A 48,680-nucleotide genomic window follows, 5' to 3' on the forward strand; every position below is an offset into this window, starting at 1 on the left:
GGTTAGTGTGAAACTCACAGACTTGCGCCGTACCTGTGGGAGCCGGCTTGCCGGCGATAGGGCCCGAATAAACAATACATAAACAACAGCTAAACATAGATAGCCGTATCACTGCTCTTGCTCTTGCTCTTGCTCTTGCTCTTGCTCTTGCTCTTGCTCTTGCTCTTGCTCTTGCTCTTGTTCTTGCTTCTAAGCGCGCAATAGTCCATGCAACACAAATTGCGACTTCAGGAGGCCGAGTGGAGGTGACTGGAGGGCCCAGGTGCGCAGCACCCTTCGGCGTAGCCGAAGGCGCGAGATGTAGACTTGCGTAGCAAGTCGGAGGCCGCGCGGGCCCGGAAGGCACCGGAGCGAGGGGACCCCGGAGCGCAGCGTAGGGGCCGTATGATGGGAGCGGGCGGCTTTGGTTACTTTGGCCAAGACCAAAGTAACCCGCCGTAAGGGCGGAAAGGTGACTAAAAGTCGCCATCGCCGCTGAATGCGCATACATCTATCAAAACAATCACACTGGGCCCGACCGCCGACCGCAATCTAGCTCCGATAAGCCCGAACAAACACCTCAACCGCCTCCCGCACATGCCCCTCCGCCTCATCCCCCGTAAGCGCCGGCGCACACCCAATCAGCAACCGATAATCCGGCGCCCCCTTCACCAGGCAGAAGAACTGCTCCGCCGCCTTCAACGGATTCTCGATCCGCAGCAACCCCCGCTGGTCGATCCCGCGCAGCAGCGCCTCCATTCCCGCGACCACCCGCTTGGGCCCGGCTTCATAGAAGTAATGCCCGAACCCCGGATCCTGGCTGCTCAGGGCAATGATCAGGCGGCTGAGCTGGACCGACTCGTCCGCGCTGATCAGCGCCTGGAACCCACGGGCGATGTTCAGCAGCACATCCATCAGCGCCGCCCCTTCGGGGTACTCGAAGATCAAATCGGGCAATTGCGCCTGGCACGTCGCCATGACCGCCGCACCGAACAGCGTCTGCTTGTCGGTGAAGTGGCTGTAGACCGTGAGTTTCGAAACACCTGCCGCCGCAGCGACCGCATCCATGCTGGTGTTGGCATAGCCAAGGCTGAGGAACAGCGACTTGGCGGCTTGGAGGATGGCCTCGCGCTTGGCCAGATCCTTGGGCCGGCCGGGGCCGATGGGTGCGTCAGTGGGCATGTGCAATCGTTACCTGCTGGGAAAGGTGAGCATCTTACCGGGTCGTGGACGATCCGGCTGTAGCGTGCGTCGCACAGCTATTATGGTTTTTCTCTCGGTAGACCGCTTCCCGGAGCTGATGCGCTGACTTAATATACTCGCCAGTATAAATATTCGTTGCGCCCCTCTGCCAAAGGTCCTTCATCATGTTGCGTCGCACGTTGTCCCTCGCCTTGCCCGCTGCCTTCGTGCTGCTGGCCGCTTGCGGCCAGGAGGCCGCGCCACCTGCTGCGCCGCGCCCGGCCCTGGTGGTCCAGCCCCAGCCTGCGGGCGCGTCGGCAGACAGCTACCCCGGTGAGGTGCGCGCGCGCTTCGAGCCTGAGCTGGCGTTTCGCATCGGCGGCAAGGTGAGCAAGCGCCTGGTGGAGGAGGGCCAGCGGGTCAAGGCCGAACAGGCCCTGGCCGAGCTCGATCCGCAGGACGTGCGCCTGCAACTGGAGGCCAACCGTGCCCAGGTGGCCGCCGCTGAAGCCAACCTGGCGTTGGTGCGCACCGAACGTGAACGCTACCAGAAGCTGCTTGACCGCCAGATGGTCAGCCACTCCCAATTCGATAACGCCGAAAACCTCTACCGTGCCGGCCTCGCTCGCCTGAAACAGGCCAAGGCCGAATTCGAGGTGGCCGGCAACCAGGCCGAGTACGCCGTGCTGCGTGCGCCCCAGGCCGGGGTGATCGCCAAGCGCCAGGTCGAAGTCGGCCAGGTGGTGGGCGCCGGGCAAACCGTGTTCACCCTGGCAGCCGACGGTGAGCGTGAGGTGGTGATCGGCCTACCCGAGCAACAATTCGCCCGCTTCAGCGTCGGCCAGGCCGTCAGCGTGGAACTGTGGTCGCACCCCAACGCCCGCTTCGACGGGCGTATCCGTGAGCTTTCGCCGGCCGCCGACCCGCGTTCGCGTACCTTTGCCGCTCGCATCGCCTTCACCTCCAACAACGCCCCGGCCGAACTCGGCCAGAGCGCGCGGGTGTTCATCGCCCACGCCGAACACGCGCCGCTGGCGGTGCCGCTCTCGGCGGTCAGCGCCGAAGCCGGGCAGGCCTATGTGTGGCGGGTCGGCAAGGACAACCGGCTGGAGCGCGCGGCGGTGCGCCTGGGGCCCTATGGCGCCGACAGCGTGCCAGTGCTCGAGGGCCTGCAGGCCAGCGACTGGGTGGTCGCCGCTGGCGGCCATGTGCTGCGCGAAGGGCAACAGGTGCGGCCTGTGGACCGCAGCAATCGAGATGTGAACCTGACGGCCAAGGAGTAAGTCCCGATGGGTTTCAACCTTTCCGCCTGGGCGCTGCGCAATCGCCAGATCGTATTGTTCCTGATGATCCTGCTGGCGGCTATTGGCGCCATGTCCTACACCAAGCTGGGGCAGAGCGAGGATCCGCCCTTCACCTTCAAGGCCATGGTCATCCGCACTTTGTGGCCGGGGGCGACGGCCGAAGAAGTGTCGCGCCAGGTCACCGAGCGCATCGAGAAGAAGCTGATGGAGACCGGCGAGTACGAGAAGATTGTCTCGTTCTCCCGACCTGGCGAGTCCCAGGTCACCTTCATGGCCCGCGATTCACTGCATTCCAAGGACATCCCCGAGCTGTGGTACCAGATCCGCAAGAAGGTCGCGGACATCAAGCACACCCTGCCGCCCGAGGCCCAGGGGCCGTTCTTCAACGATGAGTTCGGCACCACCTTCGGCAACATCTACGCGCTGACCGGCGAGGGCTTCGACTACGCGGTGCTCAAGGACTACGCCGACCGTATCCAGATCCAGCTGCAGCGGGTGAAGGATGTCGGCAAGGTCGAGCTGATCGGCCTGCAGGACGAGAAAATCTGGATCGAGCTGTCCAATGTCAAGCTGGCCACCCTGGGTGTGCCGCTGGCCGCGGTGCAGCAGGCACTGCGTGAGCAGAACGCGGTGAGTACCGCCGGCTTCTTCGAGACTCCCAGCGAGCGCCTGCAACTGCGGGTCAGCGGGCGTTTCGACAGTGTCGAGCAGATCCGCCAGTTCCCCATCCGCGTGGGCGACCGCACCTTCCGCATCGGCGACGTCGCCGAGGTGCAGCGTGGCTTCAACGACCCGCCCGCGCCGCGCATGCGCTTCATGGGCGAAGACGCCATCGGCCTTGCCGTGTCGATGAAGGACGGCGGTGACATCCTGGTACTGGGCAAGGCCCTGGAGGGCGAGTTCGCCCGCCTGGCCGAAGGGTTGCCGGCGGGCATGCAGTTGCGCAAGGTGTCCGACCAGCCGGCGGCGGTGAAAGCCGGCGTTGGCGAGTTCGTCCAGGTGCTGGTCGAGGCGCTGGCCATCGTACTGCTGGTCAGCTTCTTCTCCCTCGGCCTGCGCACCGGGCTGGTGGTGGCCCTGGCGATCCCGCTGGTGCTGGCCATGACCTTCGCCCTGATGCACTACTTCGGCATCGGCCTGCACAAGATCTCGCTGGGCGCGCTGGTGCTGGCGCTGGGCCTGCTGGTGGACGACGCGATCATTGCCGTGGAAATGATGGCGATCAAGATGGAGCAGGGCTACGACCGGCTCAAGGCGGCCAGTTACGCCTGGACCAGCACGGCCTTCCCGATGCTCACCGGCACCCTGATCACGGCGGCGGGCTTCCTGCCGATCGCCACGGCGGCGTCGAGCACCGGCGAGTACACACGCTCGATCTTCCAGGTGGTGACTATCGCCCTGCTGACCTCGTGGGTGGCGGCGGTGGTGTTCGTGCCGTACCTGGGCGAACGCCTGCTGCCGGACCTGGCCAAGCTGCATGCGGCGCGTCATGGCAGCGACGGGCATGCGCCCGACCCCTACGCCACGCCGTTCTACCAGCGCGTGCGGCGGGTGGTGGAGTGGTGCGTGCGGCGGCGCAAGACGGTCATCTTGCTGACCATCGCGGCGTTCGTCGGCAGTATCCTGCTGTTCCGCTTCGTGCCCCAGCAGTTCTTCCCGGCTTCTGGGCGGCCGGAGCTGATGGTCGACCTGAAGCTGGCTGAAGGCGCTTCGCTGAACAACACCGCCGAGCGGGTCAAACAGCTGGAAGCGCTGCTCAAGCAGCAGGACGGCATCGACAACTACGTGGCCTATGTCGGCACCGGCTCGCCACGCTTCTACCTGCCCCTGGACCAGCAACTGCCGGCGGCGAGCTTCGCCCAGTTCGTGGTGCTGGCCAAATCGCTGGAAGACCGTGAGCGCCTGCGCAGCTGGCTGATCGCAACCCTCGATGAGCAATTCCCCGACCTGCGCTCGCGGGTCACTCGCCTGGAGAACGGCCCACCCGTGGGCTACCCGGTGCAGTTCCGCATCACCGGCGAGCACATCGAGAAGGTCCGTGCACTGGCCCGCGAGGTGGCGGCCAAGGTGCGCGAGAACCCCCATGTGGTCAACGTCCACCTGGACTGGGAGGAGCCGAGCAAGGCGGTGTACCTGGACATCGACCAGGACCGCGCCCGCGCCCTGGGGGTGAGCACCGCGCACTTGTCGAGCTTCCTGCAGAGCTCGCTGACCGGCAGTACCGTCAGCCAGTACCGCGAAGACAACGAACTGATCGAGATCCTGTTGCGCGGCACCCCTGAAGAACGCCGTGAGCTGGGCAACCTGGGCAGCCTGGCGCTGCCCACCGACAACGGCCCGAGCGTGGCGCTGTCGCAGGTGGCCACGCTGGAGTATGGCTTCGAGGAAGGCATCATCTGGCACCGCAACCGCCTGCCGACGGTGACCGTGCGCGCCGACATCTACGACAAGGAACAGCCGGCCACGCTGGTGAAACAGATCCAGCCGACCCTGCAGCAGATCAAGGCCGGACTGCCGGACGGCTATCTACTGGAAGTCGGCGGCACGGTGGAGGACTCCGAGCGCGGCCAGCGATCGGTGAATGCCGGCATGCCGCTGTTCATCGTGGTGGTGTTGAGCCTGTTGATGATCCAGTTGCGCAGCTTCTCACGGATGTTCATGGTATTCCTCACCGCGCCTTTGGGGCTGATCGGCGTGACCTTGTTCCTGCTGGTGTTCCGCCAGCCGTTCGGTTTCGTCGCGATGCTCGGCACCATTGCCCTGGCGGGCATGATCATGCGCAACTCGGTGATCCTGGTGGACCAGATCGAGCAGGACATTGCCGCCGGGATGGAGCGCTGGCAGGCGATCATCGAGGCCACGGTGCGGCGCTTCCGGCCGATTGTGCTGACCGCGCTGGCAGCGGTGCTGGCGATGATTCCGTTGTCGCGCAGCGTGTTCTACGGGCCGATGGCGGTGGCGATCATGGGTGGTTTGATCGTGGCCACGGTGCTGACGCTACTGTTCCTGCCAGCGTTGTATGCGGCGTGGTTCAGGGTGAAGAAGGACTGAGTCTGGCAGGGAACTGTGATTGCGCGGCCCTGTGGGAGCGGCTTTAGCCGCGAAGCAGACGACGCGGTGGATGGCACCGGCTTTGCCGGTGTTCGCGGCTAAAGCCGCTCCCACAGGTAAGTGAGAACCCCTGTAGTAGCGGCCTTGTGCCGCGAATGGGCTGCGCAGCAGCCCTGTGGATCTCAGCTCAGAATCACAGTGCCCCGAACACCTTCTTGGCCAGGCTGGTAGCAGCCCCGGCCGGGTTCTGGCGAATGCTTTCTTCCTGTTTGCCGATCATTTCGAACAGACCGTCCAGCGCCTTCTCGGTCACGTAGTTCTCGATGTTGGCGTCATCCTTGATCAGCCCCAGGCCCTTGGCCTGCCCGGCAAAGCTGTTGTACTGCTGGGCCAGGCCAACCTTGTCGGTGGCCTGCTTGACGATCGGCAGGAACTTGGCGCGGATCTGCTCGCGGCTGCTCTTGTTCAGGTACTGCGTGGCCGAATCCTGACCACCGCTGAGGATGCCCTTGGCATCGGTCACGGTCATCTTCTTCACCGCATCCACCAGGATCGCCTGGGCCTGTGGCACGGCCGCTTCGGCAGCCTTGTTCATGCTGGCCTCCAGGGCGTCCACCTGATCACCCTTGCCGAACATCTTCATGGCCTTGGCGGCCTTGCCGAGGTTGCCTGGCAGCTCGATGCGCACATCGGGGTTGTTGCTGAAGCCGCCCGGGGTGCTCAGTTGCTTGACAGCGATCTGCGTGCCTTGGGTGAGGGCGTCCTTCAGGCCGCCGCTGGCGTCACTTTGCGACAGGTCGCCCAGCGACAGGGCCATGGCACTGGCCGACAGCAGTACGCCGGCACACAGGGTAGTGAAGCGCAGGGAGGTGCGAATCATGGATATTTCCTTATGGGCAATGAGGAGCGGGGGCTCAGCGGACCTGGTCGACCTTGATCCGTACCGGCTGCGCATCGCTGCCGTCGAGCTTCACGCCGTGGTGTTCGGTGTTGATGAACAGCAGCTTGCCGTCCAGTTCGATGCGCGCGCTCACCGCGTAGCGGTGGCCGGGCTTGATCTGGGCCGGGTCGTAGGTCAGGTGGAAGGGCAGTGGCACGTTGCCTTTCACCGGGCCATTCTGGCTGGCCAGGGTGACCGCCGGGGCGTCCATCAGCGACACGTCCTGCAGGGCCACGTTCAGGGTGGCGGCTGGCGGCAGGGCGATGCGCTGCAGGTAGAAAACTTCGCCATCGAGGCTGGCGTGGTTCGACGGGGTGTTGCTGGAGCACGCTGCAAGCAGGGTGGCGCAGCACAGGGTGAAAAGCTTTTTCATGGAATCTCCGGTGTACATGGCGCTGGCTTGTGGCCAACACCGGGGACTTTAGCGGATTTTCTTGCGGTGTGCGGCCTTCAATCCTGAGGCTGCTTTGCGGCCGTTCGCGGCGCAAGGGCCCGCAAAGCGGGCCCCGAGGCCATCACTCAGCCAATGCAGCCTCATCGCGGTGCAGCGCCACCTGGCGAATCGACAGACGCAACTCCGCCGACAGCACACGCTTGGCCACGCCTTCGGCCAGCTCGGCCAGTTTGTCGTGGTAACCCAGCTTGCCGTTGCCGTCGGGGCGCAGCACCCCTTCGCGCACCAAGGTCTGGATGAAGTGGCGGAACAGGGTCTTGTCGAAGAACTCCGGAGCGTTGAGCCCATGCAGGATCGACAGGCGCTGGGCCATCATCACGCAAAGCTCTTCCAGCTCTTCGGCAGTCAGCGTGTGCTGCCCGCTGTTGAGCAGCAACGAGGTGGCCATGTAGAAGCGCTGCAGGGTCTGGGTGATGGTGCGCGCCAGCAGCGTCAGCAGCACGAACTGCCGCGAGCTGGGTGCCGGGCGCAGGTACACGCCGTTCTCGAAACGCAGCAGGCCTTGCTCGACCAGCGCCGCCAGCCACTGATCGATGACCTCGTCCAGTTGCTCGGGCGCCCAACGCAGGAACAGCTCGGCCTGCAGATACGGGTACAGCGCCTTGACGTACTGGCCGACCAGGTCGCGGCTCATGCGCGAGCTGCTGAGGAAGAAGCTCGCCAGCAGCGCCGGCAGGGCGAAAATGTGCAGGACGTTGTTGCGGTAGTAGGTCATCAGCACCGCGTTGGCTTCGTCCAGATACAGGATGCGGCCCAGCGCGTCCTTCTGCTCGGCCAGCAGGTCCATGCCCAGCACATGCTTGATCAGCGCACTGCCGTCGCCCTCCGGCAAGGTGGTGTGGGGCGAGTAGGGCACCTGGCGCAGCAGGGCCAGGTACAGGTCGAGCACACGGGTCAGGGCGCGCTCATCGAGGGCCATGCGGCTGGTCGACAGCAGCGCCAGGGCCACCAGGTTGACCGGGTTGACCGCCGCCGCCTCGTTGAGGTGGCGGGCCACGGTTTCGCCCAGGCGCGTGGTGGTGTCGTTGAGCCAGTCCGGGCGGAACTGCGGGGCCAGTGGCTGCTCGCGCCAGCCGGGCTGCTGCTCGTCGAGGAAGCCGGCCAGGCGGATCGGTTCGCCGAAGTTGACATACACCTGGCCAAAGCGCTGCCTGAGGGCACCGAAGACCTTGAAGATGTCGAAGATCGACTCTTTCTTCTTGCTCGCGCCACGCAGCTCACCCAGGTAGGTGCGGCCTTCCAGCACCCGCTCATAGCCGATGTACACCGGCACGAACACGATCGGCGTACGCGACGAGCGCAGGAAGCTGCGCAGGGTGATCGCCAGCATGCCGGTGCGCGGCTGCAGCATGCGCCCGGTGCGCGAACGCCCGCCCTCGACGAAGTACTCCACCGGGAAGCCCTTGGTGAACAAGGTGTGCAGGTATTCGTTGAACACCGCGGTGTACAGCGGGTTGCCCTTGAAGGTGCGGCGCATGAAGAAGGCACCGCCACGGCGCAGCAGGCCGCCGATCACCGGCATGTTTAGGTTGATGCCGGCAGCGATGTGCGGCGGTGTCAGGCCATTGCGGAACAGCAGGTAGGACAGCAGCAGGTAGTCGATGTGGCTGCGGTGGCAGGGCACGTAGATCACTTCATGGCCGGGGGCGATGCCCTGCACCTGCTCGATGTGGTTGACCTTGATGCCGTCGTAGATCTTGTTCCAGAACCAGCTGAGCACCACTTCGAGGAAGCGGATCGCGGTGTAGGTGTAGTCCGAGGCGATCTCGTTGCCGTAGTGCAGTGCCTTGGCCTCTGCCTTGGCGTAGGGGATCTTCTCGCGCTCGGCCTCGTCGCTGATGGCCTGGCGCACCAGTGGGTCGTGCACCAGGCCCTTGACCAGGTTGCGACGGTGCGAGATGTCCGGGCCGATCACCGCGGTCTTGAGGTTGCGAAAATGCACGCGCATCAGGCGCTGGGCCATGCGTACGGTGCGCTCATGGCCTTTGTTGTGGCCCACCAGCTCGCGCAGGTGGATAGGCGCGGAGAACTGCACCCGGGTCTTGCGCCCCAGGATCAGGATGCTCAGCAGCCGACGCAGGCGCCCGGTGACCGCCCAGCTGTCGGCGAACAGCAGTTTCCAGGGGCTCGACTCGCTGGCCGGTGTCTGGCCCCAGAACACACTGACCGGGATGATCTGCGCGTCTTCCTCGGCATGCTGGCTGATCGCCGCGACCAGCCGCTCCAGGGTCGGTGGCGCGCCACGTTTGTCGTGGCGGCCGAGCCAGTCCGGGTCGGGGGTCAGGTAGAAGAACCCGGCAGGCTCCTGCAGCGGGCCGACCGCCACCGGCAATACCGGGCGTGGCAGCCCCGCTTTGGTGCATTCGTGGTCGATCACGGCCAGGTCGGTCAAAGATGGCGAGGGCAGGGCGTAGAACACCGGGCGGCTGCGGTCGAGCTTGAGGGTCAGCGAGGACTGGTTGATGGTCTCGGAGCGCACCCATAGGTACAGCACGCGGCGCAGGGCGCCGAAGATCAGGCGGCGCAGGGGGGAACGGGTCATGGGGTAGGTGCCCTGGGTGAAAAGTTTCGGTGTTTTTCTGGACGTTAGTCTGCCGTATCTGCGTAAGTTCAGCAAAAATCGGCAAAAATCAGGGCTGTAATGAATTTTTTTTGTTCCCTGTCATATACTCGGCCTGCCGCTTGCTTACTATTTGAGCAAGCTGCGACGGCAGGGGCGGTGAGCCCATGCCAGCAAGGCGATCTTCAAAATAAAAATCCGGAGTAGTGCAGATGTCGTCTCGTGAGACTGGGAATGTGAAGTGGTTCAACGATGCCAAAGGTTATGGCTTCATTCAGCGCGACGGTGGTGCGGATGTATTCGTCCACTATCGGGCTATCCGCGGTGAGGGGCATCGCACCCTGGTCGAAGGGCAGCAGGTGGAGTACGCACTCGTGCAGGGCCAGAAAGGCCTGCAGGCGGAGGATGTAGTCGGGCTCTAAGCCGCTGACTGCACGCTCAAGCTGCAAGTTGTCCGTGGAACTTGCAGCCTGATGCGATCATTTTTCAGTGTGTGCGCCAGGTGATTTCCTCTTCACCGTCGGCGCTGATGCGGATCCAGCGATCGGCATCTTCTTCCCCTTGTTCCTCTGTCCAGCTACCCGGTGCACAACGTACTTCGACGTTGAGTGCGGCGAATGCCGCGTGGGCGCAGGCGATGTCATCGGCCCATGGGGTCTGGTCGCTTTCCAGCAGCAGGCTGTTCCATTTCCCCACAGCCTTCGGTAACCAGGTGACCGGAATGTTACCGGCCGTGCACTTGAAGGTCTGGCCTTTCTGCTTCCATTCGCTGCACGGGCCCAGGGCCTCGGCCAGCCAGGCGGCGATCTGCTTGTGATCGACGTCGGCGTCCTTCAGGTAAATCTCGATATCGGGTTGGCGCATAAGGGGCTCCGGGGTGTGCTCAGGCTTGGCGCACAAAATAGTCATAACGCATGGAAACCGTGACTTCGAACGGCTCGGGCTGGTCGATCACCCGGGCGCGTTTCTCGGCGCTGGCGCGCCAGCCATGCGGGGTCATGGCCAGCAGGTCGGCGCGGGCCTGGGGCTCGGCCAGGCTCAGGCGGAACTCGAGCACTTCACCATGGGCGTGGGCCATGCCCTCGGGGACCAATGCCAGGTGCTTGTCATCGGCGTAGGGGCGTACTTCATCGTAGAGCACCTCGCGCAGTTCCATCAGGTGGCCGCTGGTCGGGCCGACCCGCATCAGGCCGCCGCCGGGGGCCAGCAGGCGCCGGGCCTCGTCCCAGTCGAGCGGGCTGAACACGCTGGCGATGAAGCCGCAGCTGGCGTCCTGCAGGGGCACGCGGGCCATGCTGGCGACCATCCAGGTGACCTGCGGGGCACGGCGGCAGGCACGCTTGACCGCCTCGCGGGAGATGTCCAGGGCGTAACCCTCGGCCTGTGGCAGCGCCTCGGCCAGCTGGGCGGTGTAGTAACCCTCGCCGCAGCCGATGTCCAGCCAGGCGCCTGGCTGGCGCTCGGCGGCCAGTTGCGCCAGGCGGCGGGCCACCGGCGCATAGTGGCCGGCGTTGAGGAAGCCGCGGCGGGCTTCGACCATGGCCTGGTTGTCGCCGGGGTCACGGCTGTTCTTATGCTGCACCGGCAGCAGGTTCAGGTAGCCCTGGCGGGCACGGTCGAAGCGGTGGCCGGCAGGGCAGGCCACGCCGTTGTCGAGCCGCGCCAGGGGCGCCTGGCAGAGTGGGCAGGCGAGCATCAGGCGAGCAACCGCACCAGGGTCTGGTAGTAGATCTCGGTCAGCAGGTCCAGGTCGCTGGCCAGGATGCGCTCGTCCACCTGGTGGATGGTGGCGTTGACCGGGCCGAGTTCGACCACTTGGGTGCCCATGGTGGCGATGAAGCGGCCATCGGAGGTGCCGCCGCTTGTCGAGGGCTGGGTGTCGCGACCGGTGGTCGCCTTGATGCTCGAGGCGACCGCGTCGAGCAGCTCGCCCGGCTCGGTAAGGAATGGCAGGCCCGACAGCGCCCAGTCGATCGACCACTCCAGCTGATGCTTGTCGAGGATCGCCGCAACGCGCTGTTGCAGGCCTTCGACGGTCGACTCGGTGGAGAAGCGGAAGTTGAACAGCGCGGTCAGTTCGCCCGGCACGACGTTGGTGGCACCGGTGCCCGAGTTGAGGTTGGAGATCTGGAAGCTGGTCGGCGGGAAGAATGCGTTGCCCTCGTCCCAGTGCTCGGCCGCCAGTTCCGCCAGGGCCGGCGCGGCCAGGTGGATTGGGTTGCGCGCCAGGTGCGGGTAGGCCACGTGGCCCTGTTTGCCGCGGATGGTCAGCTTGGCGCCGAGGGAGCCACGGCGGCCGTTCTTGACCACATCGCCGAGCAGGGTGGTGCTCGACGGTTCGCCGACGATGCACCAGTCCAGGCGCTCGTTGCGTGCCTTGAGGCGCTCGACCACGGCCTTGGTGCCGTGGTGGGCCGGGCCTTCTTCGTCGCTGGTGATGAGGAAGGCGACCTTGCCGCGGTGGTTCGGGTAGTCCTGCACGAAGCGTTCGCTGGCCACCACCATGGACGCCAGGCTGCCTTTCATGTCGGCGGCGCCACGCCCGCACAGCATGCCATCGGCGTCGATCAGCGCCTCGAACGGCTCATGCTGCCACTGCTGCACCGGGCCGGTAGGCACTACGTCGGTGTGGCCGGCGAAGCACAGCACCGGGCCGTCCTGGGTGCCGTGGGTGGCCCAGAAATTGTCGACGTCTTCGAAACGCATCGGCTCGAGCTGGAAGCCGACGGCGCCCAGGCGGTTCATCATTTGCGCCTGGCAGTCGGCGTCGACCGGGGTGACCGACGGGCGGCGGATCAGGTCGCAGGCCAGTTGAAGGGTAGGCGAGAGGTCGGCTGGGGCCGTCATGTGGACTCCGAAGGGCAAGGCAAGGCGGGCATTGTAGGGGCGACAGTCTAATGCAAAAAGCGTCAGGGCTGTGGGACAGGGGCGGGGTATGGCTTGGGAAAAGTTCAAGTTTCAGTAGGAAGTTTCCGTGCCTCCCTAGGAAATAGCCAGTGATGTGGCCCAAGGCCGGCTCCCTAACATGGCCCCTGCGTTTCACTCCACCACATTACTGGCTCGATTGGGTTACAAAATGAAAAATCTCGTCCCCCTGCTTACCTTGTGCGCGAGCTTGGTTGCCAGCGCCCCTGCTCTGGCGGCTTCGTCCACCGATGTATCTGTCACCGGCATGATCACCCCCGCCGCCTGTACCCCCTCCCTGAGCGGGGCGGGCAGCTTCGATTTCGGCAAGATCTCGGCGCAGGATCTGAACCAGGACAGAAACACCTCGTTCGAATCCCCCATGCAGCGCCTTACCGTTGCGTGCAGTTCCCCCACGCGCTTCGCCGTCGATGCCATCGACAACCGGGCGGGAACCGCGCACTCGGTCAGCGCATCGATGTTCGGCCTCGGTTTGAACGGGACTGAAAAGATCGGTGGCTACTGGATGGGGGTGCAAGGTGATGGCATCAACGCTGACGGCAACACCAACGTGACTCGCCTGAGCTCCAGCAATGGCGGTGCCTGGGCGCCGGTGGCCGGCGCCATCAGCTACCTGACCCATCGAAACGCCGCCGCCTCCCTGCTGGGCTTCGCGACGCAAGGTGACAGCGAGCCTAGCGCGATCAGCACGCTCTCGGCTGATCTGCAGGTCTTCATGGAAATCACCAAGGCCCGCGACCTGACCTTGACCAATGACATCGCCATCGATGGTTCGTCCAGCATCGAGGTGACCTACCTGTGATCGGGCGCGGGCGCGAGTGATGGCTATACGTCGTTCAGCACGCCCGTTTGTGCCCATGGGATACCTCAACCGAGGCTTTGTACCGCTGCATTTCTGTTACCACTTCAACAGTTGGATGAGTTCGATGATGAAAACCTATATCCCGTTCCTTGCCCTGTGCGCGACCCTGGCCGGCAGTGCCTCTGCCGTAGCAGCTTCCTCCACCGATGTCAGCGTGACTGGCATGATCACCCCCGCCGCCTGTACGCCGTCGCTTAGCGGCGCAGGTGATTTCGACTTCGGCAAGATCTCGGCGCAGGATCTGAACCAGGATGCGATCACCAAGTTCGAGTCTGGCATGCAGCGCTTGACCATCGCTTGCAGCGCACCCACGCGATTCGCCCTCGACGGTATCGACAACCGGGCAGGAACCGCCCACCTGGCGAACTCCATGTACTTTGGCCTGGGGCTCAACGGCACCGAGAAGATCGGCGGTTTCAGCATGGGCATCCAGCCGACCGGCCTCAATGCCGACGGCGATACTGACGTCACACGCATGCGTTCGGTAAATGGTGGTGCCTGGATGCCGGTGGCCAATGGTGTCGTCAACCTGGCCAGTCGAGGTGTAGGCGCGCCAGTGCTCCACGGTTTCGCCCTGCAAGGCGCAAGCGAGCCAAGCGCGATCAGCACCCTCTCGGCGGATCTGCAGGTGACGATGAACATCGTCAAGGCCACCGATCTCACCTTGACCAATGACATCAGCATCGACGGTGCCGCCAGCATCGAGGTGACCTACCTGTAATCAGCGGGGGGCGGGACGTGGTTCCCGTCCCCTCGTTGCAACACCTGGTACCGCTCAGGGAGAGCGCCCCAATGAAACCGTCACGCCTGTTACTGCTGGTGATGTGCACTGCCTCGGCGTCGCTGTCGTCGGCACGATCGACGACCGAAGTCAGTGTCACCGGCTCGATCACCCCGGCCGCCTGCGTACCCACGCTCAGCGGCGATGGCAGTTTCGAATACGGCAAGATCGGCTCGATCGAGCTGCATCCGGTGCACCGCACGCAGTTCGTGTCCACCCGGCAACGGCTGTCGATCACCTGCTCGGCACCCACCCGCTTCGCCTTGCGTGGTGTCGACGGGCGTGCGGGCTCGGCTGAATGGCCCGTGCATGACCGGCACTTCGGCCTGGGGCTGCACGGTGTGCAGAAAGTGGGCACCTACTTCGTGCTGTTCAAGGCTGAAGGGCTGACTCTTGACGGCAACACCCAGGTCGCCCGCCTGCGCAGCACTGACAACGGCGTCAGCTGGCAATTGGTGTCCACCGCCGACAGTCCATTGCCCAACGAGGGTGGCGCGGGGCTGATCGGCTTCGCCCCGGCGGGAGGTGTGCAGCCGTCGGCGATTCGTACCCTCGAGGCTTTGATCGAGGTGGACATGCACCTGGCGCCCGGCCAGTCGTTGACCTTGACCGACGAGGTGCCCATCGATGGCGCCTCGACACTGGAAGTGTCGTACCTCTGAGGCCCGCTTCGGCCTGACGGCCCTCGCATTCCCCGAGCCGCGCAAGACGGAGGGAGAGAGCCCTTTTTCCCCAACTGAACTTTCACCCGGTTGCCGCGGGCGGCCGGGTCATGCCTGGAGTTTGCCATGCCCTACATCCCACGTTGCCTGTCTCGCCCCTTGCTGGCCAGCCTGCTGGCCCTGGCCTTGCCGCTGCCCTCCTGGGCCGACGGCATGATCCCGGAAACCTCCGTGGTCATCGTCAAGGAAGAAGACGGCGAAGCCTCGATCAAGGTACGCAACAGCGACGGCGCCGCCGCCTTGCTGCATGTCACCCTGCAGGACTTGCCCGAGGACACCGAGCCGCTGTTGTTCCTGTCGCAGCCGGTATGGCGGGTGGAGGCTGGCAAGGAGCAACTGGTGCGCTTCATCCTGCGCGGCGACAAGCCACTGACCACCCAACGGCTCAAGCGGGTGATCTTCGAAGGCATCCCGCACTCCGCCGATACCAAGGCGCAAGGCTTGGCGAAGGTCGGCGTGAGCCTGCGCCAGAACCTGCCGGTGATCATCCACCCCAAGGGCCTGGCACCCAACCGCACGCCCTGGACCGCACTGCGCTGGCAGATGGCAGAAGGCAAGCTGAGCGTGCGCAACGACTCGCCCTACGTGGTGCGCCTGGCCCAGGAGCTGAAGCTGCTGCCCAGTGGCCAGGCCGCGCGGTTGGCACGCAGTTATGTGTTGCCCGGCGATACCTTGGAGATCGCCGTCGATGGTGGCCTGCAAGGCACGCCGGAAAAGGTCAGGCTGTTCCCGGCGACGGTCTACGGCTTTGCCGTGGATGCCCATGAGGCCGCGGTAGTGGCGGGTGGTGCCTGAGATGCGTTGGCGATCTGCTGGCCGCTGTGTCGGCCTGCTGGCGCTCGGCGCCGCCGAAGCGATGGCCGAGGCACCGATGAGCTTCGATGCCGAGCTGTTGCGCCTGCGTGGCATCGACCCGGGCCTGGTCGACTACCTGAGCCAATCGGCGCGCTTCACGCCAGGTACGCATCGGGTGAGCCTGAGTGTCAACGACCAGTCCCGTGGGCGGGTCGAGGTACGTTTCGATGCCGCTGGGCAACTGTGTTTCGACCGGCACCTACTCGACGCCGCCCGCTTGTTGGCGCCTGAGGAGGCAGGCACGGATGACGGCCATTGCCAGGATTTCCTTGGCCGCTACGGTCAGACTCAGATCATTCTGGAGCCCGAGTCGGCACGTGTCGGTCTGGTGGTGCCGACCCAGGCGCTGCGCCCGGTCGAGACCACTCAGGACCTGTCCGCCTACCACACCGGCGGGCTCGCGGGGGTGCTCAATTACGAACTCTCGGGCCTGCGCAACCGGTTCGAGGGCAGCAACAGCGACTACTGGTCGGCCAGCACCGAGCTGGGCTTCAACGCCGGCGACTGGATCGTGCGCAGCCACCAGATCCATACCGCGATGGACGGCGTGCGCCGCAGTGAATTCCTCGATGCCTATGCCCAGCGCACCTTTGCCGAATTGGGCACGGTGTTCCAGGCCGGGCAAATCAACCTGGTCAACCCGGTGCTGGCCGGCGCGCGGGTCGATGGCATGCAGTTGAGCACCGAACAGGCACTCGACGGCCCCGTGAGCCGCAGCGCCATCGAAGGGATCGCGCAAACCCAGGCACGGGTAGAGGTACGCCAGGCCGGCGCGCTGATCTATTCCACCGTGGTGCCGGCCGGGCCGTTCGCATTGGCCGACCTGCCGCACCTGGATCGCCTGACCGACCTGGAGGTCACGGTGATCGAGGCCGATGGCGCACAGCGTAGTTTCACCGTGCCGGCAGCCTTGGTGGCCCTGGACATCCCCGCGCCGGGATTCACCCTGGGTGCGGGCCGCGTGCGCGAGAATGCCGACGTGGCCGCCGACCCTTGGGTACTCAGCGCGGGCTGGACCCAGGCCCTGGACCGCTCGACCACTTTGAGCAGCGGCGCGCTGATGGCCAGCGGTTATCAGGCCGCGGGCCTCGGGGTGGGCGTGCAGCCATGGCTGGGCTCGCAGATCCAGTGGATGATTCAGGCGGCCAAGGCCAGTGACCTGGACACCCAAGGCCTGCAGAGCCAGCTGTCGCTGTCCCAGCAATTGACCGAGCAATGGGCCGTCAACGGCGCCTACACGCAACAGACCCAGGGCTACCGAGACTTGCTGGACAGTTTTTCCGTGGACGACGAGGCCGGGGCCCGTGGCCGTGCGAAACGCCAGTACAGCATCGGCTTGTCCTGGGTCCAGCCCTGGGTGGGCAGCCTCAGCGGCGGGTTCTCCCGCGCCGCGTTGCATGACGGGGGCGAGTCGAGCCGTGCCTATGCCTCATGGAGCCGGCGTTTCGGTGAGGTCTCGCTGTCGGCCAGCGCCGAATGGAACCTCGGTGGCAGCAGCAACCTGGGCAATGCCGCCTACCTCAGCTTGAGCATGCCGTTGGGGCGCGAACGGCGCCTGCGCGCCTCGCTGCGCGAAAGTGGCGGCGATCACCGCCTGGGCCTGTCGATGCAGGAACGTGTAAGCGACACCTTCAGTTACCGCCTCGGTGCCGAGCGCGACAGCCGCGACCGCTTGGTCGATCTCAGCGCCGGCATGTCCGCGCTGCCTCGCTACACCCAGCTCGACCTCAACTATGCCGGCTATGGCAGGGGCAACCGCAGCCTTGGGCTGGGCATGCGCGGTGGGATCGCCGCCCATGCCGAGGGCATCACCTTCGCCCCGTACGCGGTGCAGGACACCTTCGCCCTGGTCTCGGTGGGCGAGTTGCCGGGGGTGAAGCTGACGACGCCGGCAGGCCCGGTGTGGACCGACGACGACGGTCAGGCGCTGGTGGCGCAACTGGCGCCCTATGGCAGCAGCACGGTGGAAGTGCAGCCACGCTCGTTGCCGCGCAACGTCGACCTGGTCAACGGCGTGGAGCTGGTCCAGGCCGGGCGCGGCGCCGTGGCCAAGGTCGATTTCCAGGTGAACAGCACCCGCCGCGCGTTGCTCCAGGCCAGCGACGATGCCGGGCAGCCGCTTCCGGGAGGGGCGATGGTCACCGACGAGCAAGGCCAGTTCGTCACCCTGGTGCAGGAGGGCGGGCTGGTGTTCGTCCACAACCTGCAGGACCAACGGCGACTCTGGGTGAAACCGGCCGACCGGCCCGCGTGCGAGCTGCACTACAGCTTGCCCGACGCCAGCGACCTTGACGCTTACTTCGAATCCACCACGGCCTCGTGCCGGACCCTGTGACGGAGCCTGCCATGCACTCTCTTTTTCGCGGCATCGCGCTGCTCTTCGGTGGCCTGTGCCTGCTGCCGTCCTACAGCCACGCCGAGGACTGCCAGGTGTCCGTCAGCCAGCCTGTGGTGGACTTCGGCCGGTTCAATCGCACCACCTTGAAGGCGCAAGCGCAGCAGCTGATGCTGGGCACGCGCAACCTGGGGCTGACGGTGAGCTGCCCACGACCGCAGGACCTGACGCTGTTCTTCCGCGCCCCCATGCTCGATGGCACGCGTTTCGGCCTGGGCGACCAGGGCAGCTATAGCCTGCGCCTGGAACAAGCCCAGCTCGATGGCCTGCCAGTCGAGTTGGGCCGGCTCAAAGCCCCAGGGCAAGCACCGGTCGCCAGCGGGCCGGTGCTGGACTGGTTGCCGCAGACTCATTTGGCCCCCCTTCGCGACGGCCGGTTGGCCCAGGGGCGTCTGTTCAGCGCGCGCCTTGAGGTTCAAGGCCGGGCCGATGCCGCCGTACTGGGCAAGGGCGATGCGCTGCTCTGGCAGGGTGGTGGCGTTATCGAGGCAGCAGGCGCCAGCCGACCTCTGGAGCTGCAGGCGGCATTCGCCCCGGTGGCCTGTACGCCCCAACTGGGCAATGGCGGGCTGGTGGGTTTCGGGCGCATTCCCGCCCGGCAACTGGGCCAGGACGCAGGGCGCAGTTGGCACCGCGCCGTTTCGTTGAATGTGCGTTGCGATGCGCCGACGCGCTTCGCCATCAGTGCCCGGGACAATCGTCCAGCCAGCGTAAGAGCCTTCCCGGGCCTGGTGAATGGGGCGCTGTTGTTCGGCGTCGGTAATACCCGCGCGGGCCAGGCGCTGGGCGGCTATGCGGTGTCCATCGAACCCGGCGCCCAGGGCGATGGTACGTCGCTCTCGGTGCTGCAGGCCCAGGCCAATGCCCGGGCATGGCAGGCGCCCTCGGGGCCGGCTTATCTGGCCCCGGACCGACGCCTGCTGGGGTTTGCCAAGGCGGCAGGCAGCGACCGCGATCCATCGGCGATCAGCCACCTGAGCGGCCTGCTCAATATCGACCTGTTCCTGGCACCCGCCGGGGCATTGACCCTCGACGAGGAAGCGCCGATCGACGGCGCGGCCACCCTCGAAATCATCTACCTCTAGTGATCCGATGTGAAACCAAGGAGTGACTTCTCATGAAAATCGCTGCGGCAACGCTACTGGCCGTGATAGCGGCACCCTGCGCCCAGGCGCAATCGACCGTGGAGCTGAATGTGCGGGGCAGCGTCACGCCGGCCTCGTGCACGCCCGCCCTGACCGGCGGCGGGGTGGTGGACTTCGGCCGCATCTCGGTGCAGGACCTGAGCCAGACCCAGCGCACGCAGCTCAAGCCCAGGCCCATCGGCCTGAGCATCAGCTGCGACGCGGCCACCCGTTTCGCCCTGCGCATGAAGGACAACCGTGATGGCACCGCGCTGGTGAACAGTGGCATCTACTACGGCCTGGGGCTGGACCGGCGCGGCAACCGTATTGGTCTGTACGAGGTGCAGTTCGACCCGAGGCGCATCCAGGCCGATGCGCTCACCCAGGTCTACATCACCGATTCGACCAGCGCCGGGCAGGGCTGGCACGCGGCCGACCTGCAGGTCGACCGGATCGGTGCCAACGACATGCTGCTGGGCTTCAGCGATACCCTGGGCAGTGTCGCCGGCCCTGTGCCTGTCCGTGACCTCACCGCCACCTTGATGGTCCAGGTGGTGGTGGCACCGACCGATACGCTGGATACCAGCGATGACATCGCCTTCGATGGCGAAGGGACGATGGAGGTGGTGTACCTGTAGCGGCGCAGAGTCCCTCGCGGGGCTCGACGCCGCAGGTTCAGGCCTGGCCTGCGGTTGCCGGTTCGCTGGCGTGCGCAGGTTTGGGCAGCGACGACAGGAAAGCCATGATCAGCGCCGCCAGGTACGGCAGCGACTGCACCAGCAGCATGGCCACCCAGAAGCGCATGTCCGAGCTCGGCAGGCCCTGTACCAGATAGATCCCGGCAGCGGCGCCCCACAGCAGCAACATGATGAACAGCTCTTCCCGCGCTTCGGAAATTGCCACCAGCAGGCCATGGCTGTCGGCGTTCTTCGGCGTGCGGAAGAACGGCATGCTGCTGGTGAAGAAGCCGTACAGCACCGCCTTGGCGATGGTGTGCGACAGCGCAAGCCCCGCCAGCGCGGCGGCGAAGGCGTCCTTCAGGTCCACCCCCACCGCGCGCCGGTACAGGAACACGATCTTGCCGACCTTGAAGAAGAACAGCGCCAGCGGCGGGATGGCGAACATCATCAGTGGCGGGTCGACCCGGTGCGGCACGATGATCATCGCCGCCGACCACAGCAGTGCACCGACGGTGAAGAAGATGTTCATGCCATCGGCGATCCACGGCAGCCAGCCGGCCAGGAAGTGATAGCGCTGGCCGCGGGTCAGCTCGCTGTCCTTGCCGCGCAGCAGGGCGCCGGCATGGTGCTTGATGATCTGGATGGCGCCGTACGCCCAGCGGAAGCGCTGCTTCTTGAAGTCGATGAAGGTGTCGGGCATCAGGCCCTTGCCGTAGCTGTTGTGGGCGTAGGCGGCCGACAGGCCTTTCTCGAACACCCGTAGGCCCAGCTCGGCATCCTCGCAGATGCACCATTCGGCCCAGCCCAGCTCTTCGAGCACCGAACGCCGGGTCATGGTCATGGTGCCGTGCTGGATGATCGCGTCACGGTCGTTGCGGGTGACCATGCCGATGTGGAAGAAGCCCTTGTACTCGCTGTAGCACAGCTTCTTGAAGGCGCTTTCGTGCTGGTCGCGGTAGTCCTGGGGCGACTGCACCACGGCGATTTTCGGATCGGCGAAGTGCGGCACCATGTGCTTGAGCCAGTTGCGGTCGACGCAGTAGTCCGAGTCGATCACCGCGATCACTTCGGCGTCCTTGGCGGTGTGCGGGATCAGGTAGTTGAGCGCGCCGCCCTTGAAGCCGGCCAGGGGCGCGACATGGAAGAACTTGAAGCGCTCGCCCAGCTTTTCACAGTGGGCCTTGAGCGGCTCCCACACGGCCGGGTCCTTGGTGTTGTTGTCGATCACCAGCACTTCGTAGTCGGGGTAGTCCAGCGCGGCGAGGGCGTCGAGGGTCTGCTTGACCATCTCGGGCGGCTCGTTGTAGCACGGCACATGCACCGACACCTTCGGGCGATAGGCGCTGTCGGCGTGCACCGGCAGGAATTCCCGCCGCCTTTTGTGTATCCACACCGCCTCGGCCAGTTCGTGGGCCTCGGTGAGCAGGACGATGAATACACCCAACGCACCAAGCGCCAGCAGTATGCCCACGGTCAGGCTGAACAAGGTGCTGTACTGCTGGCTGTAGTCGTAGGCGATCCACACCAGCACCGACCCGCACAGGAAGGTGATGAAGGTGAGGAAGGTGCGCCCACGCTGGCGCAGCGCCGAGCCATCGATGAACAGCACCATGAGCGCGATCATCGCCAGCACCACCGAGGCCACGGCCAGGGCGCGCCACTGCGGGATGGCGACGATCGGGCCTTCGAAGTTGAACTTCTGCTGGCGCTCGGCGTTGAACACGCCCCAGTACGCACCCACCGAGCCTTCGTCGCTGGCTTTCCACGGCTGGTCGTAGGCTTCGATGACGAAGTAGTTGTAGCCGCGGCGGTTGAGGGTATTGACCAGGGTGCGCAGGTAGATGGCCTGGTCGGCCTGGGTGGCGTCGGCGCCGCCGCGCATGCGGCCATTGCTCGGCCAGCCGACCTCCGAGAGCAGCAGCGGCTTGCGCGGGAACTGCTTGCGCAGCTCGCGGGCGCGGTCGAGGACGAACTGCACCGAGTCCTGCATCGGCACGAACTCCCAGTACGGCAGGATGTGCGCGGCGATCAGGTCGACATGCTTGGCAAGCTCGGGATGTTCCTTCCAGATGTGCCACTGCTCACTGGTGGTCACCGGCACTTTCACCGCCTTGCGCACGCGGTCGAGGTAGGCGATCAGTTCCTCGGGGGTGACTTCTTCGCGGAACAGCGCTTCGTTGCCCACCACCACCCGCACGACGCTGCGCGAGGTGTTGGCCAGGCCGATGGCTTTTTCGATCTCACGCTCGTTGCGCTCCAGGTCCTTGCTGATCCAGATGCCCAGGGTAACCCGCAGGCCCAGTTCCTCGGCCAGGCGCGGCACCTCGGCCTGGGTGCCTTCGACGGTATAGATGCGGATGTTGTCGGTCAGCTTGTTCAGCTGTTCCAGGTCCTGGCGAATCTCGTCCTCGCTCGGGTACTGGCCCTTTTGCGGGCTTTCACCGAGGCGGAACGGCGAATAGGAAAAACCGGAGATCTGCTCCGGCCAGGCAGGGGCGGACACCGGGCGGTTGATGAGCGCCCAGAACCCGGTGAACAGCGCGGCGATGGCCAGGACCACCACCAGGTTGAGGCCGAATTTGCGTGATGACATAAGGGTTCGAGGTTCCGAAACTGAGGGCGGGGCGCTGTCTTCGGTGCGTCGGTCCTACGCTTGCCGAAGAAGGCAGTCCGTTGGATTTTCGACAGAGGATGAAGTTCTGTAGCCGCCTGATTGTCGTGCAGATCTTTTTGTCTGATAGGACATTAAAGCAGGCTTGGCAGGACACTTGCCAACGGCAGCCCTTAATCCAGGCGCTTGGCTTATACTGCGCGCCGATTTTTGAGGTATTGGCCTGGGGTACGAACATGAGCACAGAAGATCCACGCTTTGCCGGTGTCGCCCGGCTGTACGGCGATGACGGGCTGCAACGCCTGCGCCAGGCCCATGTTGCCATCGTCGGCATCGGCGGGGTGGGCTCGTGGGCGACCGAGGCCCTGGCACGCAGCGGCGTGGGTGAAATCAGCCTGTTCGACCTCGACGATGTCTGTGTCAGCAACACCAACCGCCAGGCCCATGCGCTGGACGGCCAGGTGGGGCGTCCCAAGGTCGAGGTGATGGCCGAACGCCTGCGGGCGATCAACCCGGCCTGCACGGTGCATGCGGTGGCCGACTTCGTCACCCGCGAGACCATGGCCGAGTACATCACCGAACAGATGGATTGCGTGATCGACTGCATCGACAGCGTGATGGCCAAGGCCGCACTGATCGCTTGGTGCAAGCGGCGCAAGATCGCCATCATCACCACCGGCGGCGCGGGTGGGCAGATCGATCCGACGCGCATCCAGGTTGGCGACCTGAACAAGACCTTCAACGATCCGCTGGCCTCGCGGGTGCGCTCGACCCTGCGCCGGGATTACAACTTCTCGCGCAATACCAGCCGCAATTACCAGGTGCCTTGCGTGTTTTCCAGCGAGCAGCTGCGCTACCCCAAGGGCGATGGCAGCGTGTGCCTGCAGAAGAGCTTCGTCGGTGAGGGCGTGCGGCTGGATTGTTCGGGCGGTTTTGGCGCGGTGATGATGGTGACCGCGACGTTCGGCATGGTGGCGGCGAGCAAGGCGGTGGAGAAGCTGGTTGCCGGCGCGCGGCGGCCGTCGGAGCGGGTCAAGGCTGAATAGACGGCGTTTGCTTCTTCGCGGGTAAACCCGCTCCCACAGGTGCGCGTGAACCGCAAAGCCGACGCAAGACCTGTGGGAGCGGGTTTACCCGCGAAGAAGGCGCCACCGATTCACCGGTTGGAGGCGAGCTCAGCCATACGCTGCAACACCGCATGCAGCCCATTGCTGCGCGATGGCGACAGCTGGCGCTCCAGTCCCAGTTGGCTGAACCAGTCGCCCAGATCCACCTTGGCCAATTCATCACTGGCCAGCCCCTGCACCCTGACCAGCAACAGCGCCAGCAACCCGCGCAACAACCGCGCATCGCTGCTGGCCTTGAACCGCCACTGACCGTCCATCTGCGCGGCCACCAGCCACACCAGGCTCTCGCACCCATGCACCCGGTTGGCCTCGGTTTTCTCACTGTCGTCCAGCGCTTGCAGCCGATCCCCCCACTGCATCAGCAGCCGTGCCCGTTGCTCCCAGCCGCGTGCCTGCTGGAAACTCTCCAGCGCCTGGCTGGCTTCTGGCGACAGGCTCATCGCAGCAGCTCCAGGCCTTGGTCGAGCGCGTCGAAGAAGCGCTGCAGGTCATCGCTGTCGCTGTACAGCCCCAGCGATACGCGGATCGCGCCCTCCAGTCCCATGCCCTTGAGCAGCGGCATGGCGCAATGATGCCCGGCGCGTACGGCAATGCCCTGTTCGGTCAGCAGGTGGGCGATATCGGCGTTGTGCACACCTTCGATGATGAAGCTGGCCAGCGCTGCCTGTGGTGAACCCAGCAGGCGAATGCCTTCGCGATCCCCCAGGCCCCGCAGCAGTTGCTGGTGCAGGCTGGCCTCATGACGGGCAACGGCCTCGCCATCGAGGCTGGCCAGGTAATCCAGGGTCGCCCCCAAGGCGATCACGCTGGCGATTGGTGGTGTGCCGGCCTCGAAGCCCAGCGGCGCGGGACGGAAACTGGCGCTCTGGTACTCGGCCATTTGCACCATTTCGCCACCGAACTGCCAGTGGCGCAGCAGCGCCAGGGCCTGCTGGCGGCCATACAGCACGCCGACACCGTCGGGGCCGTACAGCTTGTGGCTGGAGAACACGTAGAAGTCGCAGCCCAGTTGCTGCATATCGTGCCGGCCATGCACCACGCCCTGGGCGCCGTCGACCACGGTCAGCGCGCCTTGGGCCTGGGCGTGCGCCAGCAGGGGAGCCAGGGGTTGCCAGGTGCCGAGCACGTTGGACAGCTGGCTGATGGCGAGCAGGCGAGTCCGTGGGCCGATCAACTGCAGGGCCTGGTCCAGATCGACATGGCCCTGTTCATTCACCGGCAACACCACCAGGCGCAGTTGACGCCGTTGCGCCAGCTGCTGCCATGGCAACAGATTGGCGTGGTGTTCCAGGGCGCTGACGGCGATTTCGTCGCCGGCCTCGAAGCGGTGTTCCAGGCCATAGGCCAGCAGGTTAAGCGCTGAAGTGGCGCCATGGGTGAAGACGATCTGCCGCGAGTCGGCGCCATTGAGCCAGGCGCAGGCTTTGTCACGGCTGGCTTCGAAGGCTTGGGTGGCGAGGGCGCCCGGCAGGTGCTGGGCACGGTGCACGTTGGCCGCGCCATGGCCGTAATAGTGGCTCAGGGCGTCGAGCAGGGCCTGCGGTTTCTGCGTGGTGGCGGCGCTGTCCAGGTAGGTCTGGTGCTGGCGTTGCAGGGCGGCGATGGCGGGGAAGTCGGCACGCCAGGGGGAGGGCTGGAACATGTTCGCGGGGCCTGGAATGAAAAATCGGGGCGGGCCTTGCGGCCAGCCCCGATCTTATCACTTCGAACCCGCAGGTTCTCAGTTGTGGGCGTGCAGCGCCTCGTTCAGCTCGATGGCCGACTTGTGGGTCTTGCACTCCACCGCGCCGTTGAGCGAGTTGCGGCGGAACAGCAGGTCGGTCTGGCCGGCCAGGTCACGGGCCTTGACCACCTTGACCAGCTGGTTGTTTTCGTCCAGCAGGTTCACCTTGGTACCGGCGGTGATGTACAGGCCGGCTTCCACGGTGTTGCGATCGCCCAGCGGGATGCCGATACCGGCGTTGGCGCCGATCAGGCAGCCTTCGCCGACCTTGATGACGATGTTGCCGCCACCGGACAGGGTGCCCATGGTCGAGCAGCCGCCGCCGAGGTCCGAGCCCTTGCCGACGAAGACGCCAGCGGAGACGCGGCCTTCGATCATGCCCGGGCCTTCGGTGCCGGCGTTAAAGTTGACGAAGCCTTCGTGCATGATGGTGGTGGCTTCGCCGATGTAGGCGCCCAGGCGTACGCGGGCGGCATCGGCGATGCGCACACCGGCCGGCACGACGTAGTCGGTCATCTTCGGGAACTTGTCCACCGAGAACACTTCCAGCAGTTCGCCCTTCAGGCGCGCTTCCAGTTGCAGTTCGGCCAGTTCGGCCAGGTCGACCGCGCCCTGGTTGGTCCAGGCCACGTTCGGCAGCAGCGGGAAGATGCCGGCCAGCGAAACGCCGTGTGGCTTGACCAGGCGGTGCGACAGCAGGTGCAGCTTGAGGTAGGCCTCTGGGGTGGACGCCAGGGCACCGTCTTCGGCCAGCACGGTGGCGACCAGCGGCTTGTGGCTCTCGGCCAGGCGGGTCAGCAGGGCGGCCTGGGCGGCATCGACGCCTTTCACGGCTTCGGCCAGCTGCGCGGCCTGGGCGTTGCTGAAGGCGATGGCCTGGTTGCCACCTTCATAGCCAAGGATCGGCGCGATGGCGGCGACCAGCTCGGCGGATGGGTTGAGCAAAGGCTGCGCGTAGAAGACTTCCAGCCAGGCGCCCTGGCGGTTCTGGGTGCCGACACCGAAGGCCAGGCTGAACAGGGTATTGGACATGTGATTACCTCGTGCGAAATAGGGTAGGGGCTCAGGCCAGGGCAGCGGCGTACAGGTCGGGCTTGAAGCCGACCAGGGTACGCGCGCCAAGGTCCAGCACCGGGCGTTTGATCATCGACGGCTGGGCCAGCATCAGCTCGACGGCCTTGGCCTGGTCGAGGTCTGCCTTGCTGGCGTCGTCCAGCTTGCGGAAGGTGGTGCCGGCACGGTTGAGGATGACTTCCCAGCCGTGTTCGTCGCACCAGCGGTTCAGGCTGTCACGGTCGATGCCTTGGGTTTTGTAATCGTGGAATTGGTAGGCGATGGCCTTGTCTTCGAGCCAGGTACGCGCCTTTTTCATGGTGTCGCAGGCTTTGATGCCGTAGAGAGTGTAAGCCATTGAATGCCTGGGGCTGCCGGGCCTGGCCGGGCGTCCCCGATGCTCCTTGAAGACTGGGTGGGGGCGATTATGCGATATCAAGGGTGCTGGCGCCACGGCTGCGGGCCAGAAGGTACGGCTTGAGGTGTGTCATTCGCGTGCGGGTAGCATTGTGTTACATATTCTGGGTCTGGTTGCGACTATCGTGGAGCGGTCCAGCCTAGCCGGTCGCCGCTAACATATTGTTTCAAAGGCGATGTTTCGCCCCCGCTGTCGTTGTTTCGATTACACAGGAAGCTTGCCGATGCAGTCAGCCTATACCGTCCTAATCCTGCTGATGCTGGTGAGCCTGTCGAAACTGGTGGGGCGCGTGGTGCCGCTGCCGTTGCCGTTGGTGCAGATCGGCGCAGGCGCCTTGCTGGCCTGGCCGACCCTGGGCCTGCATGTGGCGCTGGACCCGGAACTGTTCCTGTTCCTGTTCTTGCCGCCGCTGCTGTTCGCCGATGGCTGGCGCATGCCCAAGCGCGAACTGTGGCGCATCCGCGGGCCTGTGGTGGCGCTGGCGGTGGGGCTGGTGTTGTTCACCGTGGTCGGCGCCGGTTACTTCATCCACTGGTTGCTGCCGAGTATCCCGTTGGCCGTCGCCTTCGCCCTGGCGGCGGTGTTGTCGCCCACCGATGCCGTGGCGGTCTCGGCCATCGCCCAGGACCGCTTGCCTACCCCGCTGATGCACATGCTCCAGGGCGAAGCGCTGATGAACGACGCCTCGGGCCTGGTGACCTTCAAGTTCGCCCTGGTCGCGGCCATCACCGGGGTGTTCTCCCTGACCGAAGCCAGCCTCACCTTCGTTGTTGTCGCCCTGGGCGGCCTGGCGGTGGGGGTGGTCCTGAGCTGGCTGGTGGGACGCCTGCGCATGTGGATGATCACCCGCGGCTGGGACGACCCGGCCACCCACGTGGTGTTCATGTTGCTGTTGCCGTTCGCTGCCTACGTGCTGGCCGAGCGCCTTGGGGTGTCGGGCATTCTTTCGGCGGTGGCCGCCGGCATGATGCAGAGCTGGCTTGACCTGCTACCACGCCAGACCAGTACGCGACTGCTCAACCGCAGTGTCTGGTCGTTGCTCGAATTCGCCTTCAATGGCCTGATCTTCCTGCTGCTGGGCCTGCAGTTGCCGGACATCATCAAGGCGGTGGTCAGTCACGAGCCGGCCGTCTGGCCGGCGTTGGCCTGGCGTTGTCTGGACGTGCTGGCGATTTTCGCCGCGCTGGTGTTGCTGCGCTTCGTCTGGGTGCAGAGCATCTGGCGTGCCATCGGCGTGGTGCGGCGCTGGCGCGGCAAGCCGGCGCTGGTGCTGATGCCGACTGCGCGGTCGTGCTGGCTGTTGACCCTGGGTGGGGTACGCGGGGCGGTGACCCTGGCCGGCGTGATGTCGATCCCGTTGCTGATCGGGGCTGGCCAGGCCTTTCCTGAGCGTGACCTGCTGATCTTTATTGCCGCTGGGGTGATCCTGTTGTCGCTGGTCAGTGCCGTGATCGCCTTGCCGATCCTGCTGCGCGGCGTTACCCGCAGCCCGGATGAGCGTCTGCGCCAGGAAGTTCAGGAAGCCTGGCGACGCACGGCGGAGGCTGCGATCCATGCCTTGGAGGCAGAAGAGGTGACCGACGCCAATGCACCGCAGGATGCCGCCCAGGCCACCTTGGCGGCCGAGCTCAAGGCGCGGTTGATGGCTGAGTACCGCGATGAGCTCGACAGTTACAACGACAGCGCCGAGGCCCGGGCGCTGGCCGAACAGATGGACTTGCTGGAGCGCCGTTTGCGGCAGAGGGCGCTGCGGGCGCAGCGCTTGGAACTGTACAACCTGCATCGCCAGCATCTGGTGGGCGACGAAGTGGTTCGCCAGGTACTGGGCGAGCTGGACATGAGTGAGGCGAACCTGGGGCAGGTCAGGTAGGGCGCCGAAACCGGGGAGAGCCCGTGCCCACCAGGAGCACGGGCGTTGCCTTGCTTACTCGCAGGCGGCAGAGCGATCGAGGCGTAGCAGGGTTTCGCCCGTCTCGATGAAGCCGTTGTCGTTCACATCCATCAGGGCCAGGATTCGATCCATGTCCTCGCTGGTGTGGTAGTCCTCGAAGCGCTTCCTGAATTCTTCGAGCGAAACCTTGCCGTCGCCGTTGTCATCCATTTCGAGGAGCCAGGTCTTGGCATCCTGACATATATCGTTACTGATCAGGGGCATGGGTATTACCTCGTCTGCGGTAGAGGAGGCGTGACTCTAGTGCCGGTCTGGCCGAGGCCGATATTGGCGTTTTCACCCTGGCCGGTAGGGCAATTCGATTTCGTCGAATTGCCCTGCTGGTCGGTACTGGTTTCTGGGTGGGTCAGCGGGTCAGGAAGGCACGAATACGCTCGGCGGCCTCGATGCACTCGGCCAACGGCGCGACCAATGCCATGCGCACACGGCCAGCGCCTGGGTTGACGCCATCCACTTCACGGGACAGGTACGAGCCCGGCACCACGGTCACGTGTTCGGCCTCGAACAGGTCGCGGGTGAAGGCGGCGTCGTCGTTGCCCGGTACCTTGGCCCACAGGTAGAAACTGCCGTCCGGGCGCTGAACGTCCATTACCGGTTGCAGGATGTCGAGCACCGCATCGTACTTGGCGCGGTAAAGGTCGCGGTTCTCGCGCACATGGGCCTCGTCCTGCCAGGCGGCGACGCTGGCCAGCTGGGTTTGCACCGGCATGGCGCAGCCGTGGTAGGTGCGGTACAGCAGGAACGGCTTGATGATGCTGGCGTCGCCGGCGACGAACCCCGAGCGCAGGCCAGGCAGGTTGGAGCGCTTGGACAGGCTGTGGAACACCACGCAGCGCTTGAAGTCACTGCGGCCAAGCTCGGCGCAGGCGCTCAGCAGGCCCGGAGGCGGTGCGTCTTCGTCGAAATACAGCTCGCTGTAGCACTCGTCGGCGGCGATCACGAAATCGTGCTCGTCGGCCAGGGCGATCAGCTTCTTCAGGGTGTCCATCGGCACCAGCGCGCCGGTGGGGTTGCCCGGCGAGCACAGGAACAGGATCTGGCAGCGCTTCCACACTTCGGCCGGCACGGCGTCGAAGTCGGGGTTGAAGCCGTTGCTTTCCAGGCACGGCAGGTAATGCGGGGTGGCGCCGGCCAGCAGCGCCGCGCCTTCGTAGATCTGGTAGAACGGGTTGGGGCTGACTACCAGGCCGTCATCGGCGCGGTTGACCACGGCCTGGGTGAAGGCGAACAGCGCCTCGCGGGTGCCGTTGACCGGCAGGATATGGCGCTCGGCATCGAGCCAGCCGGTCGGCACGCCGAAACGCTGCTCACACCACTGGCCGATGGCCTGGCGCAGGGCCGGCAGGCCGATTGTGCTCGGGTACACCGCCAGCTTGTCGAGGTTGTCGGCCATGGCCTGGGCGACGAATGCCGGCGATGCATGCTTCGGCTCACCGATCGACAGGGCGATGGCGCGTTTGTCCGCTGCCGGTTGTACGGTGCCCAGCAGGGCGCGCAGTTTCTCGAACGGGTAGGGCTGAAGCTGGGTCAAGGCATGGTTCATCGGCGCAAGGTCTCGTAATCGTCAAAAGGTCATGCGGGTAGGGCTGGCGTCGCTGGCCTGGCCGGCCTGCAGCTGCTGGACGATGGCTTCCTGCAGGCGGCTGCACAGCTGCGGGTCGGACAGCGGCTGGTTGTCGGCATCGGTGATGAAGAACACGTCTTCCACGCGTTCGCCCAGGGTGGCGATCTTGGCGTTCTGCAGCGACAGGTCGAACTCCAGGAAGATCCGCCCGATCCGCGCCAGCAGGCCGGGGCGGTCGGGGGCGGTGATCTCGAGGATGGTCACCGGGCGCTGGGCGTCGTTGAGGATGGTCACCTGGGGTGGGAAGTCGAAATGCTTGAGCTGGCGCGGCACCCGGCGCTGGATGATGGTCGGGTAGTCCTCGGGGTTGCGCAGGGCTTCGGTCAGGCCGTCGCGGATCTGTTTGACCCGCTGCGGGTTGTCGCCGATCGAACCGCCGTCGTTGTCGAGCACGATGTAGGTGTCGAGGGTGAACTGGCTGCTCGAGGTGATGATGCGCGCGTCATGGATGTTCAGGTTGAGTTGCGACATCGCGGCGACGGTCACGGCGAAGAAGTCGTGCTGGTCGGGAGCGTAGATGAAGATCTGCGTGCCGCCCTCGAACTCGCGCTGGGTGGTCTCCTTGATCAGCACCAGCGGACCGCCATCGGCCGGCTGCTGGAGGATCGCGTCGGAGTGCCAGGCCACGTCGGCGGCGTTGTGCTTGAGGAAATAGTCATCGCCCAGCTGCGACCAGAGCTGCTCGACGTCGTCCGGGTCGGTGCCTTCGCGCACCAGGATGTCCAGTGCCGCGGTTTGCGTCTGGCGAATCTGCTCTTCGCGGTCCAGCGGGTTTTCCAGGCCACGGCGCAGCGCACGCTTGGTCTCGGTGTAGAGCTGGCGCAGCAGGCTGGCGCGCCAGGAGTTCCACAGGCTGGGGTTGGTGGCGTTGATGTCGGCCACGGTCAGCACGTAGAGGTAGTCCAGGCGTGTCTCGTCGCCGACATGCAGGGCGAAATCGTTGATCACCTGTGGGTCGGAGAGGTCCTTGCGCTGGGCGGTGGTGGACATCACCAGGTGGTTCAGCACCAGCCAGACGATCAGGCGGCTATCCCAGGCCGGCAGCTGGTGGCGCTCGCAGAACGCCTGCGCATCGACGGCGCCCAGCTCGGAGTGGTCGCCCTGGCGGCCCTTGCCGATGTCATGGTACAGCCCGGCCAGGTAGATCAGCTCGGGTTTGGGCAGGCGGCCCATGAGCTTGCTGGCCAGCGGGAATTTTTCCGATACCGGGGTGTACTGCAGTTTGCGCAGGTGCTTGATCAGGTTGAGTGTGTGGGCATCGACCGTATAGATGTGGAACAGGTCGTGCTGCATCTGCCCGACGATCAGGCCGAACTCCGGCAGGTAGCGGCCAAGAATGCCGTAGCGGTTCATCCGTCGCAGGTTGCGGTGGATACCGATCTCGCACTTGAACAGCTCGATGAACAGGCTGGTGTTGCGAATGTCGTGGCGGAACTTGTCGTCGATCAGGTGGCGGTGTTCGCGCAGCAGGCGCACGGTGTCGGCGCGTACCCCCTTGATTTCGGGGTGCTGGGCCATCAGCACGAAGATCTCGAGCATGGCGAACGGTGTGCGGCGGAACACGTTGGGGCTTACCGCTTCTATATAGCCGTCGTGCAGGCGGAAGCGGGCATTGAGCGGTGTGGTGCTGCCACTGTCGTCATCGGCGAGGATCACTTCCTCGAAGTGCTGGATGATCAGGTCGCACAACTGGCTGATGCTCATCACCACCCGGTAGTACTGCTGCATGAACTGCTCGATGGCGCGCTTGGGGTTTTCGTCGCTGTAGCCCAGCAGCGCGGCGATGCTGCGCTGGTGGTCGAACAGCAGGCGATCTTCGGCGCGCCCGGCGAGCATGTGCAGGGCGTAGCGCACGCGCCAGAGGAAGGCCTGCGACGAGGCCAGCAACTCGTTCTCGCTCTCCAGCAGGAAGCCTTCGCCGGCCAGCGCGTGCAAGTTCAGGGTGCCGTACTGGCGGCGAGCCACCCACAGTACGGTCTGGATGTCGCGCAGGCCGCCGGGCCCACCTTTGACATTGGGCTCGAGGTTGTACTCGGTGTCGTTGTACTTGTGGTGGCGGGCCTTGAGTTCGGCGCGCTTGGCCAGGAAGAACTCCTTGCTCGGCCACATGTGCGCGGTGCTGGTGACTTCCAGCATGCGCTGGCGCAGCGACTCGGGGCCGGCAATGGTGCGGCTTTCCATCAGGTTGGTGATGACCGTGAGGTCGGCCCGGGCCTGTTCGGCGCACTCGTCCACGGTGCGCACGCTCTGGCCGACTTCCAGGCCGATGTCCCACAGCAGGGTGAGGAAGCGTTCGATGGCGTCGCGGTACTGCTCGTGCTCGGCGGCGTCGAGCAGGATCAGCAGGTCGATGTCCGACCAGGGGTGCAACTCGCCACGCCCGTAGCCGCCGACCGCTACCAGGGCGATGCCGTGCGCCTGGCCCCAGGTGAACTGGTGCCAGGCCTGCTGCAGGATGTTGTCGACGAACCAGGCGCGGTCCTCGATCAGCCGACGGATCTCGCGGCCTTCACGGAAACGCTTGTCGAGCACCTCGCCGGCCATGCGAATGGCTTTCTTGAAAGCGGCGATGGGGCTTGCCTTGAGGGCCAGTTCCGCCTGGAACTGGCCACGGTCGAACAGCTCGGGATCCACCTGGGGCATCGAGTCGCGTTCCTGTGTATGAAGATCAGGCCGAGGTGCGCGGCAGGGTGTCGTCCTTGCGCAGGGTGAACACCTCGTAGCCGGTGGCGGTCACCACCAGGGTGTGTTCCCACTGGGCGGAGAGCTTGCGGTCCTTGGTGATGGCGGTCCAGCCGTCGCCCAGTACCTTGGTGTCGGCCTTGCCCTGGTTGATCATCGGCTCGATGGTGAAGGTCATGCCTTCCTTGAGTTCCATGCCGGTGCCGGCGCGGCCGTAGTGCAGGATCTGCGGCTCTTCGTGGAACACCTTGCCGATGCCGTGGCCGCAGAACTCACGAACCACCGAGAAACCGTTCTTCTCGGCGTGTTTCTGGATCACTTCGCCGATATCGCCCAGGCGGCAGCCCGGCTTGACCAGCTCGATGGCCTTGTACAGGCACTCCTGGGTGACCTGCGACAGGCGCTCGGCCCAGGGCGCGACGGTGCCGACGTGGAACATGCGGCTGGTGTCGCCGTGGTAGCCGTCCTTGATCACGGTGACATCGATGTTGATGGTGTCACCGTCCTTGAGCGGCTTCTCGTTGGGGATGCCGTGGCACACCACATGGTTGATCGAGGTGCAGATCGACTTGGGGAAGCCTTTGTAGTTGAGCGGCGCCGGGATCGCCTGCTGGACGTTGACGATGTAGTCGTGGCACAGGCGGTCGAGCTCTTCGGTGGTGACACCGGGCTTGACGTGCGCTTCGATCATTTCCAGCACTTCGGCGGCCAGGCGGCCGGCAATGCGCATCTTTTCGATGTCTTCTGCAGTCTTGATGGTAACGGTCATGAACAGGCTCTCTACGGCACCGCGTACGGCGCAAACAAACGGGAAAGGCCGGATTCTAACAGAGCGCGGCGGCGATCTGTCGGGATAAACCGGTAGTTCCGGCGGTCTATTGAAGGCATTCTGGCCCCAAAGCGGGGCTGCTGCAAAAGCCGCTGACGGACGAAGCATCATGCGGGTTCCGTTCGTTCGTACTCTGTGGTATAAAATGCGCCGCTTTCGGGGGATGACCTCCGTAAGCTCAAACCCACACACGTGTCGACACGATGACCTGGGTGCCCCGAATCCACGAATTCGCGGGTTGGTCATTGGGATGCGTGGAGGCCCAACCCGACTTATCAAGGAACTATCATGTCCCAAGTCAACATGCGCGATATGCTGAAGGCCGGTGTGCACTTCGGCCACCAGACCCGTTACTGGAACCCGAAAATGGGCAAGTACATTTTCGGCGCGCGTAACAAGATCCACATCATCAACCTGGAAAAAACCCTGCCGATGTTCAACGACGCTCTGTCGTTCGTCGAGCGCCTGGCCCAGGGCAAGAACAAGATCATGTTCGTCGGCACCAAGCGTTCCGCCGGCAAGATCGTCGCCGAGCAAGCTGCTCGTTGCGGTTCGCCATACGTTGACCACCGCTGGTTGGGCGGCATGCTGACCAACTACAAAACCATCCGTGCTTCGATCAAGCGTCTGCGCGACCTGGAAGTCCAGGCCGAAGATGGCACCTTCGCCAAGCTGACCAAGAAAGAAGCCCTGATGCGTTCGCGCGATCTGGAAAAACTGGACCGCAGCCTGGGTGGTATCAAGGACATGGGCGGTCTGCCTGACGCACTGTTCGTTATCGACGTTGATCACGAGCGCATCGCGATCACCGAAGCCAACAAGCTGGGCATCCCGGTTATCGGCGTTGTCGATACCAACAGCAGCCCAGAAGGCGTTGACTACGTCATTCCAGGTAACGACGACGCCATCCGCGCCATCGAGCTGTACATGACTTCGATGGCTGACGCCGTCATCCGCGGCCGCAACAACGTTGCTGGCGGCACCGAAGTCTACGTTGAAGAAGCGGCTGCACCTGCTGCTGAGTAATTGACGCTTAGCGTCTACTTGGCACGCAAAAAGGGGGCTAGGCCCCCTTTTTGCCACCTTGAAATCCTGCTGTCAGCAACGCCCCCGCATCATGGGCGCGCTGATACATAAAGGCAGCGGATTTGCAGAATTTAACGCCCGTGAAGAACGGGTGGAATGGTTGAAAAACTTTCCAAGAGGATTTTGAAATGGCAGCAATTACTGCAGCGCTGGTCAAAGAACTGCGCGAGCGTACCGGCGAAGGCATGATGGATTGCAAGAAGGCCCTGGAAAAGGCCGGCGGCGACATCGAAAAAGCCATCGACGACATGCGTGCTTCGGGCGCCATCAAGGCCGCCAAGAAAGCCGGCAACGTTGCCGCTGAAGGCGCTATCGCCGTCAAGACCGACGGTAAAGCCGCCGTTCTGCTGGAAGTGAACTCGCAGACCGACTTCCTGGCCCTGCAAGACGACTTCAAGAACTTCGTCGCTGAAAGCGTTGAAGAAGCCTTCGCCCAGAAGCTGACCGAAGCCGCTCCGCTGATCGCTTCCCGCGAAGCCGCTCGCGAAGCCCTGGTTGCCAAGTGCGGCGAGAACGTCAACATCCGTCGCCTGGTGCGCGTTGAGGGTGACGTTGTCGGTGCCTACCTGCACGGCAACAAGATCGGTGCTGTCGTTGTCCTGAAAGGCGGCGACGTCGAGCTGGCCAAGAACATCGCCATGCACGTTGCAGCTTCGAACCCAGAGTTCCTGCTGCCGTCGGAAGTTTCGGCCGAAGCCATCGAGCGCGAGAAGGGCGTCTTCATGCAGCTGAACGCTGACAAGATCGCCGGCAAGCCAGAAAACATCGTCGAGAACATGGTCAAGGGCCGTATCTCGAAGTTCCTGGCCGAAGCTTCGCTGGTCGAGCAAGCCTTCGTCATGAACCCGGAAATCAAGGTCGGCGAGCTGGCCAAGAAAGCCGGTGCTGAAATCGTTTCCTTCACCTACTTCAAAGTAGGCGAAGGCATCGAGAAGCCAGTCGACAACTTCGCTGAAGAAGTTGCTGCTCAGCTGGCTGCTGCCAAGCAGTAAGACAGACTCGTCTGTCGCCCCAAAGAGGCTGCCCGCTCACGCGCGCAGCCTCTTTGTCAAAGCGGCAGCGGTTTACCCAACCGCTGCTCGCTGACGCACAAGCGTGCGTCACGCTAGAGTTACGCGCAGGCTGAAACAGCCCGCCAGAATTTTACAAACGCCGCAGGAGAGATTCGCAATGGCTCAGCAGGGCAGTGGTTATCAGGCTCGCTATAAACGCATTCTACTCAAACTGAGCGGCGAGGCCCTGATGGGCTCGGAAGAGTTCGGGATCGACCCCAAGGTCCTGGATCGCATGGCGCTGGAAGTTGGCCAACTGGTCGGTATCGGTGTTCAGGTCGGTCTGGTGATCGGTGGTGGCAACCTGTTCCGTGGCGCGGCGCTCAGTGCAGCCGGCATGGACCGTGTCACCGGCGACCACATGGGCATGCTGGCAACCGTGATGAACGCCCTGGCCATGCGCGACGCGCTGGAGCGTGCGAACATCACCGCCATCGTCATGTCGGCCATCTCCATGGTCGGTGTGACCGATCACTATGATCGCCGCAAAGCCATGCGTCACCTGAACGCGAAAGAAGTCGTGATCTTCGCGGCCGGTACCGGCAATCCGTTCTTTACCACCGACTCCGCCGCTTGCCTGCGCGCCATCGAAATCGATGCCGACGTAGTATTGAAAGCAACCAAGGTCGATGGTGTATACACTGCAGATCCATTCAAAGACCCGCATGCCGAGAAGTTCGATCATCTGACCTACGATGAAGTGCTGGATCGCAAGCTGGGTGTAATGGACCTGACGGCAATTTGTCTGTGCCGCGACCACAAGATGCCGCTGCGCGTCTTCAACATGAATAAGCCTGGCGCCCTGCTGAACATCGTGCACGGCGGCGCTGAAGGAACCCTGATCGAGGAAGTTCAGAAATGATCAACGACATCAAGAAAGACGCCCAGGACCGCATGGGCAAGTCCATCGAGGCGCTGGGTCGCCACCTGGCTGCCATCCGCACCGGCCGTGCCCACCCAAGCATCCTGGATAGCGTCAAGGTTCCGGCCTGGGGTAGCGACATGCCGCTGAACCAGGTGGCCGCGATCACCGTCGAAGATGCCCGCACCCTGAAGATCGTCGCCCACGACAAGAACCTCAGTGCAGCCATCGAGAAGGCCATCCTGACCTCCGACCTGGGCCTGAACCCGTCCAGCGCCGGTACCACCATCCGTGTACCGATGCCGGCCCTGACCGAGGAAACCCGCAAGGGTTACACCAAGCAGGCCAGCGGCGTTGCCGAAGATGCCAAGGTTGCCGTGCGCAACGTGCGTCGCGATGCCCTTGCCGAGCTGAAGAAGCTGACCAAGGACAAGGAAATCAGCGAAGACGAAGAACGTCGCGCCGCTGATGAAATCCAGAAGCTGACCGACAAGTTCGTCGCCGAAGTCGACGCCGCGTACAAAGCCAAGGAAAAGGACCTGTTGGCCGTCTAAGGCCGAGGTTTTTTAATGGAAAAGACCAAGCTGGCGGCACTGTCTTCGGTGCCGCGTCACGTCGCGATCATCATGGATGGCAACAATCGCTGGGCGAAGAAGCGCCTGTTGCCCGGCGTTGCCGGGCACAAGGCGGGTGTCGATGCCGTGCGTGCGGTCATCGAAGTCTGCGCCGAGTCCGGGGTCGAAGTACTGACCCTGTTCGCCTTCTCCAGCGAGAACTGGCAGCGCCCGGCCGAAGAGGTCGGTGCGTTGATGGAGTTGTTCTTCTCGGCACTGCGCCGCGAGGCCAAGCGGCTGAATGACAACAACATCAGCCTGCGCATCATTGGTGACCGTTCGCGCTTCCACCCTGAACTGCAGGCAGCGATGCGCGAGGCCGAGGCGGCCACTGCCGGCAGCAATCGGTTCATCCTGCAGATTGCCGCCAACTACGGTGGTCAGTGGGATATCGCCCAGGCAGCCCAACGCCTGGCGCGGGAAGTCCAGGCCGGTCATCTGCGCCCGGACGACATCACCCCCGAGCTGTTGCAGACCTGCCTGGCCACCGGCGACCTGCCGCTGCCCGACCTGTGCATCCGTACCGGCGGCGAGCGTCGCATCAGCAACTTCCTGCTGTGGCAGCTGGCCTATGCCGAGCTGTACTTCTCCGACCTGTTCTGGCCGGACTTCAAACACGAGGCCATGCGTAACGCGCTGGCCGATTTCGCTTCGCGCCAGCGCCGCTTCGGTAAGACCAGCGAGCAGGTCGAAGCCGGAGCCCGTGCTTAATGCTTAAACAACGCATCATTACTGCGCTGATCCTGTTGCCGGTCGCGCTGGGCGGTTTCTTCCTGCTCAACGGTGGGGATTTCGCCTTGTTCATCGGCTTCGTGGTCACGCTGGGTGCCTGGGAGTGGGCGCGCTTGGCCGGGCTGGTGGCCCAGCCGCTGCGCATTGCCTATGCCGCGGTGGTCGCTGGCGCGCTGATGCTGCTCTACCTGATGCCCGACCTCGCGCCCTGGGTGCTGGGTGCCTCGGTCATCTGGTGGGCGCTGGCCACCTGGCTGGTGCTGACCTACCCGCGCAGCAACGAGTTGTGGACCAGCGCCGCCTGTCGTTTGCTGATCGGCCTGCTGATCCTGTTGCCGGCCTGGCAGGGGTTGGTGCTGCTCAAGCACTGGCCGCAGGGCAACTGGCTGATCCTGGCGGTCATGGTGCTGGTCTGGGCCGCTGACATCGGCGCCTACTTCTCGGGGCGTGCCTTCGGCAAGCGCAAGCTGGCGCCGCAGGTCAGCCCGGGCAAGAGCTGGGAAGGTGTCTACGGTGGGCTGGCCGTCAGCCTGCTGATCAGCCTGGGCGTCGCCCTGTACCGCGACTGGAGCCTTGGCCAGTTGCTGCTGGGCCTGCTGGGTGCAGTGGTAGTGGTCATGTCCTCGGTGGTCGGTGACCTGACCGAGAGCATGTTCAAGCGCCGTGAAGGGATCAAGGACAGCAGCAACCTGCTGCCCGGCCACGGTGGCGTGCTCGACCGTATCGACAGCCTGACCGCGGCCATTCCGATGTTCGCCGTGCTGCTGTGGGCCGCCGAGTGGGGTGTGCTGTGAGTGCCGTGCAGCGCATAACGGTGCTGGGCGCCACCGGCTCCATCGGCCTGAGTACCCTGGATGTCATTGCCCGACACCCCGAGCGCTACCAGGTGTTCGCCCTGACCGGCTACTCCCGTGTCGACGAGTTGCTGGCGCTGTGCGAACGCCATCGTCCGGCGTTCGCCGTGGTGCCGAGCGCCGAAGCGGCCATCCGTCTGCGTGAAGGCCTGGCTGCTGCGGGCTGCGCCACCGAAGTGCTCGAGGGCGAGGCGGGGTTGTGCCAGGTCGCGGCCGCGCCGGAAGTGGATGCGGTGATGGCGGCCATCGTTGGCGCCGCAGGCTTGCGTCCAACCCTGGCGGCCGTCGAGGCGGGCAAGAAGGTACTGCTGGCCAACAAGGAAGCGCTGGTGATGTCCGGCGCGCTGTTCATGGACGCCGTGCGTCGCAGTGGCGCCGTGCTGTTGCCGATCGACAGCGAGCACAATGCGATCTTCCAGTGCATGCCCGGCGACTACGCCCGCGGCCTGAGCGCGGTGGGGGTGCGACGCATCCTGCTCACCGCCTCGGGCGGCCCGTTCCGCGAAATGCCTGCGGCGGCGCTGGTGGATGTCACGCCTGAACAAGCCTGTGCCCATCCCAACTGGTCCATGGGGCGCAAGATTTCGGTCGATTCGGCCAGCATGATGAACAAGGGCCTGGAGCTGATCGAGGCCTGCTGGCTGTTCGATACGACGCCTGCGACCGTGGAGGTGGTGGTGCACCCGCAAAGCGTGATCCACTCGCTGGTCGACTATATCGATGGCTCGGTGCTCGCCCAGCTGGGCAACCCGGACATGCGTACCCCGATTGCCAACGCCTTGGCCTGGCCGGAGCGTATCGATTCGGGGGTTGCACCACTTGACCTGTTCGCCATCGCCCGTCTGGATTTCCAGGCCCCCGACGAACAGCGCTTCCCTTGCCTGCGCCTGGCGCGTCAGGCTGCCGAGGCGGGCAATAGTGCGCCAGCGGTGCTCAACGCCGCCAACGAAGTGGCGGTGGACGCGTTCCTGGCGCGGCGTATCCGCTTCCCGGAGATCGCGGGTATGATCGAACAGGTGCTCGAACAAGAGCCTGTGGTGCCGGTTGCCACGCTCGATGCGGTGTTCGCCGCCGACCAGCGTGCGCGGGAGCTGTCCCGTGAGTGGCTCAGGCGCCACGGCCGCTGAGCGGCAGCACCGAACGTCTTGCGGAGATAGCACATGACTGCGCTGTACATGATTGTTGGCACCCTGGTGGCATTGGGTGTGCTGGTCACCTTTCACGAGTTCGGTCACTTCTGGGTGGCGCGGCGCTGTGGCGTCAAGGTTCTGCGCTTCTCGGTAGGCTTCGGCACGCCATTATTGCGGTGGCATGACAAGCAGGGTACCGAGTTCGTGGTGGCAGCCATCCCCCTGGGTGGCTACGTCAAAATGCTCGACGAGCGCGAAGGCGAGGTTCCGCCAGCGCTGATCGAGCAATCGTTCAACCGCAAGTCGGTGCGCCAGCGCATCGCCATCGTTGCCGCCGGCCCTATCGCCAACTTCCTGCTCGCCATCCTGTTCTTCTGGGTCATTGCCATGCTCGGCACCCAGCAAGTGCGCCCGGTTATCGGCACTGTCGAGTCGGGCAGCCTGGCGGCTGTGGCCGGCTTGAGCGCGGGTCAGGAAATTGTCTCGATTGATGGTGAGCCGACCAATGGCTGGTCGGCGGTCAACCTGCAACTGGTGCGTCGCCTCGGCGAGAGCGGCACCCTGCGCGTGGGGGTGCTCGATGCAGGTGCAACGGCCCCGCAGCAGCGTGATATCCAGCTGAGCCATTGGCTCAAGGGCGTCGATGAGCCCGACCCGATCCAGTCGCTGGGCCTGCGCCCGTGGCGCCCGGCAGTGACGCCGGTACTGGCCGAGATCGATCCGAAGGGCCCTGCCGCAGCGGCAGGGCTCAAGACCGGCGACAAGCTGTTGGCCCTCGATGGCGTGGCGTTGGCTGACTGGCAGCAGGTGGTCGATGCCGTTCGCGCCCGCCCTGAACAAAAGGTCGATGTGCGCATCGAACGTGACGGCGCGCAGCTGGAGCTGCCGGTAACGCTGGCGCGCAAGGGCGAAGGCCAGGCCACCGGTGGTTATCTGGGTGCCGGTGTGAAAGGTGCGCAATGGCCGCCAGAGATGCTCCGCGAAGTCAGCTACGGCCCGCTCGAGGCCGTGGGCGAGGGCCTTTCGCGGACCTGGAGCATGAGCGTCCTGACCCTTGAATCGTTGAAGAAAATGCTGTTCGGGGAGCTCTCGGTAAAAAACTTGAGCGGACCGATAACCATTGCTAAAGTGGCGGGCGCTTCAGCCCAGTCGGGCGTTGGGGATTTCCTGAATTTCCTGGCCTACCTGAGCATAAGCCTGGGGGTTCTGAATTTGCTGCCCATTCCAGTACTGGATGGGGGGCATTTGCTGTTCTACCTGATCGAGTGGGCGCGCGGTCGTCCGCTCTCGGATCGGGTGCAGGGTTGGGGGGTCCAGATCGGTATCAGTTTGGTCATAGGGGTGATGTTGCTCGCCCTGATCAACGATCTGGGTCGACTATAAAAGCTTCGCTCAATCGCGAAACCTGCTGCCTCATCGCGGCGGGTAGTTTATTGCCAGTTGGAATAAAAGGACTTCATGAAACGTCTGCTGCTAACTGCGGTCCTCTCCGCACTGATGATCGCTGAAGTTCACGCCGAGTCCTTCACCATCTCCGATATTCGTGTCAACGGCCTGCAGCGGGTTTCCGCCGGCAGCGTGTTCGGCGCCCTGCCGCTGAACGTCGGCGATCAGGTCGATGACCGCCGTCTGGTCGACTCCACCCGCTCGCTGTTCAAGACCGGTTTCTTCCAGGACATCCAGCTGAATCGCGACGGCAATGTCCTGATCATCAATGTGGTCGAGCGCCCGTCGGTCGCCAGCATCGAGATCGAAGGCAACAAGGCCATCAGCACCGAAGACCTGATGAAGGGCCTGAAACAGTCGGGCCTGGCCGAAGGCGAGATCTTCCAGCGTGCGACGCTCGAAGGCGTGCGTAACGAACTGCAGCGCCAGTATGTGGCCCAGGGCCGCTACTCGGCCGAAGTCGACGCCGAAGTCGTGCCACAGCCGCGCAACCGGGTCGGTCTGAAGATCAAGATCAACGAAGGCACCGTCGCTGCGATCCAGCACATCAACGTGGTCGGCAACACGGTGTTCGACGACGAAACCCTGGGCCAGCTGTTCGAGCTGAAAACCACCAACTGGCTGTCGTTCTTCAAGAACGACGACAAGTACGCCCGCGAAAAGCTGTCCGGTGACCTCGAGCGCCTGCGCTCCTACTACCTGGACCGCGGCTACATCAACATGGACATCGCCTCCACCCAGGTGTCCATCACCCCGGACAAGAAGCACGTCTACATCACCGTCAACATCAATGAAGGCGAGAAGTACACCGTGCGTGACGTGAAGCTCTCCGGCGACCTCAAGGTCCCGGAAGACCAGGTCAAGTCGCTGCTGCTGGTACAGCCAGGCCAGGTGTTCTCGCGCAAGGTGATGACCACCAGTTCCGACCTCATCACCCGTCGCCTGGGTAACGAGGGCTACACCTTCGCCAACGTCAACGGCGTGCCACAGCCCAACGACCAGGATCACACCGTCGACATCATGTTCGTCGTCGATCCGGGCAAGCGTGCCTACGTCAACCGCATCAACTACCGCGGCAACACCAAGACCGAAGACGAAGTGCTGCGTCGCGAAATGCGCCAGATGGAAGGTGGCTGGGCTTCGACCTACCTGATCGACCAGTCCAAGACCCGCCTCGAGCGCCTGGGCTTCTTCAAGGAAGTCAACGTCGAGACTCCGGCGGTGCCAGGCACCGACGACCAGGTCGACGTCAACTACAGCGTCGAAGAGCAGGCCTCCGGCTCGATCACCGCCAGCGTCGGTTTCGCCCAGAGTGCCGGTTTGATCCTGGGTGGCTCGATCAGCCAGACCAACTTCCTGGGTACCGGTAACAAGGTGTCCATCGGCCTGACCCGTTCGGAATACCAGACCCGCTACAACTTCGGCTTCGTCGACCCCTACTTCACTGCCGACGGTGTGAGCCTGGGCTACAACGCCTTCTACCGCAGCACCAACTACGACGACCTCGACGTCGACGTGGCCAGCTATGCGGTCGACAGCCTCGGCGCCGGCGTCAGCCTCGGTTACCCGATCAGCGAGACGTCGCGCCTGACCTACGGCCTGACCGTGCAGCAGGACAAGCTCAAGACCGGCCGTTACACCGTGGACGAGATCTTCGACTTCCTCAAAGAGGAGGGCGACAGCTTCCTGAACTTCAAGGCCTCGGTCGGCTGGTCCGAATCGACCCTGAACAAAGGCGTGCTGGCTACCCGTGGTCACTCGCAGAGCCTGACCCTGGAAACCACCGTGCCGGGCAGCGACCTGTCGTTCTACAAGCTCGACTACCGCGGCCAGCTGTTCAAGCCGATCAACAACGACTACACCCTGCGCCTGCACACTGAACTGGGCTATGGTGATGGCTTCGGCGGTACCTCCGGCCTGCCGTTCTATGAAAACTACTACGCGGGTGGTTTCAACTCGGTACGTGGCTTCAAGGACAGCAGCCTCGGTCCGCGCAGTACCCCAAGTACCGGCAAGAACCCAGGCACCATCGCCGACCCGGACCAGGATCCACTGCCGTTCGGTGGCAACGTGCTGGTGCAGGGCGGTGTAGAACTTCTGTTCCCGCTGCCGTTCGTCAAGGACCAGCGCTCCCTGCGTACTTCGGTGTTCTGGGATGTGGGTAACGTGTTCGACACCAATTGCGGCTCCAAGCCGGATTGCGCCAAGGTCGGTTTCTCCGACATGGCCAGCTCCGTTGGTCTGGGTGTGACCTGGATCACCGCGCTGGGCCCGTTGAGCTTCAGCCTGGCGATGCCGATCAAGAAGCCGGACGACGCCGACACCCAGGTGTTCCAATTCTCTCTGGGCCAGACCTTCTAAGGTCGGCCCTTGCATAACGACAACGGTTTATCCAGGAGTGCATCGTGCGTAAGTTGACCCAACTGGCCCTCGTGGCTGCGGCGCTGGTCGCCACCCCGGCTTTCGCCGAAATGAAGGTTGCCGTGCTGAACTATCAGATGGCCCTGCTCGAATCCGACGCGGCCAAGAAGTACGCCGTTGACGCCGAGAAGAAATTCGGCCCGCAACTGACCAAGCTCAAGGGCCTGGAAAGCAGCGCCAAAGGCATCCAGGACCGTCTGATCAAGGGCGGCGATAAAATGGCCCAGCCTGAGCGTGAGCGCCTGGAGCTCGAATTCAAGCAGAAGGCCCGTGACTTCCAGTTCCAGTCCAAGGAGCTGAACGAAGCCAAGGCCGTAGCCGACCGCGACATGCTCAAGCAGCTCAAGCCCAAGCTGGACGGCGCTGTTGAAGAAGTGATCAAGAAGGGTGGCTTTGATCTGGTGCTCGAGCGTGGCGCGGTCATCGATGTCAAACCGCAGTACGACATCACCCGCCAGGTCATCGAGCGCATGAACCAAGCCCGTTGATATGACCGTGACCATGACGCTCGGCCAGCTGGCCGAGGCTCTCGGGGCTGAGCTCAAGGGCCCCGAGGCGCTGCAGATCAGTGGGCTGGCCACCTTGCAGGAGGCCGGGCCCGCGCAGCTTAGCTTCCTCGCCAACAAGCAGTACCGCAAGTACCTGGACAATGCCCAGGCAGGTGCGGTGCTGCTCAAGGCCGAGGATGCCGAAGCATACGCCGGTAACGCACTGATCGTGCCCGACCCGTATCTTGCCTATGCGCGCATTTCGCACCTGTTCGACCCCAAGCCCAAGGCTGTGGCGGGAATTCATCCCAGCGCCGTGGTAGCCGAGGACGCCCAGGTGGATACCAGCGCCAGCATCGGCCCGTTCGCGGTGATCGAAGCCGGCGTGCGCATTGGTGCGAACGTCACGGTCGGCGCGCATTGCTTCATTGGCGCCCGTTGCGTCATCGGTGAGGGTGGCTGGCTTGCGCCGCGTGTCACGCTGTATCACGACGTGACCATCGGCAAGCGTGTGGTCATCCAGTCGGGCGCCGTGATCGGTGGCGAGGGCTTCGGTTTCGCCAACGAGAAGGGTGTGTGGCAGAAGATTGCCCAGATCGGTGGCGTGACCCTGGGCGATGACGTGGAGATTGGCGTGAACACCGCCGTCGACCGCGGCGCGCTGTCGGACACCCTGATCGGCAATGGCGTCAAGCTCGACAACCAGATCCAGATCGCCCACAACGTGCAGGTCGGTGACCACACGGCGATGGCGGCCTGCGTCGGTATTTCCGGCAGCACCAAGATCGGCAAGCATTGCATGATCGCGGGCGGCGTCGGCATGGTTGGGCATATCGATGTGTGCGACAACGTATTCGTTTCTGGCATGACCATGGTTACCCGTTCGATCACCGAGCCGGGCGGCTATTCTTCTGGCACGGCCATGCAACCACTGGCCGAATGGCGCAAGAGTGCCGCGCGGATTCGCCAGTTGGACGAGACGGCCAAGCGCCTGCAGCAGCTGGAAAAACGTGTCGATACAGTGACCTCAGGTGGCCAGCCGACATCAGAAGGCTAATACCGCTTTCTGAGCAAGCGTTCAAAATCGCTAGCTGGCTCCTCTTTGGATCTGCAAAAGGAGCGTGTGGTCAGCACCTGCGCTCCCTATTCTTATTACAGGCTTCCCCCCGAAATGATGGACATCAACGAGATTCGCGAATACCTGCCTCACCGTTACCCGTTCCTGCTGGTGGACCGGGTGACGGATCTGGACTTCGAGGCCCAGAGCATTCGTGCCTACAAGAATGTCAGCATCAACGAGCCGTTCTTCAACGGCCATTTCCCGGCGCACCCGATCATGCCGGGCGTGCTGATCATCGAGGCAATGGCCCAGGCTGCCGGGATTCTCGGTTTCAAGATGCTCGATGCCAAACCGGCTGATGGCACCCTGTACTACTTCGTCGGCTCCGACAAGCTGCGTTTCCGCCAGCCTGTGCTGCCGGGCGACCAGCTGGTGCTGGAAGCCAAGTTCATCAGCCGCAAGCGCATGATCTGGAAGTTCGAATGCCGTGCACTGGTTGACGGCAAGGCCGTCTGCTCGGCAGAAATCACTTGCGCGGAACAGTCCCTATGAATTCGATTGACCCTCGGGCGATCATCGATCCTTCGGCCAAGCTGGCCGACGGCGTCGAGGTCGGCCCTTGGTCGATCGTAGGCCCTGACGTGGAAATCGGCGAGGGTACCGTCATCGGTCCCCATGTGGTGCTCAAGGGCCCGACCCGCATTGGCAAACACAACCGTATCTACCAGTTCAGCTCCATCGGTGAAGACACCCCGGACCTGAAGTACAAGGGTGAACTCACTCGCCTGGTGATCGGTGATCACAATGTGATTCGCGAGGGTGTCACCATCCATCGCGGTACCGTGCAGGACCGTTCGGAAACCACCCTGGGCGACCACAACCTGATCATGGCCTACGCGCACATCGGCCACGACAGCGTGATCGGCAACCACTGCATCCTGGTCAACAACACTGCGTTGGCTGGCCATGTGCACGTGGGTGATTGGGCGATCCTCTCCGGCTACACGCTGGTCCACCAGTATTGCCACATTGGTGCCCACGCCTTCTCCGGCATGGGCACGGCGATCGGCAAGGACGTCCCGGCTTTCGTCACGGTATTCGGCAGCCCAGCCGAAGCACGCAGCATGAACTTCGAAGGTTTGCGCCGTCGCGGTTTCAGCGACGAAGTGCTGCACGCTCTGCGCCGCGCCTACAAGGTGGTCTATCGCCAGGGTCTGACGGTCGAGGAAGCGCTGAAGGAACTCGAGGATTTGGCCAGCCAGTTCCCTGAAGTCGAAGTGTTCCGCAAATCGATCGTCGATTCCGCCCGCGGCATCACCCGCTGATATGGCCCAACTCTGTGTTGCGTTGGTCGCGGGTGAGGCCAGCGGCGATATCCTTGGCTCCGGTCTGATGCGCGCCATCAAGGCCCGCCACCCCGATGTGCGCTTCATCGGCGTCGGCGGGCCCTTGATGGAAGCCGAAGGCATGACCTCCTACTTCCCCATGGATCGCCTGGCGGTGATGGGCCTGGTCGAAGTGCTGGGGCGCCTGCGTGAGTTGCTCAAGCGGCGCAAGCTACTGATCCAGACGCTGATCGACGAAAAGCCCGACGTTTTCATCGGTATCGACGCGCCGGACTTCACCCTCAACATCGAACTCAAGCTGCGTCAGGCCGGGATCAAGACCGTGCACTACGTCAGCCCATCGGTATGGGCGTGGCGGCAGAAGCGCGTGTTGAAGATTCGCGAAGGCTGCGACCTGATGCTGACCCTGCTGCCGTTCGAGGCGCGCTTCTATGAAGAGCAGGGCGTGCCGGTGCGGTTCGTCGGCCACCCGTTGGCTGACACCATACCTTTGGAGGCCGATCGCGCCAGCGCCCGCAGCGAGCTTGGGCTTGCCGCCGGACCGGTGGTGGCGCTGATGCCAGGCAGCCGTGGCGGCGAAGTAGGGCGCCTGGGCGCACTGTTCCTGGATGCTGCCCAGCGTCTGGTCGAGCTGGTGCCAGGCGTGCGCTTCGTGCTGCCCTGCGCGAATGCCGCGCGGCGTGCCCAGCTCGAGCAGATGCTCGCAGGGCGCGAGCTGCCGTTGACCCTGCTGGACGGTCAGTCGCACACAGCCCTGGCGGCCTGCGACGCGGTGCTGATCGCGTCCGGTACCGCCACGTTGGAGGCGATGTTGTACAAGCGGCCGATGGTGGTGGCCTATCGCCTGGCGCCGCTGACCTACTGGATCCTCAAGCGCATGGTCAAGAGCCCCTACGTGTCGCTGCCCAATCTGCTGGCCCAGCGCCTGCTGGTACCGGAGCTGCTGCAGGACGCCGCCACCAGCGAAGCCCTGGCCCAGACCCTGGCACCGCTGGTCAAGGATGGCTCGCAGCAGACCGAAAGCTTCGACCAGATCCACCGTACCCTGCGCCGTGACGCCTCCAATCAGGCGGCTGACGCGGTGCTTGCCCTGTTGAAGGATAGCTGACATGCAGATGGGACTGGATTTCAACCTGGTCGAGGATCTGGTCGCCGGCGTCGACGAAGTTGGTCGCGGCCCGCTGTGCGGCGCGGTCGTTACTGCGGCGGTGATCCTCGACCCCCTGCGCCCGATCCTTGGCCTGAACGACTCGAAGAAGCTCACCGAAGCCAAGCGCGAGGCGTTGTTCGACGAGATCTGCGAGAAAGCCCTGAGCTTTTGCATCGCCCGCGCCGAGGTCGAGGAAATCGACCGCCTGAACATCCTGCAAGCCACCATGCTGGCCATGCAGCGCGCGGTCGAAGGGCTGCACGTCACGCCCAAATTGGCACTGATCGATGGCAACCGTTGCCCGAAACTGTCGGTGCCAGCGGCGCCGGTGGTCAAGGGGGATTCCCAGGTGCCGGCCATTGCCGCAGCGTCGATCCTGGCCAAGGTGACCCGTGACCGCGAGATGAGCGCGTTCGAGCTGATCTACCCGGGCTACGGGATCGGCGGGCACAAGGGCTACCCGACGCCGGTGCACCTGGAGGCGCTGGCACGGCTTGGGCCGACGCCGATTCACCGGCGCTCGTTCGCACCGGTGCGGGCTGCCTGGGAAGCCCGTGAGGGGCTGCCGAACGCTCTGATCTGACAGCTTTCATATTTCATCGCGGGG

43 protein-coding genes are annotated in these 48,680 nt (G+C 64.3%); 27 read left to right on the plus strand and 16 right to left on the minus strand.

Going from position 1 to position 48,680, the window contains the following annotated elements; translation table 11 throughout:
* Positions 1-531: 531 nt before the first annotated feature.
* Positions 532-1,161, minus strand: coding sequence for a TetR/AcrR family transcriptional regulator (locus RTH46_RS08080; protein WP_153787540.1), 630 nt, complete (start codon positions 1,159-1,161; stop codon positions 532-534).
* Positions 1,162-1,346: 185 nt separating this feature from the next.
* Between RTH46_RS08080 and RTH46_RS08085 the strand changes: the two genes are divergently transcribed.
* Entirely contained in the window at positions 1,347-2,444 is a 1,098-nt protein-coding gene (locus tag RTH46_RS08085; protein WP_153787541.1) for an efflux RND transporter periplasmic adaptor subunit, read from the plus strand.
* A gap of 6 nt (positions 2,445-2,450) precedes the next feature.
* Positions 2,451-5,516, plus strand: coding sequence for an efflux RND transporter permease subunit (locus RTH46_RS08090; RefSeq protein WP_153787542.1), 3,066 nt, complete (start codon positions 2,451-2,453; stop codon positions 5,514-5,516).
* 193 nt (positions 5,517-5,709) lie between these two features.
* Here the strand turns inward: RTH46_RS08090 and RTH46_RS08095 are convergent, their stop codons facing one another.
* From RTH46_RS08095 to plsB, 3 genes are all read right to left on the minus strand, one after another.
* Complete coding sequence (locus RTH46_RS08095; protein WP_153787543.1) at positions 5,710-6,396, minus strand: DUF4197 domain-containing protein; 687 nt, start codon at positions 6,394-6,396, stop codon at positions 5,710-5,712.
* Positions 6,397-6,430: 34 nt separating this feature from the next.
* The gene (locus RTH46_RS08100; protein ID WP_153787544.1) at positions 6,431-6,829 is read right to left on the minus strand and encodes a YbaY family lipoprotein; all 399 of its coding nucleotides are present in this window, start codon (positions 6,827-6,829) and stop codon (positions 6,431-6,433) included.
* A 142-nt stretch (positions 6,830-6,971) separates the two neighbouring features.
* Positions 6,972-9,452, minus strand: coding sequence for a glycerol-3-phosphate 1-O-acyltransferase PlsB (gene plsB / locus RTH46_RS08105; RefSeq protein WP_316905387.1), 2,481 nt, complete (start codon positions 9,450-9,452; stop codon positions 6,972-6,974).
* A gap of 230 nt (positions 9,453-9,682) precedes the next feature.
* Here plsB and RTH46_RS08110 point away from each other — a divergent pair, with 230 nt between their 5' ends.
* Entirely contained in the window at positions 9,683-9,892 is a 210-nt protein-coding gene (locus RTH46_RS08110) for a cold-shock protein (protein WP_110992443.1), read from the plus strand.
* A 64-nt stretch (positions 9,893-9,956) separates the two neighbouring features.
* Here the strand turns inward: RTH46_RS08110 and RTH46_RS08115 are convergent, their stop codons facing one another.
* Genes RTH46_RS08115 through dapE form a run of 3 tightly spaced genes read right to left on the minus strand, consistent with a single transcriptional unit; the run spans position 9,957 to position 12,317 of the window.
* Positions 9,957-10,334 (minus strand): hypothetical protein, encoded by a 378-nt coding sequence (locus RTH46_RS08115; protein ID WP_110992442.1) that lies wholly within the window; start codon positions 10,332-10,334, stop codon positions 9,957-9,959.
* 19 nt (positions 10,335-10,353) lie between these two features.
* A complete protein-coding gene (locus tag RTH46_RS08120; RefSeq protein ID WP_316905388.1) occupies positions 10,354-11,166 on the minus strand; it encodes a putative RNA methyltransferase in 813 nt (270 codons plus the stop codon).
* Positions 11,166-12,317, minus strand: coding sequence for a succinyl-diaminopimelate desuccinylase (dapE, locus tag RTH46_RS08125; RefSeq protein WP_316905389.1), 1,152 nt, complete (start codon positions 12,315-12,317; stop codon positions 11,166-11,168). Before dapE ends, RTH46_RS08120 begins: the two co-directional genes overlap by 1 nt.
* 178 nt (positions 12,318-12,495) lie before the next feature.
* Here dapE and RTH46_RS08130 point away from each other — a divergent pair, with 178 nt between their 5' ends.
* The 7 genes from RTH46_RS08130 to RTH46_RS08160 all read left to right on the plus strand — a co-directional run bounded on the left by RTH46_RS08130 (position 12,496) and on the right by RTH46_RS08160 (position 19,772).
* Entirely contained in the window at positions 12,496-13,197 is a 702-nt protein-coding gene (locus RTH46_RS08130) for a DUF1120 domain-containing protein (RefSeq protein WP_316905390.1), read from the plus strand.
* A 127-nt stretch (positions 13,198-13,324) separates the two neighbouring features.
* A complete protein-coding gene (locus RTH46_RS08135; RefSeq protein WP_316905391.1) occupies positions 13,325-13,978 on the plus strand; it encodes a DUF1120 domain-containing protein in 654 nt (217 codons plus the stop codon).
* A 71-nt stretch (positions 13,979-14,049) separates the two neighbouring features.
* Positions 14,050-14,700: a DUF1120 domain-containing protein gene (locus tag RTH46_RS08140; protein ID WP_316905392.1), complete on the plus strand. Its 651-nt coding sequence runs from the start codon at positions 14,050-14,052 to the stop codon at positions 14,698-14,700.
* 126 nt (positions 14,701-14,826) lie between these two features.
* Positions 14,827-15,555, plus strand: coding sequence for a fimbria/pilus chaperone family protein (locus tag RTH46_RS08145; protein ID WP_316905393.1), 729 nt, complete (start codon positions 14,827-14,829; stop codon positions 15,553-15,555).
* Between the two features lies 1 nt (position 15,556).
* Positions 15,557-17,950: a fimbria/pilus outer membrane usher protein gene (locus RTH46_RS08150; RefSeq protein WP_316905394.1), complete on the plus strand. Its 2,394-nt coding sequence runs from the start codon at positions 15,557-15,559 to the stop codon at positions 17,948-17,950.
* An 11-nt stretch (positions 17,951-17,961) separates the two neighbouring features.
* Positions 17,962-19,095: a DUF1120 domain-containing protein gene (locus RTH46_RS08155; protein ID WP_316905395.1), complete on the plus strand. Its 1,134-nt coding sequence runs from the start codon at positions 17,962-17,964 to the stop codon at positions 19,093-19,095.
* 32 nt (positions 19,096-19,127) lie between these two features.
* Positions 19,128-19,772, plus strand: coding sequence for a DUF1120 domain-containing protein (locus tag RTH46_RS08160; protein ID WP_316905396.1), 645 nt, complete (start codon positions 19,128-19,130; stop codon positions 19,770-19,772).
* 37 nt (positions 19,773-19,809) lie between these two features.
* Here RTH46_RS08160 and RTH46_RS08165 read toward each other — a convergent pair whose 3' ends face one another.
* Positions 19,810-22,407: a glycosyltransferase gene (locus RTH46_RS08165; RefSeq protein ID WP_316905397.1), complete on the minus strand. Its 2,598-nt coding sequence runs from the start codon at positions 22,405-22,407 to the stop codon at positions 19,810-19,812.
* Between the two features lie 254 nt (positions 22,408-22,661).
* Between RTH46_RS08165 and tcdA the strand changes: the two genes are divergently transcribed.
* Entirely contained in the window at positions 22,662-23,471 is an 810-nt protein-coding gene (gene tcdA / locus RTH46_RS08170) for a tRNA cyclic N6-threonylcarbamoyladenosine(37) synthase TcdA (protein ID WP_316905398.1), read from the plus strand.
* 110 nt (positions 23,472-23,581) lie between these two features.
* Here tcdA and RTH46_RS08175 read toward each other — a convergent pair whose 3' ends face one another.
* From RTH46_RS08175 to RTH46_RS08190, 4 genes are all read right to left on the minus strand, one after another.
* Complete coding sequence (locus RTH46_RS08175; protein ID WP_316905399.1) at positions 23,582-23,992, minus strand: SufE family protein; 411 nt, start codon at positions 23,990-23,992, stop codon at positions 23,582-23,584.
* Positions 23,989-25,194: a cysteine desulfurase gene (locus RTH46_RS08180; protein ID WP_316905400.1), complete on the minus strand. Its 1,206-nt coding sequence runs from the start codon at positions 25,192-25,194 to the stop codon at positions 23,989-23,991. Before RTH46_RS08180 ends, RTH46_RS08175 begins: the two co-directional genes overlap by 4 nt.
* Positions 25,195-25,272: 78 nt before the next feature.
* A complete protein-coding gene (dapD, locus tag RTH46_RS08185) occupies positions 25,273-26,307 on the minus strand; it encodes a 2,3,4,5-tetrahydropyridine-2,6-dicarboxylate N-succinyltransferase (protein ID WP_316905401.1) in 1,035 nt (344 codons plus the stop codon).
* Positions 26,308-26,338: 31 nt separating this feature from the next.
* Positions 26,339-26,686 (minus strand): ArsC family reductase, encoded by a 348-nt coding sequence (locus tag RTH46_RS08190; RefSeq protein ID WP_153787560.1) that lies wholly within the window; start codon positions 26,684-26,686, stop codon positions 26,339-26,341.
* Between the two features lie 283 nt (positions 26,687-26,969).
* Between RTH46_RS08190 and RTH46_RS08195 the strand changes: the two genes are divergently transcribed.
* A complete protein-coding gene (locus RTH46_RS08195) occupies positions 26,970-28,616 on the plus strand; it encodes a Na+/H+ antiporter (RefSeq protein WP_153787561.1) in 1,647 nt (548 codons plus the stop codon).
* Positions 28,617-28,670: 54 nt separating this feature from the next.
* Here RTH46_RS08195 and RTH46_RS08200 read toward each other — a convergent pair whose 3' ends face one another.
* The 4 genes from RTH46_RS08200 to map all read right to left on the minus strand — a co-directional run bounded on the left by RTH46_RS08200 (position 28,671) and on the right by map (position 33,772).
* Positions 28,671-28,901, minus strand: a complete 231-nt coding sequence (locus RTH46_RS08200; protein WP_316905402.1) for a hypothetical protein — start codon at positions 28,899-28,901, stop codon at positions 28,671-28,673.
* Between the two features lie 142 nt (positions 28,902-29,043).
* On the minus strand, positions 29,044-30,240 hold the full coding sequence (gene dapC / locus RTH46_RS08205) for a succinyldiaminopimelate transaminase (RefSeq protein WP_316905403.1): 1,197 nt from the start codon (positions 30,238-30,240) through the stop codon (positions 29,044-29,046).
* 21 nt (positions 30,241-30,261) lie between these two features.
* A complete protein-coding gene (locus tag RTH46_RS08210; RefSeq protein WP_316905404.1) occupies positions 30,262-32,964 on the minus strand; it encodes a [protein-PII] uridylyltransferase in 2,703 nt (900 codons plus the stop codon).
* 25 nt (positions 32,965-32,989) lie between these two features.
* The gene (map, locus tag RTH46_RS08215; protein WP_110992424.1) at positions 32,990-33,772 is read right to left on the minus strand and encodes a type I methionyl aminopeptidase; all 783 of its coding nucleotides are present in this window, start codon (positions 33,770-33,772) and stop codon (positions 32,990-32,992) included.
* A 348-nt stretch (positions 33,773-34,120) separates the two neighbouring features.
* Here map and rpsB point away from each other — a divergent pair, with 348 nt between their 5' ends.
* From rpsB to rnhB, 15 genes are all read left to right on the plus strand, one after another.
* Complete coding sequence (gene rpsB / locus RTH46_RS08220; RefSeq protein ID WP_110992423.1) at positions 34,121-34,858, plus strand: 30S ribosomal protein S2; 738 nt, start codon at positions 34,121-34,123, stop codon at positions 34,856-34,858.
* Positions 34,859-35,046: 188 nt separating this feature from the next.
* Entirely contained in the window at positions 35,047-35,910 is an 864-nt protein-coding gene (gene tsf, locus RTH46_RS08225; protein ID WP_316905405.1) for a translation elongation factor Ts, read from the plus strand.
* A gap of 178 nt (positions 35,911-36,088) precedes the next feature.
* Positions 36,089-36,832: a UMP kinase gene (pyrH, locus tag RTH46_RS08230; protein WP_016392310.1), complete on the plus strand. Its 744-nt coding sequence runs from the start codon at positions 36,089-36,091 to the stop codon at positions 36,830-36,832.
* Positions 36,829-37,386, plus strand: coding sequence for a ribosome recycling factor (frr, locus tag RTH46_RS08235; RefSeq protein ID WP_316905406.1), 558 nt, complete (start codon positions 36,829-36,831; stop codon positions 37,384-37,386). The genes pyrH and frr overlap by 4 nt, the downstream gene beginning before the upstream one ends.
* Before the next feature lie 15 nt (positions 37,387-37,401).
* Complete coding sequence (gene uppS, locus RTH46_RS08240) at positions 37,402-38,157, plus strand: polyprenyl diphosphate synthase (protein ID WP_316905407.1); 756 nt, start codon at positions 37,402-37,404, stop codon at positions 38,155-38,157.
* Positions 38,157-38,972: a phosphatidate cytidylyltransferase gene (locus tag RTH46_RS08245; protein WP_110992419.1), complete on the plus strand. Its 816-nt coding sequence runs from the start codon at positions 38,157-38,159 to the stop codon at positions 38,970-38,972. Before uppS ends, RTH46_RS08245 begins: the two co-directional genes overlap by 1 nt.
* Positions 38,969-40,159, plus strand: coding sequence for a 1-deoxy-D-xylulose-5-phosphate reductoisomerase (gene ispC, locus RTH46_RS08250; protein WP_153787568.1), 1,191 nt, complete (start codon positions 38,969-38,971; stop codon positions 40,157-40,159). The genes RTH46_RS08245 and ispC overlap by 4 nt, the downstream gene beginning before the upstream one ends.
* A gap of 33 nt (positions 40,160-40,192) precedes the next feature.
* Positions 40,193-41,545, plus strand: coding sequence for a sigma E protease regulator RseP (gene rseP / locus RTH46_RS08255; RefSeq protein ID WP_153787569.1), 1,353 nt, complete (start codon positions 40,193-40,195; stop codon positions 41,543-41,545).
* A 75-nt stretch (positions 41,546-41,620) separates the two neighbouring features.
* The gene (gene bamA, locus RTH46_RS08260; protein ID WP_153787570.1) at positions 41,621-43,969 is read left to right on the plus strand and encodes an outer membrane protein assembly factor BamA; all 2,349 of its coding nucleotides are present in this window, start codon (positions 41,621-41,623) and stop codon (positions 43,967-43,969) included.
* 44 nt (positions 43,970-44,013) lie between these two features.
* A complete protein-coding gene (locus RTH46_RS08265) occupies positions 44,014-44,517 on the plus strand; it encodes an OmpH family outer membrane protein (RefSeq protein ID WP_110992415.1) in 504 nt (167 codons plus the stop codon).
* 1 nt (position 44,518) lies between these two features.
* Entirely contained in the window at positions 44,519-45,574 is a 1,056-nt protein-coding gene (gene lpxD, locus RTH46_RS08270) for a UDP-3-O-(3-hydroxymyristoyl)glucosamine N-acyltransferase (RefSeq protein ID WP_316905408.1), read from the plus strand.
* A gap of 114 nt (positions 45,575-45,688) precedes the next feature.
* Positions 45,689-46,129 carry a 3-hydroxyacyl-ACP dehydratase FabZ gene (fabZ, locus tag RTH46_RS08275; RefSeq protein ID WP_125465208.1) on the plus strand — a complete coding sequence of 147 codons (441 nt, stop codon included), beginning with the start codon at positions 45,689-45,691 and terminating at the stop codon, positions 46,127-46,129.
* Entirely contained in the window at positions 46,126-46,902 is a 777-nt protein-coding gene (gene lpxA / locus RTH46_RS08280; protein WP_153787572.1) for an acyl-ACP--UDP-N-acetylglucosamine O-acyltransferase, read from the plus strand. The genes fabZ and lpxA overlap by 4 nt, the downstream gene beginning before the upstream one ends.
* Position 46,903: 1 nt before the next feature.
* Complete coding sequence (gene lpxB, locus RTH46_RS08285; RefSeq protein ID WP_316905409.1) at positions 46,904-48,031, plus strand: lipid-A-disaccharide synthase; 1,128 nt, start codon at positions 46,904-46,906, stop codon at positions 48,029-48,031.
* Position 48,032: 1 nt separating this feature from the next.
* Positions 48,033-48,656 (plus strand): ribonuclease HII, encoded by a 624-nt coding sequence (gene rnhB, locus RTH46_RS08290; RefSeq protein WP_316905410.1) that lies wholly within the window; start codon positions 48,033-48,035, stop codon positions 48,654-48,656.
* Positions 48,657-48,680: the final 24 nt, after the last annotated feature.

Origin of the sequence: Pseudomonas sp. zfem004 (genome assembly GCF_032621715.1) — a bacterium.
Lineage (GTDB): Bacteria > Pseudomonadota > Gammaproteobacteria > Pseudomonadales > Pseudomonadaceae > Aquipseudomonas > Aquipseudomonas sichuanensis.

Excerpts from the sequence above, each read along its gene's own strand:
- RTH46_RS08200 (WP_316905402.1), bottom strand. The coding sequence starts at position 28,901 with ATGCCCCTGATCAGTAACGATATATGTCAGGATGCCAAGACCTGGCTC.
- dapE (WP_316905389.1), bottom strand. The coding sequence starts at position 12,317 with ATGACGGCCCCAGCCGACCTCTCGCCTACCCTTCAACTGGCCTGCGAC.
- RTH46_RS08160 (WP_316905396.1), top strand. The coding sequence starts at position 19,128 with ATGAAAATCGCTGCGGCAACGCTACTGGCCGTGATAGCGGCACCCTGC.
- bamA (WP_153787570.1), top strand. The coding sequence starts at position 41,621 with ATGAAACGTCTGCTGCTAACTGCGGTCCTCTCCGCACTGATGATCGCT.
- RTH46_RS08085 (WP_153787541.1), top strand. The coding sequence starts at position 1,347 with ATGTTGCGTCGCACGTTGTCCCTCGCCTTGCCCGCTGCCTTCGTGCTG.
- dapC (WP_316905403.1), bottom strand. The coding sequence starts at position 30,240 with ATGAACCATGCCTTGACCCAGCTTCAGCCCTACCCGTTCGAGAAACTG.
- pyrH (WP_016392310.1), top strand. The coding sequence starts at position 36,089 with ATGGCTCAGCAGGGCAGTGGTTATCAGGCTCGCTATAAACGCATTCTA.
- RTH46_RS08180 (WP_316905400.1), bottom strand. The coding sequence starts at position 25,194 with ATGTTCCAGCCCTCCCCCTGGCGTGCCGACTTCCCCGCCATCGCCGCC.
- RTH46_RS08130 (WP_316905390.1), top strand. The coding sequence starts at position 12,496 with ATGGCCCCTGCGTTTCACTCCACCACATTACTGGCTCGATTGGGTTAC.
- RTH46_RS08245 (WP_110992419.1), top strand. The coding sequence starts at position 38,157 with ATGCTTAAACAACGCATCATTACTGCGCTGATCCTGTTGCCGGTCGCG.
- RTH46_RS08110 (WP_110992443.1), top strand. The coding sequence starts at position 9,683 with ATGTCGTCTCGTGAGACTGGGAATGTGAAGTGGTTCAACGATGCCAAA.
- RTH46_RS08155 (WP_316905395.1), top strand. The coding sequence starts at position 17,962 with ATGCACTCTCTTTTTCGCGGCATCGCGCTGCTCTTCGGTGGCCTGTGC.
- dapD (WP_316905401.1), bottom strand. The coding sequence starts at position 26,307 with ATGTCCAATACCCTGTTCAGCCTGGCCTTCGGTGTCGGCACCCAGAAC.
- RTH46_RS08165 (WP_316905397.1), bottom strand. The coding sequence starts at position 22,407 with ATGTCATCACGCAAATTCGGCCTCAACCTGGTGGTGGTCCTGGCCATC.
- RTH46_RS08115 (WP_110992442.1), bottom strand. The coding sequence starts at position 10,334 with ATGCGCCAACCCGATATCGAGATTTACCTGAAGGACGCCGACGTCGAT.
- rpsB (WP_110992423.1), top strand. The coding sequence starts at position 34,121 with ATGTCCCAAGTCAACATGCGCGATATGCTGAAGGCCGGTGTGCACTTC.
- RTH46_RS08120 (WP_316905388.1), bottom strand. The coding sequence starts at position 11,166 with ATGCTCGCCTGCCCACTCTGCCAGGCGCCCCTGGCGCGGCTCGACAAC.
- tcdA (WP_316905398.1), top strand. The coding sequence starts at position 22,662 with ATGAGCACAGAAGATCCACGCTTTGCCGGTGTCGCCCGGCTGTACGGC.
- tsf (WP_316905405.1), top strand. The coding sequence starts at position 35,047 with ATGGCAGCAATTACTGCAGCGCTGGTCAAAGAACTGCGCGAGCGTACC.
- RTH46_RS08100 (WP_153787544.1), bottom strand. The coding sequence starts at position 6,829 with ATGAAAAAGCTTTTCACCCTGTGCTGCGCCACCCTGCTTGCAGCGTGC.
- uppS (WP_316905407.1), top strand. The coding sequence starts at position 37,402 with ATGGAAAAGACCAAGCTGGCGGCACTGTCTTCGGTGCCGCGTCACGTC.
- rnhB (WP_316905410.1), top strand. The coding sequence starts at position 48,033 with ATGCAGATGGGACTGGATTTCAACCTGGTCGAGGATCTGGTCGCCGGC.
- RTH46_RS08210 (WP_316905404.1), bottom strand. The coding sequence starts at position 32,964 with ATGCCCCAGGTGGATCCCGAGCTGTTCGACCGTGGCCAGTTCCAGGCG.
- lpxA (WP_153787572.1), top strand. The coding sequence starts at position 46,126 with ATGAATTCGATTGACCCTCGGGCGATCATCGATCCTTCGGCCAAGCTG.
- RTH46_RS08090 (WP_153787542.1), top strand. The coding sequence starts at position 2,451 with ATGGGTTTCAACCTTTCCGCCTGGGCGCTGCGCAATCGCCAGATCGTA.
- rseP (WP_153787569.1), top strand. The coding sequence starts at position 40,193 with ATGACTGCGCTGTACATGATTGTTGGCACCCTGGTGGCATTGGGTGTG.
- lpxD (WP_316905408.1), top strand. The coding sequence starts at position 44,519 with ATGACCGTGACCATGACGCTCGGCCAGCTGGCCGAGGCTCTCGGGGCT.
- RTH46_RS08175 (WP_316905399.1), bottom strand. The coding sequence starts at position 23,992 with ATGAGCCTGTCGCCAGAAGCCAGCCAGGCGCTGGAGAGTTTCCAGCAG.
- RTH46_RS08195 (WP_153787561.1), top strand. The coding sequence starts at position 26,970 with ATGCAGTCAGCCTATACCGTCCTAATCCTGCTGATGCTGGTGAGCCTG.
- frr (WP_316905406.1), top strand. The coding sequence starts at position 36,829 with ATGATCAACGACATCAAGAAAGACGCCCAGGACCGCATGGGCAAGTCC.
- RTH46_RS08095 (WP_153787543.1), bottom strand. The coding sequence starts at position 6,396 with ATGATTCGCACCTCCCTGCGCTTCACTACCCTGTGTGCCGGCGTACTG.
- fabZ (WP_125465208.1), top strand. The coding sequence starts at position 45,689 with ATGATGGACATCAACGAGATTCGCGAATACCTGCCTCACCGTTACCCG.
- RTH46_RS08150 (WP_316905394.1), top strand. The coding sequence starts at position 15,557 with ATGCGTTGGCGATCTGCTGGCCGCTGTGTCGGCCTGCTGGCGCTCGGC.
- RTH46_RS08140 (WP_316905392.1), top strand. The coding sequence starts at position 14,050 with ATGAAACCGTCACGCCTGTTACTGCTGGTGATGTGCACTGCCTCGGCG.
- plsB (WP_316905387.1), bottom strand. The coding sequence starts at position 9,452 with ATGACCCGTTCCCCCCTGCGCCGCCTGATCTTCGGCGCCCTGCGCCGC.
- lpxB (WP_316905409.1), top strand. The coding sequence starts at position 46,904 with ATGGCCCAACTCTGTGTTGCGTTGGTCGCGGGTGAGGCCAGCGGCGAT.
- RTH46_RS08190 (WP_153787560.1), bottom strand. The coding sequence starts at position 26,686 with ATGGCTTACACTCTCTACGGCATCAAAGCCTGCGACACCATGAAAAAG.
- RTH46_RS08145 (WP_316905393.1), top strand. The coding sequence starts at position 14,827 with ATGCCCTACATCCCACGTTGCCTGTCTCGCCCCTTGCTGGCCAGCCTG.
- map (WP_110992424.1), bottom strand. The coding sequence starts at position 33,772 with ATGACCGTTACCATCAAGACTGCAGAAGACATCGAAAAGATGCGCATT.
- RTH46_RS08135 (WP_316905391.1), top strand. The coding sequence starts at position 13,325 with ATGAAAACCTATATCCCGTTCCTTGCCCTGTGCGCGACCCTGGCCGGC.
- RTH46_RS08080 (WP_153787540.1), bottom strand. The coding sequence starts at position 1,161 with ATGCCCACTGACGCACCCATCGGCCCCGGCCGGCCCAAGGATCTGGCC.